Consider the following 57,671-nt stretch of genomic DNA (forward strand, 5'->3'; position numbering starts at 1 on the left):
ACTTTATCGGTTAAACCCAGCCCCAAAAACCAGCGATAAGCCAAGTTCGTCTGAATTTCTCGCTCGAGTTGCCGTTCTGAGCGAATGCCATAGAAATAACCGAGAAAGATCATTTTAAATAACACGGTAGGATCAATGGCAGGACGCCCGTTGTCCGCACAATACAGCGGGCTTACCTTCTCATGAATAAAGGAAAAGTCTATATATTTATCCACTTTGCGAAGCAAATGATCTTGCGGTACCAGTTCTTCCAGGGAAACGAATTCAAAGGATTGTTGTTTGTCTCGATGAGATCGCAGCATACGAACACCGTCCGTTCTATACAATAGTTACCTATATTATACAACATTAACGCGGTGTCGTCTTAAACAAAATCAACATAAAAAAGCTGTCGAGACTTTCTCGACAGCCTGAGGGTAGCCATAAGGCTGCCCTTTTACATTTACAAGTTATGTTTGAATAAGCTAACTCATTTTTTATTATTCCGGGTTTTTATATATCAGGTTTCAATTAGGATATCAAGAATTTTATACGACTTAATAGACATGAACAGCACTACTTTTTACTGAAAAATGCACCTGCCCCAAAAGTGCATAAAATGATCGTTTTTTGCTAGTCGACAAAATATATTGATTTCAGGCGAGACAAACTTGGCGATTAACAGCTCTCTTATAACGGAAGAGGATTTGGTAATATTCACTTCGTTCAGCGGCGAAACCAAAATGATAAAAGGTGTCGTTCGAGCGTTAAAAATAAAAAACGTAATGATCGCAGCCATTACGAAATTCGGAAGTAATTTTTTGGTTGAGCATAACCGACTATGCATTCTTTTTTGAAGCAACACCGTTGCCAAGTTATCAAAAGCAAGTCGTTCATTCGTTGATTGGGCTAGAAGTGATACTGGATGTCATTGCGCGAAAATATCGTGAGTTTGTTCTCTTTGATGAATAACAGAATAGGACCCTTAATACATCAGAATGAGTGATGAATCAAGGGTCTTTAGATTCTAGGCCAATCGGCTGCCCACAGGGGCCCGGGGACAACGGGGATCTGGAGCGTAGTGCTGATCATATCCATAAGCTTTAAGAGCTTCCCTGACACATCTTCCGAGACCTTCATGACACCGCTGGAAATCGGAGCAATCATGGCAAGGTCCGTTGGAAACGGCAGCCTGCTGCGGGTAGGCCAGTTCCAGGGCTTTTGGCGAATTCCACACTTCCAGCAAAGTCTGTTTCGTTAAATCGCCGATAATGAAATGTTCGTGATTGTATAGCTCCTCGCAGATGGTTACCTTACCGTCTGGCAGCACAACAACACCGCGCCGGTTAGCCGTACAATAAGCTCTTTCCCAAAAGTTTTTCTTCCTTAACGATTCATCTCCAGCATAGGGATTATCATTGGCGCCGCTGAAATTGACTTTGTCCGGAAATTCCTTTTGGATCTTACTGAATTCTTCCTCGAAAATCTCTATATCCTTCGGGGAACAAAATAGGCTATCGTCGTGGCGATATAAGGAACGTCCGTAGCAAGTAAAGTTGCTCCTCAGTACATAAGGCTTCTTCGTCAAATACCACGCCAAGGATACGGCATCCTTGATGTTAATCGGAGTTAGCACCGTGTTGGTCCGAACCTTTATTCCCGCCTCACCTAAGTAATCGAGGGTTTGCAGTATTTTCTCCCCATAACCGGTAAGGCCCATAAGACGGTCAATGATGTCCGGGTTAATAGCGTCAATACTAACCTGGATGGTGGATAGTCCGGTTGCCGCCAGCCGCTGGGCCATACCTCTGGATAAGGGATACTTTGTGGGTATATTGAGATACAGACCTGCAGACAGAGTGCTCTCAATGAAATCAAATGCATCCTCCCGGCAAAAAAAATCGCCTCCCGAGAACTCGACGGTTTCTATACCGCAATCACGGGCCTCTTTCAACAGGCGACGGTACAGATTTAAATCCAATTCCTGTTTTCCTCTAAAACCCTCACGATTAGCATAGCAATACCTGCAATTGGTCACACAACGCATGGTCGGGAGTACCAGCAAGGTGTAGGGCATTTTGCACCGGGTATCATCCATATTAATCATTTCTTCCGGAACAATAAAAGTCTTGGGATCGTAAATCCGTACCTGTTCCGGGTTGTTGTCGGAAACTTCTATAATCAATGTTTCAATGGTCTGTTCATCATTTACCCGAATACCCAGCAGGGTATCCACTTGCCGTGACGCAGCTTCAATATCTAGATCGAAGATATAGGCCACTGCTTCACGTACGGCAGTCAGGTCCCGTTTCCCGTCAAATAAGGAGAGGATTACAGCCTGCTGCGGGTAGAGAAATTTAAACACTTCCTTCGGGCTATCCCCCGGATTGGCGGTAAACAAGATTGACCTCCCCCCGTCAGGCCGCAGCTTCACCTCAGGGCTTAGAAGAAGTCCCATAATTTTAACCCCCCTATCATTTAATTGCTCCTCCGGTGGAGCATCCTGGATAACATGATGTGCAGCGCGTTGAACATCCCAACGTACATCTTGCGATATCCTCCTCATCCTCCGTTACAGCATAATTGATAAGTTCTCTTAACAGCTCACGCTTCGAGAGACCTGTTTCGGAAAGAAGGGTCCTGATTTCCTTTAACATACTCATTAGTGTCACCTCATCCTCTATGATTTGAAGTCTATAACCTGTGAATCACCTTGCCGTAGGCCCATTATTGCAGCTTGAATTACAATTGATACACCCTGCTTCACACTGCCCGCATATGGCCATATTGTCCATAGCAGCATCAATCAGCTCTTTTAGAAGCTGACGCTTGGAGAGACCGCATTGGCACAGAAGTTCCTTGAGTTCCTGTAATTCTCTCATCACTATCACCTCATCATTAGCTATATTGTACATTTTTTCACATGAGTTGGTTTTTCATACCTTTTTCTGAAAAATGGTTCTCTCTTAATTTAACGAGTGGTTGGATTACTTGGTAAATGAGGTAGCCCTTGAATGAACTCATCCTATTGTTGAAGTGACTTGCAGTAGGGCAGTTCATGAGGATCTGCTTTTTTTCATTGAAGTAACGGGCAGAATAGTTTAATCATTAAGGTTTTCTTGGTACCGAAAGAACGACTGGACAAGGATCTCCAAATTGACAAGTGGCTGGTCATCTTATTGCTTCCTTAGACGGATTACGTGCTGCGTTCATTTTTCAGCCCAGCTTTCAGATCGTGCACGAGGGGGAAGATCCTTAATTGTTTGATGGTGTCCTGCTTGCTTGTCTTCAGCTCTTCCCGGATGTTGGGAACAGTGAGGTACAAAAAAAGACCCAAATGTGATTTTGGTTGACGAGTGAAGGATGATTTAAATTATGTAATCATACTGAAAGAGTGTTGTGGTTTGTGGTATAACATCACCCTACTAAACACCCAATATTCTAAAAATGGTTTTTAGTCTAGCGAATAACCGGCTATTCGTCCATGCCTAAAATAAACAACTCACGTACACTGAACCATATTTATAGGGAGGTGTTGTTGTTGAGTTGTCCGGACAAAAAAAATCGTACAAAAAGAAAACTACAATTGTTTGCCATCCAAAAGGAAAGAAAAAGAAACGACGTCTTCTAGTTATTAAAAAAATAGTGCGGGTACCGTGTCCCCCACCTAAAGGTCAGCAATTACTTCAAGGACTTGCAGGAGCACTTGGACCCCAAGGATTGGCAGGGCTTGCAGGAGCACTTGGTGCACTTGGTCCCCAAGGACTTGCAGGGATTGCAGGAGCAATTGGCGCACTTGGACCCCAAGGACTTGCAGGAGCACTTGGACCCCAGGGACTGGCAGGGATTGCAGGAGCAATTGGCGCAGCTGGATTGGCAGGACCAGCAGGACCAGCAGGACCAGCAGGACCAGCAGGACCAGCAGGACCAGCAGGACCAGCGGGACCAGCAGGACCAGCAGGACTAACAGGACTAACAGGACCAGCAGGGCCGGCAGGTGGAGTATTAGGCTTTGCAGATTTTTTTGCCTTGATGCCTCCTGATAATGCAGCAACTGTTGCTCCCAACACGGACGTAAGTTTTCCGCAAGATGGTCCAATCAGTGGGACTGCAATTACCCGTATAAATGCGAGCTCTTTTAACTTGGCTACAATTGGCACTTACCAGGTTTTGTTTCAGGTAGGTGTAAACGAACCGGGTCAACTCATTTTAACACTCAACGGCGCTGACCTGGCTTATACGGTGGTCGGGCGTGCAACAGGTACTTCTCAAATAGTAGGAATGGCTCTTGTGCAAACAACGGTCATTAATTCAGTACTCACAGTGCGAAATCCTGCTGGCAATGCCGCGGCACTCACGATCACTCCATTAGCTGGAGGAACAAGACCATTTTCCGCGCACCTTGTTGTTACGCAGATTGCATAGAGGGAAAGAAATGCAGTATTTTTCGATAATAATGCCAATATCAAATAGAGGCCGCCCTCGATATTTCTGCGGTGCAATTATTTGGTACGGGGACATTATGCTCCTACGACATAAATGTATGGCGTTGTAGCGATCACTGCCCAAGGCGAACAGGACCGGAAATTGTGGAATGAGCAAGGAATCAGGCACATCCGTCCGGCCGCCATATGCACCACAAGAGATAGGGGGTGTTTCTCCAGACATCTGTGATGGGGGACATCCCTTCTTTGATAAATGTATTAAAACTAACGGGAAACGTTAGCTCAATAAAACAGCGGTAGTCTAGTATTTATAAGGAGAGTTGAGGTTATGAATAAGAAATTGACCAACTATTTGAACGGCGTTTTCGCACCGTACGATGGGGTAAAAAGCGTCACCGAATTAAAGACCGACCTGCTTTCCGATTTGCAGGAGCGGTTCCATGAACTCAAAGCCGAGGGCAAGAACGATGAAACCGCTTTTGAGATGCCCTCTTTGACGGCGTGGAGTTCAAATATTCCGATCTGCGAGGGCTGTGTTTTGACGGGCAAACCTTTATCGGCGTCAAGTTTGACAAGGCGGCACTGAACGAAGTTTCGTTTAAGGATGGAGATCGCAGCATACCAACACCGTCCGTTCTATACAATAGTTACTTATATTATACAACATTAACGCGGTGTCGTCTTAAACAAACTCAACGTAAAATAGGCTGTCGAAACTTTCTCGACAGCCTGAAGGCGCTGATCCCCCATGGGTTCAGCGCCTTTTTTATCTGTCACGTCAAGGCTTACAGCCCAAACACACTTTTAGCAACGACCTGTGTCAATTCTGCCTTATGAGCTTGGTATTGCTCAAGCGTAATGCTGTTATTAGCCAGTCGTTGATCCAATTGCTCAGTTAACTGAGCTACCTGTAAGTCGATGACAGCCTGCGCGTCCCGTTTGTTCGTTAGAGCAATATCTGCTAAGGTTTGACCGTTATATAGTGCATCATACAATTGCTCATCCGAGGATATACCCAGTGTATCCAGCAGCTTATCATCCTGGGATGCCTCCTTATCTTGTACCTGTAGGGCTCTGTCTGGAGCCAATGCAGCAGCATTAGCCCGACTTCCCCATATAGAGGACTGCCCAATTGACAACGCTAGTAACAGTGTACAGATGACCATCATTCGTTTTCGATTCATAAGTATAAACTCCTTTATTGTTTCATTAAAATTCTGACAGGGTTCGAACAATATATGGATATCCCACGGGAGTCATGTTTATGCCTTTAGCCCATCCGGCTTATGTATTCACCAGACATAAATACATCATACACGTCCAATCTTAGCGCCAGCTTAATACTCGTTTAAAATAAACTAAAAGAGCACTTTGTAAACAGGTTTCGCCCAAAAAAGCACTGCAGACGAATCATAGATGTGATTTACCCTTTGGATTCTGTTCTTTTCTTGACCATAGTTTTCGTATCACATGAATACAGAGCAGTAGTAAAGGCAAAAAAAGCCCTACAGATAATATATAAGACACCCATACTGTCCCATCCCACTTTTGTTGGTAAGGGGCATTCGGATATATGATGACCGACATCACGACCAAGATCATCCCAAGAGGTAAAATTAGAGGCCGATAATCTTTCAGATTAAAAATTTGAGCTATCACCAACACAATTACGTACATATATATAGTGGTCCTAAAATAGAGTGAAATAAACCACATGACAGCCATGATGGCTTCGATGCGCTGCAGAAAATTGCCAATGCTGATTCTTTGGGCTAACGAATAGCTTGGAAATATACTTCTTGCCGTTAAATCAGGTCCTAAAACCAAAATTGTCAATGCAATAATCAGGACCATCATCAGCCCGCCAAACATGCTTCCGCTGAAAAAAGCTTTACGGGCTTTATCGGTGCGATTCACAGCCGGAATAATCATTAACAAAACGATATGGGGTAGAAACACAATACTAATAAAGGATAACGCAGCAGGCCAGATCGGTCCTATTCCGGCCTCCAATACGGGCTCAACATTTTCCAGTTTGACCTCAGGCGCAACTAAAATAACCAAAGAAATATAAAGAAGGATAAACAAGGGGAACAATAATTCAGCCGAACGGGCGAACGTTTCAATCCCAAGCCATGCTCCCATGACTACAATGATCGCAAAAAGAATATTTACGGATTGAGCCGGCGTTTCCGGCATGATTTGGGTGGTTAGAAAATTTCCTACATCATACAATACTGCTGAAGGACCACCCAAGAAAAGAGTCACGACAAACAGAAGAGAAATGGTTTTGCCCAACCATTTTCCGAGAAGGGTTTCAATGATCTCAGCCAATGTCATCCGTGGATAAAGGATCACTATTGTGTTGTACATCCATACGAGGAATATACCGGCTCCCACGCCAACGAGCGCGGCAATCCACGCATCCTGTTTAGCCACGAAGGCCATGCCTGAGGGAATGACCAGGATTGCACTGCCGATCGTAAATAAAATCGTTAAGATCATAAATTGACGTCCGGAGATTTTAACTTGTTGAGACACCACTTTCACCTCGCCTTTATTTTATTAGACCGATATGGGTTAGAAAATCGGTGAAGGGTTTATACACGGCTGTAATCCAATTCAAAGGGGTGGGAGTAGTCCATTGCAATGACTTGGCGCTGCTGATCCCCACCCCAAGGAGGAGCAGGATGGAAAACACCCATAGTTCCTTTCTTAACCTCTTTCTCAACATGTAGGGGACTTCGAGAATCATGATCACAGCAGCGGACAGCATTATTCCCAGTATGAACGCCATATAGGTTTGCATCGTTAATCCCCTTCTTTCGCATGGTAAAATCATACCGATTGGCAGCCTACCTCTGAATTTCATTCAGGAATGAGCTTCCAGTTGTGCCCAAGCGTCGAATCCTGTAATCGACTTTGATGTTCACCGGCAGTTTTGCAAAGTGCTCATGATCCCAATTTTGTTTCAGTGACTTCCAGACCTTCGGGTTACCGCGGTGAATGGCTTCACCAAATCCGAAAATGTCAACTTTGTACGATTTTTGAGCCTTCCTGATTGCAGACTCCATAATTCCTGCTATCTTTTCTTCGCATTTCTTCTGAAGGTCATAAATCGTACTCGCCTTGGTCAGATCCAGATCGCTACACTCGACTTCCCCCACGTTGGCCTCAATCTGAAGGTTAATATTGATCCGGGGCTCACCCCTATAAACGTTCCCTTTCATGGAGGCATGGGTCCGGATGATCTCCATGGCAACTTTGCCACCTTTGGGGCAGGTTACAAAGCCAACAGTGCTTTGCACTTTGCCGAGGATGTAATTGTAACCTTTACTTTCAATTTCATTTAACCAGCCGATCAATCTGTCTTTTTTGAATACAGCAAGTCCAGAATACTGTAAACGAGTAGGAGGGGAGATCCTTTCAACATTCTTTTTTGTTTCTCCAGCTCCTTGTTCTCCAACGATCTGAAGTCCAGTCAAGATGGGCTGCTTTCCTTCACTTATGAGATCGGCCATTAATTGATCTAAGGTTACCGTTGTACTGGGGGCCCAGTTTTTTTCCGACGATTCCAGAGACGAGAATAGCTTGTCGGCCGGAATAGTTTCCAAGGGCGTCATGATTTTGAGCGTATCCTCCGCACTTGCGTGTTTCGTTACTACAAGGTAAAAATCGGAGCGAAATTCATGGTCCCTGGACAGGAAGTCCAGGGGCTTTGCTATTCCTTCCATGGCCATCGACTCGCCGATCACGCATATGCGAAGGTGGGAAAAATGAATTTTTCTAGGGCTTAGTGTTGTTAATCTTCGTACCGCTTCAAATACGGTATCGGCTTCTGATGTAAACAAGGTGGCGGAGGCCTGCCCTCCTGACCCTTTCTGTGTAGACGCTTCTTCAGGATCTACAACTTGGACAGAAACCCGGAATTGATCTCCCTTTTTATCGATTCCCAAACCAACGGCAATTGCAATCTCATTCAACTCTTTGCGGTTCCAACAACCAGTCAGAAGTATGACCAGTGTAAGAATTAGAAACAGAAAGGCAGCCTTTCGTTTCACGCTTGTCCACTCCTTTTCATCCGCACCTGTATCCTCCGGTTTATTCCCGTGATTTTCGGGGTGAAGCGTTGTTTCGGCGATTCACGTTCTTCTGATTAAGTAACCGGGGTCGAGAGATCATCATCCAGTGCGGAAGACGTATTAACGTATCCTTGGTGTCTGCCGGGATTAGGGGAGCAAACGGGCTCATATATGGAACGCCAAACGAACGAAGGCTGCACAGATGCAGGGCGAGGGCAATGCCTCCGATGATAATCCCGTACAGTCCGAATGAAGCAGCAAGCCCCATTAAGGGGAATCGCAGCATTCGAAATGCGATGGACATATTATAGGCAGGAAGGACGAAGCTGGAGATCGCGGTAATCGATACGACAATCACCATCACCGCCGATATGATGCCCGCCTCGACAGCAGCTTGCCCAATGACAAGCGTACCTACGATAGAGACGGCTGCCCCGATATACTTCGGCATGCGGACGCCGGCTTCCCGCAATATTTCAAAAGTCACTTCCATCATGAGCGCTTCGACAAAGGCGGGGAAGGGAACGGCTTCCCGCTGTGCCGCCAGACTGATCAGCAGTGAGGTTGGCAGCATTTCCTGATGAAACGTAGTGATGGCAATATACAAGGAAGGACTAAAAAGAGAAATAAAGACCCCAATGTAACGAAGAAGTCGAATAAAGCTGCTGATGTCCGCACGCTGATAATAATCCTCCGCCGCATGCAGGAAGGAAACAAACAGCGCAGGTACGATAAGCACATTGGGGGTCCCATCCACCAATATGGCAATCTTCCCTTCCAACAGTTCGGCGGCGATGACGTCTGGGCGTTCGGAGTTGTACACGGTCGGAAAAGGGGTAAATGTTTCGTCCTCGATTAACTCCTCGATATACCCGGTTTCGAGAATACTGTCTACATCAATGCGATTCAGCCGCTCATGCACTTCTTCGACCAATTTGTTGTTTACGATCCCCTTAACGTACATAACAGCGACATCGGTCTTGGTCACGCGACCGATTTGTTTCGTTTCCACCCACAGATTCGGATCTTTAATCTTGCGCCGGATCAAGGCCGTATTCGTGCCCAGTGTTTCCGAAAATCCTTCCCGCGGTCCACGGACGACATTTTCTGAGGCAGGTTCGGTGACCCCTCGCTCCTTCCATCCACGTGCACTGGCCACTATTCCCTGCGTCTCACCGTCAATCAAAATGATTGCATCCCCGGACAACAGCGCGTTATATAAGGTTTCAAAGTCGGTCATATCCCGGATGTCACCGATGGTCAGAGCGTAATCTTTCAGAATCTGCAAAACATTGGAGGAGATTTGAATTCTGCGGTTCACGTTCTCGGACAGGCTGCTATCGAGCATCATCGACTTCATGATGAAGTCAGAGATTATATTTTTATCCACCAAACCGTCAGTATAGAGGATCGCGATGATTTGGTCACCGTCCTTGCCAATGCGAATTTCTCTGATGATGATGTCAGTGCTGTTACCCACGGTTTGTCTGATCCGCTGAAGGTTCTGTCCAAGACTTGCACTGATCGGTTCCCCTGAATGTGCAGGTTTACTCTCGTCGTGCTGGACCCGGGGCTCGTTAACTTTGTTAATGGGGCTTCTTTTACGAAAACGCATGAACGTTCTCCCTCTCCTTGAGGATACTTTTTAATCCTTCCTAAATAGCGTTTAGCCTCTTGATTTTGGGTTGCCAATGCAAATTGTTCAAGGCTCGCTTGCGCGCTTTTCAAAGAAGCGACGTATGTTTTAACTCGGGACGCAACTGTCACAGATATCAACTCCTTTTATAGGAGTAAGTGGTAGTTTGATGCGTAAAATGATTGAATGAGGTTCCTTTTTTTGTAGCGAAAAAAAAGATTTCATTGTACAGAAAGCACTTTGTAAACCTCTTCAATACTTGGCACTCATACTGTGTAGATTGAAACAAATCCAAATAACCGTTTTCGTTTCGTATATATTCGCCATCATCATACCAATTCATGAATCGGTTATTCCAATTCTTTCGATTACATAGATATGGCTCCATAACAATGATTTTCCCGCCTGGTTTCAAGATCCTTTCGAATTCAAGCAGATATCCCTTGATTTGCTCGTCATCAATATGATGAAGAACGGCGATAATGAAAATATAGTCGATTGAATCATTTTCGGCTGGAATCCGATTTTCTGTAAAAATCATAAAATTATGATTTGGGTAAAGCCGCTTTGCAAGTTCAACCCTCTCACCATCCGGTTCAAGGCCCAGATAGAGCCCCGGTTTGAAGATACTGCAATTTGCACCAGTACCGGATCCGAAATCAAGAACGGTTTTGTTCTCCCAATGGAAATGGTTTTTTATATGTTCATGGATATATTTTTGTGTGAACCACTTTGGACGAACAAACCAATGATACATGCGTGGAGTTAAAGGCATCGGATACTGTTCACTACCTTTCATCTATGTAATGAAAAGTAATATAACTCAGTGAGCTGGTAAACATTCAAGGAAAAAATTAACTTGAACCTCATTTCGTTTCCACCCTCTTACTATCTACTATTTAATTTATAAATGATCCATCAAATGCTTGGTATCCTCGACAATTAAAGGATAGGTTAGCGAGCGGTAGTGGATGTTCCGCGGTCGTCACGTATGGCCACCTGCTGCCATTGCGTATCCGGGCAAATATGTTTCCATGTATACAAGTTGACTCCAGCCCACACGAATGACATTGCTTATCGTGCTTGGAGCAAAAGGGGACAGATGGGGACTTTATGATAACGAAACTAAAAGGGGTAAGTCTGGCCAATGTGCTTGTGACCAGGCATAATGTTTACGTTGCGGCAGCCCTGGATAACACCGGAATAGCCAGGAGGATCGGGTAGAAATCGCCGATCAGGCATCCATGCCTTTTGAATTTGGGCGCATTCAGGAATCGAGATAAACCCCTGTCGGTACGCGGCGATAACCTTCTGTTATCCATTTTTCTTCCCCATTGAGCTCAACGCGGATCAGCAAAGAAGACACAACTATTTTTCGCCTCTAGAATAATGGAGAGAGCAATCGGGCAAAAACTTCTTTCATCTTTTGAATCCTGGAGCGCTTTTCAAATTCGGACAGTGAAAGTTCATGACTTACGCTAAGATCCTGGTAAAAATCTTGTACTAGTTGATCAACGACCTTCCGGTCAAAAAAGACTGCATTGAGTTCAAATTGCCCGCAAAAGCTGCGCATATCCATGTTTGCGCTTCCGGAACACGCCAATTGATCGGAAATAACCACTTTGGCATGGATGAACCCTTTTTGATAACAATAAAATCGGACTCCTGCTTGCAGCAAATCCTGAACATAAGATAAAGAAGCGTTGTAAACAATCTTTTTATCGGGAATCGACGGTAAAATGACCCGAACATCGATTCCTCTAATGACAGCTGTTTTTAGAGCTAATAAGATAGCGGGGTCAGGAACGAAATAAGGTGTCTCGATATATATCCGCTTCTTTGCAGAAACGATGAAGGAGAAAAGAAGCTCCAGGATCGTCTCATCTGGACCACTTTTTACAATTTGCACAAATTCTTGCCCTTGACTTTCCTGAACGGGATAATAAACGAAATCAGTTATGCTTTGTTCTTTGACCAGATACCAATCTGTTAAAAATGTATATTGAATCCACAGCACTGCATCCCCTTTAATGCTAAAGTGCGTATCCCGCCAGTAACCGAATTTCGGATCCTTGCCCTCGTATTCGTCCCCTATATTCAAACCTCCGAAAAAGCCGATTTTCCCGTCAACAACAACAATTTTGCGGTGATTGCGGTAATTGAGCCGCTTATCGAAGAAGGTGGTGAACAGAGGAAAAAAACATCCTGTTTCCACACCGGCATCCCGAAGTCGTTTCAAATAGGCCTTTCCCAATCGGCGGCTGCCGATCCCGTCATATAACATCCGTACTTTAATCCCTTCCTGTGCTTTCCGGATCAACAACCGCTCGAATCGGGTACCGAGTTGGTCGTCGCGAATAATGTAGAACTCAATGTGGATATGGTGCTTGGCTGCGGCTATTGCTTCCAACATCGCTTCAAAAGCTTGTTTCCCTTCGGTATAGATCGTCGTTTCATTGCAAGCCGTAATAGGAATAGCTGATATCTTTTGGAATGATGCGCGATCTTCCTTTTCCTTCCAGTTGTTTACCTCATCCATAGCTTTCGGTATCCACCGTTTGCTCCGGTTAATGAGGTCGGCTTTGATTTGTTCCCACTGTCTGTTTTTTTTCCGTTGCAACGTACGGTAGCAAGAATATTCCTTCGCTACAAAATAATATACGAGGAAGCCGAGCAGGGGAAAGAGGAACAAGATGATAAGCCATGCTATTGCTTTGTTCGATCGGTGATACTCCACAATGATGATGACTGCAATTTGAACGATAAACAATAAGAGCGCTAAAATGATCCAAAGCAACGTTACGTCTACCTCCTAGCGAAGGGATTCAGGTACTTAAATGTTCTTTGTATAGAGTGCCAAATCTATACACAGGATACTACTAAGATTTTATGGATAAAGGAGCAAGGAGGATGGAAAGGAATACGCAACGATCAGACGCTATAATCATCGGGATTGACGTCGGTTCGACGACTGTCAAAGCAACTGTCGTAGATCCGGCAACCAAAGAAATATTGTGGTCGGATTATCAGCGTCACCACACCAAGCAGGCGGAAAATGTGCTGGAATTTCTGGTTATGATCGGTAACGAATTCCCCAGTGTCAAGCAGGAAAACATTCGCGTGTTCATGACCGGTTCCGGCAGCGGACCGATTGTAGAACATATCGGAGCAAAGTTCGTTCAGGAAGTGAATGCCGTTACGATGGCTGTTGAGTATCTTCATCCCGACGTGGGGAGCGTCATTGAAATCGGTGGACAAGATGCCAAAATCATTATTTTCAAGGTCAATGAGGAAACTGGCAACAAACAAGCGCTGACATCTATGAACGATAAGTGTGCATCCGGTACAGGCGCCACGATCGACAAGTGCATAATTAAAGTGGGAATGTCCATGGAAGATGTAGGCAAGCTGCACTTCGATGATTCAAAATTGCACCATGTAGCCGCCAAATGCGGCGTTTTTGCCGAAACGGATATTGTCAACCTGGTGAAGAGCGGTATCCCTTCCGCCGAAATCATGTGTTCCTTGGCGGACGCGATCGTCATGCAGAACCTTTCTGTACTGACTCGCGGAAACACGTTGCGGCATCGCGTATTGCTGCTTGGAGGACCTAATACATATTTGCCCTTTCTCCAGGAATGTTGGCGATTACGCATTCCTCAAACCTGGCGGGACAGGGGATACGAGTATCCCGAAGACATGCCTATCGACGAGTTGATTTTTGTTCCCGATAATTCCCAATACTACGCGGCCTTCGGAGCCGTCATGTACGGGATGTATGAACCGGCCAGCGTGGGGAATTACAAGGGCTTGCAAGCTTTGAGGCAATTTATAGCGCACGGCCGAAAAGAGAAACTGGGAGAAAACGCCGGCCCGCCGCTGGTGCGAAGCGAAACGGAGCTGGAACAATTCCGCCGGACATACAGCATTCCCCGCTTTACGCCTACGACCTTCGCACCCGGGCAGAAGGTCAGGGCGGTGATTGGTCTGGACGGTGGCTCGACTTCGTCCAAAGCCGTTCTTGTCGACGAAAGCGGCGAGATTCTGCTTAAGGAATATCAGCTATCCAAGGGTAATCCGCTCGAAGATACGAGGGAGCTGCTGAAACGGATTCGCGATAAGGTGAGAGATCAGGGGGCTGATTTGGAGATTATCGGTTTCGGCGCCACCGCATATGCGGCGGACGTGCTTGAAAAAACATTAAAGGCCGACATCAATATTGTCGAGACCGTTGCACATATGATGAGTGCCGTTAACCAATTCGGCGATATCGACGTCATTTGCGATATTGGTGGTCAAGACATAAAAGTGCTCTTTTTGAAAAACGGTGCTTTCCGGGATTTCAGGCTGTCCAATCAATGCTCGGCCGGCAACGGTATGCTACTTCAGGCGATGGCAGATCAGTTTGGCATCCCGATTCAGGAGTATGCGGATACCGCCTTCGCGGCAGACCTTAGTCCCAAATATTCATATGGATGCGCCGTATTTCTCGATGCAGATCGGGTTAATTTTCAGAAGGAAGGGTATTCCAAAGAAGAATTGTTGGCCGGACTCGCGCTCGTACTGCCGAAAAACGTATGGCAGTATGTCGTACAAATACCGCGGATGGCAGAACTAGGCCGTAAATTCGTTCTGCAGGGAGGGACGCAATATAACTTGGCCGCTGTCAAAGCGCAGGTGGATTACATTAAACAGCGGGTCCCCGATGCGGAAGTTTACGTTCATCCTCACCCAGGGGAAGCAGGCGCGATCGGGGCCGCAAGGGAAACGCTACGTGTGGTGAAACGGCGCGGATATTCCACGTTTTTGGGATTGGAATCGGCTATCATGCTGAGCTATGTGTCACGCAACGACGAATCCACTCGTTGTAACTTCTGTCCCAACAATTGCAGCCGGACCTTTATAGATTCCGAAACCCCGGACGGACAAACGGCCCGTTACATCTCCGGTTTCAGCTGCGAGAAGGGCACAGTTGAAGACCAGCAAGCCGTCATCAAACTGACCAAGGAACGGCAGATGCTGAAAAAGCATTACCCGAATCTGGTGGAATACGAAGCCCGCCGAATGTTCCAGCATTTTTACGAGCCTGAGTCGCTCCCCGAATCCGATTATCAGGTTCAAGAAGTACGGTTGCAGCGAAACTGGCTCGGACGCAGAAAAACAGCGTACCGGCGTGATTTTATGCGTTCTTCCGTTGAAGCGGCAGAACTGCGAAGCCGCATCCGTATCGGAATTCCGAAGGTTCTTAATATCTGGTCGACGGCGCCATTTTGGCGGACCTATTTCGAGACGCTGGGCATTGACCAGAAAAACATCGTGTTCAGCGATAATACGAGCGAGGAAATGTGGCAGCAAGGCGGCAAATATGGATTGATTGATCCTTGCTATCCGTCGAAGGTCGCCCAGGCGCATGTTCACAATTTGTTATTTAAACATCACGAGAAAAAAACGCTCGACTATATTTTCTTTCCGTGTATCACTCACATTCCGACCCATCTCCATAACGTGATGGATTCGGCCAGTTGTCCTATCGTTGCAGGCGCACCGAATGTCATCAAAGCCGCCTTTACGAAAGAAGTCAATTTCTTTGAGACGAAAGGGATTGTCTATCTTGATCCGGCGGTAACCTTCACGGAACCGAACCTGCTCAAGAAACAGCTGTTCGAAGCGTTAGCGGACTGTCTGTCCATTACAGAGGACGAGAGCGATTTTGCCGCCGATCAGGGCTGGAAGGCAATGGAGCTGTTTGATGCCGAGATGCAAGAGAAGGGCCGCTCGATTCTGGAGCAGGTGGAACAAGACAATCGTCTGGCCATTTTGTTGATCGGCCGCCCCTATCACTCCGATCCGGGCCTGAATCACAGCGTATTGGAGGAGTTTCAAGTACTGGGTTATCCCGTATTATCCATGCGCTCTATCCCCAAAGATGAAGCATGGCTTCAGCGGTTTTTCAAGGAAGACCTGCAGAGCGGGCGGGTGGAATATGCGCTTAAAGTGACCGATGTCTGGCCTGAAAATTTCAGTTCCAACAGTGTGCAGAAGGTGTGGGCAGCCAAATTCGCGGCACGGCATCCGAATGTAGCCATTCTGGACCTGTCCAGCTTCAAGTGCGGTCATGACGCTCCTACTTACGGGTTGATCGACTCGATCATCTCCACTGCCGGAACGCCCTATTCGGCCTTGCACGATATCGATGCGAACAAACCTAGCGGTTCGATTAAAATACGCATCAAGACGTATGCCCACAGCCTGGGGCTGCATGAAGAACGCTTGCAGGATTTAGCGAAGAAAAAGACGGAATTACAGTATCTTATCGAGCAGAAACGTTCCGAGCTGTTGAAAAAAATGATCTAAGAATAACCCCACAAAGTGATAAGGAGGAGTGAAATGAATTATGGCAACAGAGAAAAAGAAGCTTGAGGACGAGCTCCGCCTGTTTCAGGAAGAACAGGAACAGGCACTTGGACTGGCAGGGAAGCATCAGTGGTTTGAACCGGTTCCCCGCCGGTTTTTGGCCAAAGACAAAGCGACCACAACGATTCTGTTCGGCGGGCTGACGATGGTACATGATTATTTGGTGGAGGGCGCTTTGGCAGGGCTGGGCTACCGTGTGAAGCATATGGACTGCCCCGATAGCGAGTCGCTGCGTTTCGGCAAAGAATTCGGCAACCGTGGACAATGCAATCCGACTTATTTCACCGTTGGAAATTTGATTAAATACTTGAATCATCTTCGTGACGTAGAAGGTAAATCGAAGGAAGAGATCATTGGCAATTACCTGTTCGTAACGAGTGGATCCTGTGGTCCCTGCCGTTTTGGCACCTATGTCACGGAGTACCGCAAAGCGCTGCGCGATGCGGGATTTGACAGTTTTCGCGTTCTCTTGTTTCAACAGACGGACGGTTTAAAACAGGCGACCGGCGGCCAATCGGCGCTTAAATTGGATACTTCGTTTTTTGTGAGCTTCCTGAAGGCCGTCCTGCTGGGGGACATTCTTAATGCGCTTGGATACCGCATTCGTCCCTATGAAGTGGTTGAAGGATCAACCGATGCCGCTTTGACTCGCTGCAAACAGTTTTTATATGACGCTTTAACTCAGAGAAAACGATTGATTCTGGCGCTCATCCGATGCCGCAAGGAACTGCAGGCCGTCCGGGTAGATCGGACGAAAGTAAGGCCGAAGGTAAGCATTATCGGGGAGTTTTGGGCGATGTCGACGGAGGGAGACGGCAACTATCAACTGCAGCGATTTTTGGAAAATGAAGGAGCCGAGGTTGAAATTCAATCGGTTACGGCCTGGATTCTCTTTCTCATTTGGGCTGGGCGTTATGATACCCGCAAGCGAATCAGCTTGCGGGAGGCGGATTCCGGACGCCAAGGATTAAAAGGAAAGAATCCCGCGTTAAGATTGCGCATGTTGGCCCTTGCCGACCGGGGGATTCGGGTCATTTTTCAAACCTATGCCAGATTGATCGGTCTTCGCGGCTATCATTTGCCTGACATGGAGGAAATCGCCCGCGTTGCCAATGACCATTACAATAACCAGCTGCGCGGCGGAGAAGGCCACATGGAAGTGGGCAAGTTGATTCTGAACGTGGTCAAACGAAAAGTCAACATGACGATCTCCGTCAAGCCTTTCGGATGCATGCCGTCTTCTGGCGTATCGGACGGCGTCCAATCGTTGATCACGGAAAGATACCCTGATGCTATCTTTCTCCCGATTGAAACGACCGGCGACGGGGCGATCAACGTATACAGCAGGGTACAAATGATGCTGTTTAAAGCCAAACAGGCGGCAAAGAAAGAGCTAGACAAAGCACTGACGAAAAAGGGTTTTACAGAGGAGACACTGCCGCGAAGATCCAAATATACCGATCCATTGCGCCCAAGCCGTCACGTTGTAGCTTGTACGGCCGCAAATACGGTTTACGACATGCCTTCGAGATTTTGGGGCCGATTTTCCTTTCGAAAAAGAGAGATAGAAAATGTAAATTAAAGTTGATCGATCTTCGTGAAATAGGGAAGGGGCATGTTCAGGCTATGTGTCTCTTCCCGTCAAATTGGCATTTCAATAAAGAAGGGTCCGATAGGCTCGAAAAATAAAAATGCCATTCGGTCAAGCCATTCTGGCTTGAAAGCCCCAACAGATGAAACAAAGAATAACGCAGGAGAGCAGATTATTTTCTTGTCTAAATATGGTATGACACCATATAAACCGAATAAGGTTAGCAAACAGCATGAGGGCTGCCGAAAGATGTAAAAGCGGTTTTGATGTCTTTTTTGGGATTTATTTTTAAAATTTATACATATTAGGTACAAATGTGGTTATTCTAATTGTTGAAAATTTGAAGAGGAGAAGTTAACATGAAACTTTTGATTCCGCCATACGAACCTCAAAGAGCGAAGCAACCGATAAAATGTCAGCATTGTATATGGGGGCGTTGGGATGGGATAAAACAATTTTGCTCTAAAATCAACTGCCTTAAAGAATAAAATAGGAATCAAGGGGGTGTCCTGGGTCATCTGTGATGACCTTTGAGATAGCCCCGATTCATAATTGAAGTTGGTGGAATGAATGGATTCAAAAGGAAAGTAAAAAACTAAAACAGTATTAGAGATTTCATTAATTGTTAAAGCGAGGAGAGTTTTAATGAGGAATAGAAAATGGACTAAAATGGCCTTATGAGTGTTTATGCTAATAAGTGTACCCATGAATGCGCAAGAACCACTAGAACTTTTAACAATAATACAGGAAAGAGTTGCTAAAAATATATTCCCTTAATAAATGGAGGAAGTTATCGCTGTAGTTTGAGGATAGAAAAATTACAAGAAAACTCTATGACGGATTGTCAAGCCAAGCACTCCTCATACAGCCAGCGGTAGATCGTTTTCGAAACAGACCGGCGTTTCGCCTTCAGCCCGTCTCTCTTCGGCGAACTGTTTCCGGTTGTACCTACTGGAATTCCGGTGATTCTCATAGGCTTTATGGGCGATACTGGAGTCCGGTTACTTCGTTTGGTTATGCTAAGATGTGTAACCTATTTCTCTTCATATTTCAACGATTGTTTCACCCACTTCATGTTTTTTTAGGACAGAAGAACAGCCATGCTTCTATGAACATGGCTGTTTTTGTTTCCTCGTTCTTAGAAACCTTTGTATTGTGGTTCTTCATTCTCTAACTGCTGTACTCGGCCTTCGACTTGCTGCACAATTTGTTGTGTTTGCTCAGCCGCGTTTGTAAAAAGAGTTTTTGCCTCTTGATTTTGGGTGCTCAAAGCGAATTGCTCTAAACTAGCCTGAGCGCTTTTTAATGAAGCAACACACGTTTTAACATCGGAAGCTACGGTCATTTCCATTCACCTCCTTTAACGGATTAAGGCGTAAGGAACGAAAACACTGCTATTCCTACCCAGGTAACATATATAATGTATCCCCTTTTTTCCAAACCATACAAAGTGAGCTGGAACAAAAAAAGTAAACATTTACATTTCAATGAATAAAAAAATGAAAAACTGACGATCTTGCTTATATACGATTTTCCATCAAGTGGAAAATTGTACTTGGTGCAAAGAATAAAGGAGGCTACATGATGCCAGATTGGTTACATATTTCACTACGGACATTGTTAGCGATTGCTGTACTTTTTATAATGACTAAGCTTTTGGGAAAGAGACAGGTTTCCCAGCTATCCTTTTTTGAGTACATAACTGGGATCACGATCGGAAGCTTGGCAGCCTATATTTCATTAGAGATGGATCAAAATTGGTATTTAGGTGTCATTTCATTGTTGGTATGGGTAGGCGTCTCTTTAGGGATTGAGTTTTTACAAATTAAGAGTAAAATAGCAAGGGATTTTATCGATGGTAAACCAAGGGTATTAATTAAAGACGGAAAAATTCTGGAGGATAACCTTAAGAAGGAACGACTTACCACCGACGAACTGATGGAACAGCTGCGAAAAAAAGATATTTTCCAAGCGGCGAATGTAGAATTTGCGGTTATGGAACCGAGTGGAGATATCAACGTCCTGCTAACGAAAGAAAATCAAACCCTAACACCCAAAGACCTAGGCATCAAAGTGGGGCCTGAACAGGAGCCGCAGGTAGTCATTTTGGACGGAAATGTCTTGGATGAACCATTAGCTAGGTTGGGACTCAACCGGGGCTGGCTGGATACGGAACTCGAAACGATAGGCGTTGCAATTGAAAACGTGGATCTTGGTCAGGTAGATGCCTACGGCCAGCTTTATGTTGACTTATTTGACGATCAGATCAATGTCCCTAAGCCTCAACAGAAAGCTTCTTTGCTGTCGACTTTAAAAAAATGTGAAGCGGATCTTGAAACGTTCAGCCTATCCACCAAAGCGCCAAATGCAAAAAAAATGTATGAAGAATGCGCAAAAGAGCTGGAACGGGTCATTGAGGCAGTCGAACCGCTACTCAATCGTTAGATCAGATGATCAGGAGGATTAAAAATGGCAAATAACAAGATGAAAAAAGTAACGCCGATCCAACAGGAGTATCAAAAACTCGCCGATCAGCTTGAACCAAAACGGCCCTTATTCCAAAACTGCTGGCGTGCGTTTCTTGCCGGGGGAACGATTTGTGTGATTGGACAAGCAATTCAGGAAATGTTTGTTCATTGGGCCGGCTTTGATGAGAAAAAAGCAGCCAATCCCACTGTGGCCGTGTTAATTCTCATTTCCGTTATTTTAACGAGCCTCGGCGTATATGACAAATTCGCGCAATGGGCGGGTGCCGGTTCGGCTGTTCCCGTTACTGGTTTTGCAAATTCAATGGCATCCGCCGCTATAGAACATCGCAGTGAAGGATTGGTTTTAGGCGTCGGCGGAAAAATGTTTAAACTTGCAGGTCCGGTTATTGTTTTTGGAACTGTAGCGGCATTTTTTGTGGGTATCATTACGTTTGTGTTTAAGGGTACTGGAGGAGGACACTGATATGCTAAAAGGGCATCAAAGTTGGATCTTTGAAAATAAACCGGTTATTCGTGCTTCGGCTACCGTAGTTGGCCCTTTTGAAGGCAGGGGACCCCTTGCCCACGATTTTGACATCATTCATGGTGACTCCATGCTGGAAGAAGAAAGTTGGGAAAAAGCTGAGAAAGTTTTGATCGAACAAGCTGCAAAACTGGCGATTGAAAAAGCAGGGTTAACCAAAGAACAAGTTCATTTTCATATCGGCGGCGATTTGATGAATCAAATAATCAGCACCAGCTTTGCCGCTCGTACTCTGTCGATCCCCTATCTTGGCGTGTTCGGTGCCTGTTCAACCTCGATGGAAAGCTTGGCTCTTGCGTCAGCACTCGTCAATAGTGGAGCAGCGAAATTCATACTGGCAGGGACCTGCAGTCATGATTCAAGCGTAGAGAAGCAGTTCCGGTATCCGACAGAATACGGTTCACAAAAGCCGCCAACTGCCCAATATACCGTAACTGGTGCCGGTGCAGCGATCGTTTCGCAGGAAGGGGAAGGACCTGTCATCACGTCAGCGACAATTGGCCGGGTTATCGATATGGGGATTACGGATCCGTTTAATATGGGGGCGGCCATGGCACCTGCTGCGGTTGACACCATTCAAGCTCATTTTCGAGATTTACAAATCGAGCCCGGTTATTATGATCTGATCGTCACAGGCGATCTGGCCAAAGTAGGCTATGAGATTGCCTGCAAATTGTTTGAAAAACATAACATTCCGATTCATCAAACGGAGTATGCCGACTGTGGCATGATGATTTACGACTATGATACTCAGATGGTGCAGGCGGGAGCAAGCGGTTGCGCCTGTTCGGCCGTTGTCACCTACGGTCATTTAATGAAACGCATGCAAATGGGAGAAATCAAACGCATGCTTGTTGTTGCTACCGGGGCGCTCTTATCGCCGCTTTCGTACCAACAAGGAGAAAGTATTCCTGGTATCGCACATGCTGTAGCGATCGAATCAGGAGGGGGAATCTGACATGATCTTTTTATGGGCCTTTCTTGTAGGGGGCGCAATTTGCGTCTTCGGACAGCTTTGTTTCGATGTGTTTAAACTGACTCCAGCCCATACCATGACATTACTCGTTGTGCTGGGAGCAGTCGCGGACGGACTTGGCTTGTATGATCCGCTTGTTAGAATTGCCGGAGCCGGAGCTTCCGTTCCAATCACTAGTTTTGGAAACTCTCTGGTTCACGGCGCTTTGGAGGAATTACAGAAAGACGGATGGATCGGAGTCATTACCGGTATATTCAAGGTCACCAGCGCAGGTATTTCGGCAGCCATTATTTTCTCATTTTTGGCAGCCTTGATGGTTAAGCCAAAAGGTTAAGGATACCATAGGGGTTAAGCATCATTTGAAAACGAGCTTAATACAGTTTCATTTGCTCTCACTTGCTTCGCGATCTGATCTTCAAATATCGCGCGTTAGCTTTTTTGGGATTCATCAAGGGCTGCTGCTAAAAAAGGCAGCAAATCCTTTTATAGTCGCGATAAATCATTTCCTTGCCGCTCATCGCGCTTCATTTGATCGTTCGTTTATGAATCATAATGGGCTTTCCTTAATGGACTGAAGAGTTGAACGAACTGTTTGATCAGTTCGTTCAACTCTTCAGTCCAACTACTCGCGCTATACCATTGGAAGCGGATTAATCTATCCAAAGACCGAGATCCAAAAGTGTATCATCCACCAAATCCGTAATTCCACTCGCTACGTGTCGTACAAGGATCTCAAGAAAGTCACCGCTGACCTGAAGCCGATTTACAAGGCTGCAACGGAGGAAGGGGTGCTGCTTGAACTGGACCGCTTCGAGGAAGTCTGGGGCGTCAAGTATCCGCTCATTGTCCGCTCTTGCGCAGCAACTGGGAGGAGCTCTCAACCTTCTTCAAGTACCCACCTGAGTTCCGCAAACTCATCTACACAGCAAATTTATCCGCAAATCCCGCCGAAAGTGGAATACTCCATCACGGAATACGGCAAGAGCCTGTCTCCGATTTTGGAATCCTTACATCAATGGGGAGCGGCCCATGTCGAGCGAAAGCAGCTCAAAATGGCGAATAATAAACAAACAGAAACGGACTAGCATTCGACCTTACGCTAGTCCGTTTCTTTCTGCATCGAGTCGCAAAATATAACAAAAGTGATTACGAAGCATGCCTGGACTATAGCGAGCAGGGGCAGAACAAGTTCGATAAATCAGGATTTGTGTTTTCCGAACATTGTCGAGAGACAAGAACATAGACCCATTGAGAGTCGCTAATTTAGCGGCTTTTTGTTTTATCGGTACAAGTTCTTGTCCCGAGTCGAGGACAAGAACTTGTACCGACTGCCGTAAAGGGCAAGAACATGATCCTATTGCCAATTTGATGAGTGTCTAATAATGGAGAAACAGCGAAGGTCTTTAGGCGCAGTTTGGCAACAGTGAGTTATACCCAAGAGCAAACCACCCGTTGGACGGGTGGTCAGGATTTAAGGAATCAGGCTCTTGTTCCAATCTGAAGACAACAACTTGATTCCTTTGCTATAAAAGACAGAACATACATATGGAACAGACAGCTTTGTGACAACTTCAGAAAAACACAAACGACTTTTTCCCATGTTAGGGAAAGGTGCTTAAGAGGTGATGTAATCTTCACCTAGTTTCGATATTCTTTAAAAGAAACTTAATCATTATTTAAAACTTGATCTAACCAGGTGAATATGCGGTGGTTAGCCAATTTTAATGCTCCAAAATGGCAATGTTCTTCAGCAGAATCTTCGGCAGTAAACTTCATATACGTTTTGGGACCCCTTAAAGATTTGTACAATTGTTCAGGTTGTCCTGCAAAGGCGTGATCATATTCAGCTTCGCAAACGAGTACCGGACACTTGATTTGCTCAGCAACACTCTCTAAGGTAAAGGGTTCTGTTTTGTGCACGAGTTCTTCCAGATTCATTGCTAAGAACGTAAACTTTCCATTTTCAATTCCCCATCGAATGCTTGTATCTTTGGCCATAATCGACGCGATAAAGTTCTCCATCTCTGGTGAACTTAAATCGGATTTACCACTCGCATTTACAGCTATCGCTCCAGCCATTGCCCCCACTTGAAAGGAGAATAAACCGTCATTTGCTATGCATGCACCAAGCCTGCGTTCATAAGCTGCCGCGCGCGGAGCCAAATACCCACCTAAACTAATACCCATTAACGCAATTTTGTCGGATAAGATTTCTGGACGCCTGGTCAGGTAATCGACCACTGGAGTTACAACAGCCTCCCAGTCATGTCTGAATGGAATTCGCTGCTCGCGAATAACTGATCCTTGTCCTGGACCCTCGAATACCAAGCAATGATATCCTCTTTCTAAAGCAGAAATAACGACTTGGAAATAAAGCTCTTCCGCAGTGGAATCATATCCACCGTGAACAACCAGGACAGGGCCAGGCTGATTCCCGGCTAAGTACAAGTAACCCGGCAATTTCGTATCTTCATAAGGAATAGACACAATCTCCCAATGTTGATCAAGTAAAGAAAGTGCCTGCCTGAATGTGCTCCGGCTCAGGCTCCATGTTTCAAGAATACGTTTGTCCTCCGGATTACCATGGAGAAAAAATTCAGCAGTACGGTAATAATTAGATGCACGCAAGTAGAATTCTCTCGCGCTGGTCTTATTGCCTTGCTTGCTGCTCTCTTCAGCTTCCCGATGAACCCGGATTGCTGTCTTAAGCCATTCTTCATACCAGCTTTCAAAATTTTCTTCCTCGATTCGATAAGCGGTAGATAGGCATTCGCCTACGTCCGATCCTCCAAAAGCTGCGTAACCCATTGTACGAAGTAATTCGAACGAAAAAGTCTGATCATCGAAAATAAGTTTCATGATTAACACACTCCTTACATATGTTAAGTTTAACCTATTAAAGACACTAGCTCATCTCATTCATTGTGTCAATATTGTTTTATGTTATAATTAACCTATAAAATGAAAGACTGGACTCGAACTCAGAGATAGAGAGGAGAACTTCATGAATAATATCCAGTACACCATATTAGGATTGTTGGCACGAGAACCGTTAAGCGGTTATGAAATGAAGCAGCAGATCAACAACAGAATTACCCATTTCTACAAAATTAACAATAATCAGCTTTATCCATCTCTTTCGAAACTGGAGGAAGCCGGATTTATTGAACTGCAAGCCATTGAACAAGAGTCCTATCGTCCGCCCCGAAAAATTTACAGAATTACGCCTAGTGGCATTGACGCCTTAAAGTCTTGGGTGTTAGAGCTTCCTGAAGTTGGTGATACAGACACCTTTCTGTTGAAACAGTACAGTTCTTGGTTAGTAAGTCCGGATGCATTGATTGAGCTGATACAGAAGAGAAAAGAACAACATGAACGCATGCTGAAGGATTATAAGGAGAGAATTTCGTCTTTTCAAGAACAGAACCCTGACGTCAATCATCCCATATTCTCTACAATTTCTGTTATAGAAATGGGGATTAATTTCGAGGAGGCAGGTATACTCTGGTGTAATAGGATACATGAGGTGTTAATGCAGCATACACTTGCCAATAGGGGAGACACCTAGAAAACAGGTAAGCACTCATTGTTCCATGTCGGACAACAAGAACATAGTCCCATTGAGAGTCGCTATTTTAGCGACTTTTTTATTTTATCAGTACAAGTTCTTGTCCCGAGTCAACGACAAGAACTTATACCGATTGCCGAAAAGGATAAGAACATGGCCCGATTACCGATTAGATGAATATCTAATATTTATTCCGATACACCCAACACAAGGTTTCATTCTTCTATATAGAATAGATCTACGGGAGGGAGAAGCTGTTGAGCGCGGAAACCCTACAGGATTTCATCTTTCGTGTATCCTCTGGAACGCTTGTTCCAATGAATGGGAAAGTGGCCAAAAGGAGTGGTTCGAAAGGGGGCTTATGGTTAGCTACACGGAATAATATGGCGGTAGCCTTCAGCCAGGTGGGCGTATCACGCCAATTGTCACCCTCAGGATTATGGGTAGCCGCGTTGCTAGAAGAAGAACGATTCGCATTTTTTAGTAACGAATTCAAGAAAACCTCTGACTGGGATGATGTATGGAGACCGAGTGAACTGTCTAATGTCACTACATATCAGTTCTATCTATATCGTGGCTTTGAAATGGCTGGAAGGGAAGACGTTACTTTGAATATTAGAAACAGGGAAGTTGAACTGGAGTGTTTTTTATTTAGCAAAACATTTTGAACGTAATAACTTTTGTTTTTGATAAATAGATGAACCTGTCCTGCAATTCAAAAGCGGTCTAATCTATATTATTGAAGTAACAAAAAAGGAGGATAAGAATGGCTGCTTTTGCTGGGATAAGTGAATGTTTTGGTGCTGAGAAATTAAACACAGGGAGACAATTGGAATCAGACTTGGCCAAAGGTTTTGCAATCTTGTTTATGGTATGGACGCATGTGTTTGACGAATTGTCGCCTGATTCCAAAGGAATTCTGGTCACGCTTGTCAGAAACATACTGGGAGGCCCTTTTACCGCGCCGGTTTTCATGATGTGCTTGGGTATTGGCGTCAGTTATTCCAGCAAAAATACACCAAAGGATTTACTTAGACGAGGATTTAATCTGTTGGGAATAGGACCTATTATTTTTTAGGACTACTAGATGCAGTGTTTTTTATTATGTTGGCTTTGGGTGTTTTTGGCCTTAATTACGCCATCACACAAATGCTCCCTGCAGTATCGTTCAAGCCGCTTATGAGATGGAGCAAGAACATAAATACTATACTGCATTCACTGGTCACTAATAGGGGTTATCGGAATTTTCATGCAATTGCTGATTAAATCAAGCGCCTTAGCATTTTGGCAGGCAACGTTAATTGCGGCACTTCTATTACTGATTTCTGATCAGGTGGCCATATGGTATCTTGATAAGTTTAAGCCGATTTTTATAAGAAAACTATAGGAGGTTCATCGCAATGATAAATTGGTTTTATCGTTGGACAGCAAGCATTGTTGAGCTAATTCTGCTCATCAGCGTGACCGCTTGCGCAAGCGGCATAAAGTCGGCTTAAAAGGTAAGTCAACCGTTTAATCGGGCAGATTTATTCTAACTAAACAGATCGAAGGATTAAACTTATTTTAATACAACGTTAACCACGGATATAATGCTGCCGTTTGAAGGCAGATAGGAGAGACATAACGGCAGAAAGGTTACGGTAATTAAACAAACCCCAAACTGGAGGTAAATTGTTATTTAGATTGTCTATTACGTATAATTTTAAAAACTGGTGTTCAAATTGGATACATTGTATCATTTAACATCTGTTTTAAGTATTAAAAGTCTGAAGGGAATGATCATTTTGAAAAGTACAATGATGCTAAAAATAGGGATGTGTGTTGGGATCCTAAGTTTAAGTCTTGCAAGTGTAAAATTCTTTACAGGTGAATCATTGCAAATGGAGGCAAAAGAAAAAACAAAGCAAACCAAACATACAAATCATGCGCCTCACCGAGAGTTCGCTCAACTTGAGAAAAAGTTTGATGCTCGACTAGGTGTCTATGCTATCGACACTGGTACAAACCAGACAGTAACTTATCGACCTAATGAGCGGTTTGCTTACGCATCTACCTACAAAGCTCTGACGGCAGGAGTCGTACTACAGCAAAACTCAATTGAAAAATTAAATGAAGTCATCACTTATACTAAAGATGACTTAGTTGAATTTTCACCAATTACAGAAAAACATGTAGATACCGGTATGACACTTGGAGAAATTGCAGAGGCGGCTGTTCGTTACAGTGATAATACCGCAGGGAACCTTTTATTTAAAAAGTTAGACGGACCTAAAGGGTTTGAAAAGGCACTGAGACAAATTGGTGATAGGGTTACTCAGTCAGATCGCTTTGAAACAGAGTTAAACGAAGGTATTCCTGGTGACATCCGTGATACAAGTACACCTAAAGCACTTGCTACTGACCTTAAAGTTTTCACGGTCGGAAATGCGCTCCCAGCTGACAAACGGAAAATTCTTACGGATTGGATGCGTGGAAACGCTACAGGAGATAAACTTATCCGCGCTGGCGTACCAAAAGACTGGGAAGTCGGTGATAAATCAGGAGCCGGAAGCTACGGAACACGAAATGACATTGCCATCGTTTGGCCACCAAATAGAGCACCCATTATCATTACAATTCTGTCCAGTCGTGATACAAAGGATGCTACCTATGATAATGAACTGATCGCGCAGGCTGCCAAGCTTACAATTAATGCTCTCAAGTGACTATTGAATTATTAAGGTAAGCAAAATCATCTAAAGAAATGAAAGATTCCTGAAACAGTTCCTACGAATTTTATTAAACAGAATATGGACCAAATGCAACATATATCTCCTTTGGGTTGGGATCATACTGGTTTTGCTTCAACGTACATCCGACAGGTTTTCTTTTTCGCCGCCTGTTTGACTCTCACCTTAACTGGAAATTATACTTTGGAAGAATTATTACATCTTATTAAGATGAGTGGAAAATTCACTCTTTTTATCATGGTTAGCTTCGCACATAACGATTATAATGGGGATTGACCTTTTTCTTTTAGATCAAGGTATTCAATATCAGAATTTTTTAAATACTTTCTGTGATTCTGCCTTTTTAGATCAGAAGAAGTACTTGACAGCGTAAAAATTATCATCAGGTCATTCATTTGAGATGATCGAATATTGTGTAATCAAGCCCTGTGCGCCTGATGGAACAACAAAACAAATAAGGAAGGATCAGTAATGAGGAAAGATATGAACATACAGGAAGTCGCACGTTTAGCAGGCGTATCTGTAGCTACAGTTTCCAGGGTTTTAAACGATAGCCCCAAAGTTAAAGAAGTTACTCGTATGAAGGTACTGGATGTGATTCAAAAGTTCGATTACCAGCCGAACCTATTAGGCCGGGATTTGAGAAGATCGGAAACAAAGAAGGTATTAGTAATAACATCTGCTTTAGAAAAACCAATACTTGCTGATGTTGTCAAAGGAATAGAGATTTGCGCAAAAGAACATGGATATTACGTATTGGTTTGTCCTACTTCATATAATTGGAATAAAGAGCAAGAACTCATCCAAATGTTAAAGAATCGACTCGCTGATGGCGCAATTACATTCAGTACCGCTCTTAGCGAAGTAGAACTAAGTGAGATAAGCAAAAAATACAACATAGTTCAATGCTGCGAGTATAAGAAGGCTCCTTATACATGTTCAGTATCCATTGACGATGAAAAAGCAGCTTTTGATGCAGTAAACCACTTGATAGAACTAGGACATCAACATATAGCATTAATTGGTGACAATGATACCTTATCCGAATCTTCAACTTTACGCAGAGAAGAAGGATACAAGCGAGCTTTAAAAAGTAGTGGGATCCCTTTCAGATCTGATTTTATGAAGTACGGTAGTGGTGAGTACATGGATGGGATGAGATTAACGGATGAGCTCCTTCTGATCAAAGATCCTCCGACAGCCATATTTTGTTTGAATGATATTCTCGGAGTAGGATGTATCAATGCGATTAAGCAACACGGCTATTCTATACCGGATGAGATCGCGGTTATAGGATTCGATAATACAAGAGAAGCTCAAATGTCGGTACCTCCGCTTACGACGATTCATCAACCCAAATATGAAATAGGTTATAGTGCAATGGAGTTGCTGATCCATAATATGACAAATAGTCATAAGAAATATGATAATCTCATGCACCAACATGAAGTTATAGCTAGAGGATCTACAACAGGCATGAAATAATCAAGAGGAAAACCTACTTAACCATTAGCAATGTTATATGTTTAAGTAGGTTTTTCATTATTCTGTTGTAGTTTTCTGTGTGATGTCAAATAAACATGAAATAAAAAATCAGATCTTCCCAAGCAACAATCATAGTATTGACTTCTTGTAGAAGCTAACTTATATTATAAATGTAATCCGTTACATTTTATTTTGTAGAAGAGTAATACCTTTTATAATTCAATAAATAATTTTTTTTATCACAAAATGTAACGGATTACATTTTGTGAATCATAGTAACATTCTTAAAAAATAGGTTGTAAAATTGGCTCCTCGTACGATGGGGGAGAAGGAATGCTTTCGATATTATATATGGCCATTCTGACATTTGGTGATGATGGTCAAGGAGGAAGTTATGAAACAGAAAAGTAGCATTATATGTCACAGTACCGGTGGTGCTTCTCCATGGTAAATTCCTCAAATGGCGATCTCAAAATGAAGTTTTCCGGATATGGCTTGGTACAAAACCGCGATCCTCGAGTTCATGAGAATCGGATCACTAACGAACGTGATCTGTTTAAAGTTTGGCACTTAGGTATCCCTGACATTGCCAATTCTAGTCAATGGGTGCTAAACATAACCGGACTTGTGGAACATCCAATGCGATTTAGTCTTGCCGACTTACAAGCCTTGCCGCAAACAACTGTGACGGCGTTTCATGAGTGCGCGGGAAGTCCGTTAAATCCAAAAGTACCCCAAAGAAGAATCGGAAATGTAGTGTGGACCGGCGTTAAACTTGCGGATGTACTGCAAAAGGTCAATATCACGAGCGAAGCAGTCTATGTCATTTCGAGAGGAATTGACGAAGGGGTGTATAACAACGTTCATTATTCCGGTTATGAAAAAGATCTTCCATTGGATAAAGCTTTAGATCCTAATGTGTTGATAGCTCTGGCCATAAATAATGAGCCCATTACGGTGGAACGCGGTGGACCCGTTCGACTTGTCGTTCCAGGTTATTACGGGACTAACTCAACGAAATGGCTGACGGATTTGATCGTTTCCAAGGTCCGAAGTTCCAGTGCATTTACCACCAAATATTACATGGATCGCGAAATGGTTGATGGCGAATTGAAAGAGTCGCCGGTATGGGGGATCCATCCCAATTCGATTGTTGTGCATCCTCAAAATGGTCAAACGATCAAGTCTGAAGAGTGCATGATTTGGGGATGGGCATGGGCCGAAGCTGCGGTTGCCGAGGTAGAAGTATCTATTGATGGCGGTGAAACCTGGCAAAAAGCAAATGTAGAGACCAGATCTAACATGGAATGGCAGCGCTTCAATTTTCGATGGAAGCCAAAATCCGTAGGTGAGTATTGCATCATGACGCGAGCCACTGATACCAAAGGCATGAACCAGCCTTTAACGCCAAGACGCAATCAGGTATCCAGAGTAATGATTTTTGTTGAGCAATGTAGTGACTTGTAATTGGGTTGGTAATGCCATTGGCGAAAGCCGATGATTATCATACAAAGAGGGAATGAGACAATGACTCGAAACATTACTGTAGCAGCAGCCCATTTGGCTCCGGTGTTTTTAGACAAACAGGCAACCCTGGAGAAAGCCATAGCGGCTATTCAGAAAGCAGCCAAAGGCGGTGCCCAGCTTATTGCTTTTCCTGAATCCTTTTTGCCTGGATTCCCGGTGTGGGCTGCTGTGCGAGCACCTATCTACAATCACAAGCTGTTCACGGAAATGGTCAAAAACTCCATCTATGCGGATGGTCCAGAAGTAGAGCAACTCATGCAGGCTGCGAAAAAGAACGGTATTCATGTATCGTTTGGGTTCAGCGAATTGAGTCGTGCCAGCGTGGGCTGTATCTGGAACTCCAATGTTTTAATCGGAAGTGATGGAGTTATTCTTAATCATCATTGAAAAATCATGCCAACGTTTTACGAGAAACTAGTGTGGGCTCCTGGTGATGGTGATGGACTGCGTGTAACTGACACAGAAATCGGCCGGATCGGTACGTTGATCTGTGGTGAAAACACGAATCCGCTAGCCCGTTTCTCCCTTATTGCTGAACGCGAAGAACTGCATATTTCAACGTATCCACCTTTATGGCCAACACAGGATCCGTCTATGGGTCTGGATTATGATTTGGAAAGCGCAATTCGTATTCGGGCTGGAGCGCATTCGTTTGAAGGAAAGGTGTTTAACCTCGTAGTTTCGTCAATATATGATTCAACAGCCAAGACCAAACTTTCTTGCTTGGGCAGTGATGCCGAGGATATCCTCGAAGGCACGGCACGCGGCGTTTCGTTTGTTATGGGTCCCCATGGAAATGTAGTAAGCGAAGTCATGCGCGAGGAAGAGGGGCTTTTATTTTGCACGATCGATCTAGATGAATGTATTGAGCAAAAGCAATTCCAGGATATATCAGGTTATTATAACCGTTTTGATATTTTTGATTTACGTGTGCATCGAGAACGGATGGTCCCTGCCAAGTTCTTTGATGGTAGCTCCAGTAAGGATCAGCCACCAAGTCATTCTGGGGGTTCTACAGACCTCAAGCCGAAAGCCAATAAAATTAGTTCTGCGGAAGAGGAGAACTAACTGGAGTAGATTTTAATAGGAGGAACGGTACATGAGTAAAATAAAGGAAGACTTTTTATGGGGGGGTGCCATAGCTGCCAACCAAGCGGAGGGTGCATACAACAAAGATGGAAGAGGTCTAAGCACGGCGGACATTCAGCCCTTTATACCTGATGCCACGCCCACGGATTTGCATTTTAACGATATGGATTCCATGACTTATGAAAAATATCATCAAGGAAATTACTATTACCCTAAACGCCAAGGGGTGCATTTCTACGAAAGATACCGTGAGTATATTGATGCATTAGCGGACATGCATGTAAAAACATTGCGGTTGTCCATCTCATGGAGCAGGATTTTTCCGAATGGGGATGATACCGCTCCAAACGAGCAGGGTTTGGCCTTCTATGATCGAGTATTTGAGTACATGAAAGAAAAAAATATTGAACCGATCGTCACGATTTTCCATTATGAAATGCCTTTGAATTTGGTTGAGCAATATGGCGGTTGGACGAACCGAAAATTGATCGATTTTTTCGTAAAGTATGGACAAACCGTACTGCAAAGATTTCATCAAACCGTTAAATATTGGATCATTATTAATCAGATTAACCTTGTGCACAAAGAGGCATTTGCTTCCCTTGGCATACTGAAAGATAAAGTGGATCATTACGAGCAGTCTCAGTTTCAAGCGGTTCATCACCAATTCGTTGCTTCTGCAAAGATTACTGAGTTCGGCCACAAGCTAAACCCATCCCTTCAAATGGGAATGATGTTGGCCGATACGTTAACCGCCCCTTATTCATGCGAACCTGCAGATGTCGAACTGAATTTCAGACGAAATCGAATGCAATATTTCTACAGTGATGTTCTGATCAGAGGAGAGTATCCAGAATATGCATTGACGTATTTCGAAGACCATGGCATCCGGTTGGAAATTACTGAATCGGAGAAAGAACTGCTTCGGAACAATACAGCCGATTTCCTTGCAGTTTCTTATTACTGGTCCAATACCGTTAAAGCTAGCGAGAATACGATGGACCCTAATTCTACCGTCAAAAATCCTCATTTGAAAGCGAATCGCTGGGGCTGGTCCATTAATGCTTCAGGATTATACCTCTGCATGTCTAAGTATTGGGACAGGTATCATGTTCCCATGATGGTGGCTGAGAACGGTCTTGGTTTCAAAGATGTTTTAACAGCAGATAACAAAGTTCATGACGATTATCGCATCGAATACCACCAGGAGCATATTGCAGCACTAAAAGAGGCAATACGTGAAGGGGCAGATGTTTTTGCCTATTGCACCTGGGCCCCTTTCGACATCATCAGCGCAGGTACTGCCGAAATGAGCAAAAGATATGGCTTTATTTATGTGGACTATGATGATGAAGGTAACGGAAGTGGACAACTCCATTTTAAAGATAGTTTTTACTGGTATAAGCAAGTTATTGATTCAAACGGCGAGGATCTTCATAGAACCACCAACGATTAGGATGAGAATCACTAAATGATTAAGGCACCCCCGGACCATTTTGTATCGTTTCAGTAGTACGGTATGTGGAAAATGGTTCGGGCATTTATAATAGGGGGGACAACTATGAGTTATCAAAAATTGGCAAAGGATATTCTGGATGGCGTAGGAGGAAAAGAGAACGTCAATGCGGTTTGGCATTGTGCCACTAGATTGAGATTTAAACTAAATGATGCGAGTACTGCAGATACCAAAAAGATCGAAAACACAGATGGGGTCATTACCGTCGTCAATAGTGCCGGACAGTATCAGGTGGTTGTTGGTAATTCCGTTGCTCAAGTCTATGATGCATTAACATCATTACCTGGGATGACATTACATTCTTCTACCAACAATGAAAGCGCTTCAGAAAAAAGAACTGAAAAATTTAATCCTGTCAGTCAGTTGATGGATTTTGTTTCGGCCGTGTTCACGCCATTTCTGGGAGCCTTGGCTGGAGCCGGAATTTTAAAAGGTATTCTGGCTTTATTCACAACAATGAACTGGATATCGGCCAACAGTGGTGCGTATAAAATATGGAACGCAGCAAGTGATGCTATTTTCTACTATTTGCCGATTTTCTTGGCATTTACTGCGGCCAAGAAGCTGAAAGTCAATCAATTCGTAGCCGTTTCGTTAGCTGGTGCACTCATTCATCCATCTTTAGTAGAGATCGTATCCAATTCACAAACGATCGATTTCTTTGGCATACCGATCATACCAATTACGTATACGGCATCTGTATTTCCCATTCTGTTGTCGATTTGGGGCCTCTCTTACTTGGAACCTTTGCTGAACAAATTCTTTCCGGAATCAATTCGTAATATGTTAACCCCTCTGGTTTCTCTAGTGATCATGTTGCCTCTAACTTTGGCTGTTATCGGCCCTGTAGGCACAAAGATTAGTGACCTGTTCGCCATGGTATTGTTAGCAATCTTTGGTTTCTCCCCATTACTTGCTGGGTTGATTTTAGGAGCGTTCCATCAGTCGATTGTCATTTTTGGAGTCCATTGGGCGCTGATTACGCTGATGATAAACAATGTCGCTAATCAAGGATACGACCAATGGTTGCCAATTGTATGTGCAGCCGTACTTTCTCAAGCAGGTGCTGCTCTAGGCGTATTTTTGAAAACCAAGGATGCCAAAATCAAAGGCCTATCGGGTTCTGCAGCAATCACAGCCATTTTTGGTATCACTGAACCGGCAATTTACGGCGTAACCCTTAAATTAAAGCGTCCATTCTACTGTGCAATGATCGCTGCCGGTATTGGAGGCGCTGTCATTGGGTCGTTTGAAGTACATGCATCCACTTTCACGTTTCCTAGCTTGTTGGCAATTCCAACGTATTTAGGACAAGGCTTTATTGGAGAAGTCATCGGATTGATTATTGCATTCTTTGGAGCAGTCATTTTAACGTATTTCTTCGGTGCATCTAATAAGTCTGGGACGAATTCCATAAGCGTTCAAGCAAATCCAAACGACGTTGTGGTACCTGTGGATGGCCAAATTGTTCCTTTAAGCAGTGTAAGCGATGAGGTGTTTGCTTCTGAAGCGATGGGTAAAGGAGCAGGAATTGTTCCGGTAAACGGAATTGTTACAGCTCCCGTAAACGGTACAGTAAGCAGCGTGTACAAGACCGGACATGCTATCGGCATTGTTTCTGATTCCGGTGTGGAACTTTTGATCCATATTGGCATTAATACCGTTAAATTAAAGGGACAACATTTCAACCCCTTGGTTAAAGAAAATGACAGAATTACAATTGGTGACAAATTAGTTGAGTTTGATCTGGAGCAAATTAAGGCTGCGGGTTATGACCCTACGGTAATGGTTATTGTTACGAATTCATTTAATTATGATCAAGTGCATGTGAATCTGGAGGATCCAAATTCAAAACAGTTATTACATGTGATGTGAGTTCTGCAGTCACTCCAAGCAAACCGTATAGTCAGAGCAGCTTGTCATTCGAAATGGCAAAGGAGAACGGCAGGTACTTGTAAAACGAAGCTGAATCAATTTTATTTGGATGGGAGATAAAAATGTATTTAATTTAATGATTCGGTGTAGCAAATGACGTACTTTATAACTCTGGGATTAAAACAAATAAACAACAAAAGCCTATAATCCGAAGACGTTTCCCGTATTCGCACAGGCTTCTCATTCGCCATACTCCCTTGGCGGGGCCAAGGGAGTATGGCTTGGTGAGCGCACATTAATGAAGAAATAATGACTTCTAACCTTAGTCAGAGAAAGGTTTCATGTTATTGTTTAATATTCAGCTGAAGGGTATGCCTTTTTTGCTAATCGGGAAGGAGGTTCATACCGGGTAAAGCATGAGGTCAAACCTTTGAGTTTTCGTACTACTGATTTAAACTAAATGTTTATTAGATCGATAACACATCGATCTGATAAGCTACAGCAAGCTGTAATCAGATCAGGCATATTAAGATCCGAGCAGAAAGGAGAAAAAAATGAAAATATCCTTCCATAAACAATTCATAAATCCAGATCTTCCGTGACATATGGGCGGCTACGCGGATCGAATAAGTTATGACCAGCACGATGATCTCGAAATCAACTCGTTATTAATTGAAAGTGATGAGATTAATTTATTTCACGTGCTTGATATTATTTTAATCGAAAAACAATTTGGCGAAAAAGTTAAAAGCATTTTATCTGAGAAATTTTCAATTTCAAAAGAAAACATCATTATCGAGGCTACACATACACATTCAGGGCCAAAAGTTTCAACGACGTTTTATCCGGAGATTACGCCATCTAGGGATTATCTCCAATTATTGCTGGATATGATCGTTAAAAATACGGAATTTTGTTTAAATAATAAAATGGAAGCACAGGCCTATTACGGAACATGTGAAATTAATGGATATTACTGTAATAGAAACGACAAATCGCTCCCTTTTAATAATAAAGGGTATATACTGCAATTTAGAAATAATTCAAATTGTCCTTTGGTAAGCTTAATCAATATAGCGTGCCATCCAACGGTTTTGGCAAAAGATAATCTTTTCATTTCAAGTGATTATATAGGTGAATTGAGAGAAGAATATTTTAATTTAAATCAAGCTCCAGCCATAATCATGAATGGAGAATGCGGCGACGTTAGCACACGGTTTACCCGAAAAGGTGATGATTTCGAAGAAACTCGCAGAATTGGAAAGGGTATAGCGAGAGTTCTTTCTGAGGTAAAAGACTTTAGAGAGATTTCTATGGACAATTTATCCATTTCGAGTTTTACATTGAATATTGATAAAACCATCGATCCAACAGTACATTTATATGAATTCAATGATATAAGATTTGTAACGATACCGGGTGAAATCGTTTATAATCTTGGTCAACTAATCCGCTCTCAAGATAGAAAGCCAACATTTATCCTTGCATACGTTGATGAATATAATGGTTATGCTGTAGATAAAGAACAATATGGTAAATACTTCGAGTCATCTATTACCAATTATCCTTATGGAAAAGCTGATGAGCTTATTGAAGGAGTATTGAATTTGATAAAATCAAAAAGTTAAACTGAAAAGTAATCACTTTGAATTTTTTGGTGCTGCTGAGACATTGAATTAACAACCAAAAGTAAAGCAGTCAGCTTTCTGCTGGCTGCTTTACTTTTGGTTATTATTTTGAGGAAGATGTTGTTGACACTGCTCCAAAATGTAGGATATTGCCGATTACTTTCGATGGCAGGTTACGTAAGATTGAACCTCTGTCTTGAAATCCGGATAAATTCGGACGTAGCTGCAGTTTCATAAGTATCTTTACGACGTATGAATAGAGTCGGTGTTATATAGGATTTATCCGAAATCTTATGAGAGCGTAAGTTATATTGAACCATGGCTCTCTCAATTACCGAGCGAGGTAAAAGGGAGACACCAAGGCCAGCGTGAATACATCCGAGGATCCCCTCCAATGTTCCGAATTCCATGATCTTCGCGGGTATAATTCCTTTCAGATGTAACCAGGCCTCGAGTTTTTGACGATAAGAACAACCAGTACGAAAAACCAGTAAAGTCAGATTTCGTAATTGTTCGGGCTGACCGATTGAGGGAAACTGTTCTCCTGATATGAGTGCAAGTTCCTCAACCCCTACCTCAGTAATATCGAGCTCAGCATGATCAACTGGTGCAGCTACGAAAGCTCCGTCCAACTCGTATTTCAACACTAAATGGATAAGTTCTTCCGTCGTTCCAGTTTTTAATGCCAAATCCACCTCTGGATAAGATTTATGGTAATCGGTGAGAATAGACGGTAGCCGAATCGCTGCTGTGGTTTCGGGCGATCCGATCCGAAGCGGCCCTCTTGGGATTGTGTTATCTGCCACGACTCGTTCCGCCTCTTGAGTAAGAAAGACAATTTTCTCAGCATAGGACTTGAGCGTCTCTCCGGATGTTGTGAGCCGAACCCCTTGTCGCCCACGACGAAATAGCGCTGTTTTCAGTTCCTTTTCAAGCTGCTGGATACGGATGCTTATACTCGACTGAACATATTCCATTTTTTCAGCTGCTTTGGTAATACTTCCTTCGTTCGCAACTGCCAGAAAAATCTGCAAGTCCCGGATATCCACCGTCATTCCTCCATTTTATTATTGATAATTTTGATATTACAAATCGTATAAATTCATTTTACACGATATTTGTGAGGAGTTACAATTAGTTTAGTAAGCGGCAGGTCTTATGAAGAAAACAGGAGGTTGTAGTATGACGACTTATCATTCATTAGAGATAGAAGGATTAAACGTATTTTATCGTGAGGCTGGTAATCCGAATAATCCAGTCATTTTATTGCTTCATGGCTTTCCATCCGCAAGTCATATGTTTAGAGAGCTAATACCTATTTTAGAAAAAGACTACTATTTAATTGCTCCTGATTATCCGGGGTTCGGGAATACCTCGTCACCTGACAGAGAAGATTTCCAGTATACATTTGACCATATTACTGAAATTATCGAAGCCTTCATCGATAAACTAGGGCTTGCTAAATATGCGTTATATGTTTTTGACTACGGAGCCCCTATTGGCTTTCGCATAGCCATGCACCATCCAGAACGTGTAACAGCAATAATAAGCCAAAATGGCAACATTTATCGTGAAGGACTAGGGGGAAAATGGGCGGTACGAGAAGATTATTGGCGTTATCCTACACAAGAAAAAAGAGAAAGTTATAGGACAGCATTTGCGCCTAACACGATCAAGGGCCAATATGTTGATGGAACAAAGGAACGCCAAGTTTCCCCAGATGGTTATACTCTTGATATTGCTTATATGTCCCGGCCAGGAAATGATGAGAAACAATTGGATTTAATTTTTGATTACCAAAATAATGTAAAAATGTATCCAGAGTTTCAGCAGTATCTTCGCGAATATCAGCCGCCCTTATTAGCAACGTGGGGTAAAAATGATGTTTCATTTATTCCGGCTGGTGCTGAAGCTTTTAAAAAGGATTTACCTAAAGCCGAGATTTATTTATTAGATACTGGGCACTTTGCGTTGGAAACACATGCATATAAAATCGGAAAGCTAATGTTGGATTTTTTGAAAATAATGGAATTCAAAGGATGTAATAGGGATAATTTGAATTTAGAAGGGTGACAAGTCAGTCTCATGGAGAATTCAGGAGCTAAAAATGCGAAATTGTTTAATTCCACAAAGACCATGATCGGTGGATTAGTTATGCTCATCATTTCAATGGGAATCGGACGTTTTTCATATACTTCCATACTTCCATTAATGCAATCACAAGCTCATCTATCTGCTACGGAATCCGGATATTTGGCAGGGAGTAATAACTTGGGTTACCTTATCGCTGCCTTTGGTGCAGGTTTCATAACATGGGGGTCCCGAAGAGCCTATCATCTCCGGATGCAATTGGTACTCTGCATTATTTTAACAGGACTTATGGGAATCACTTCATCATTTTTATGGTGGATGATTTTGCGCTTTCTTGCTGGAATTAGCAGCGGCCTTATTTTCGTTCTATCATCAAGTTTAGTGTTGGATGCGCTGTTTTCAGATAAACGTGAAAAATGGGTAGGTATATTTTACGGCGGGGTTGGCGTAGGCATTGTTTTGGCTGGGTTACTTACGCCTGTTCTTAGCATTTTCACTTGGAGGGGAACTTGGATCGGTCTTTTGATCATTAGTATCATCCTTATCGTACCCGTTTGGTCATTTATCCATGATAAAGAGCCAAAACCTATAACTCAAAATGCTGAATCCCTGAGTTCATCAGCGGAAAATCCATCTATCTTCGGCTGGCTACTTGTTGCTTATGGACTCGAGGGGTTAGGTTATATAGTAAGCGCGACGTTTCTTGTGGCGATGGTTAAGCAAATGCCTCATATGTCAATTTTTGCTGACTTTAGCTGGATTATCGTTGGGATAGCGGCGGTACCATCAACAGTGATCTGGTTCTGGTGGGCGAGTAAAGTCGGTTACATCAAACCCATTAATTATTGCGCTTATCCTGCAAGCTGTTGGGGTCATACTGCCAGTATGGCTTCCCAATATATTCGGCGTGATGTTAGGGTCTGTCCTTTTTGGAGGTACGTTTATGGGTATTTCTATGCTTGCTCTCGCCGCGGCTCGTATGTCTAGACCATCCAGTGGTAATAGAGCAATTGCTTTGATGACAGGATTTTATGGTATAGGTCAAATACTCGGTCCAATCGGAGCCGGAATCGTGTTGGAAGTGGCGCATAGCTACAATCTATCATTACTTCTTGCCGCTTTGGTGCTTGTTGCTGCTGCTATTATATTGCTATCCGGTGCAGTCATTTCAAGTCAAAAAGCAGCGATAGGAAATTTGAACCATGCTCGTGTTCATCCTGATCAAGAGCTTAGTTAGATCCTGGGCAATTTGATTGGACAAATGGAATGGTTGAATTGATTTCTTTACTTGGAGGAATAGAAATGCAAATAGGTTTTTTTGATTCTGGTATCGGAGGTATTACTGTATTGCATGATACATTAAAAGTTTTACCTAATGAAGATTATATGTATTACGCAGATACATTAAATGTTCCATATGGGAACAAAACGAAAGATGATATTAAAAAGTATGTTTTAAATGCTATAGAATTTATTAGCCAGCAAAAAGTAAAAGCGATAGTAATTGCTTGTAATACTGCCACAAGCGCAGCAATCGAAGAAATAAGGGCAAAATCCAGTATTCCAATCATTGGTATGGAGCCTGCTGTAAAACCAGCTGTTAAAACAAAAAAAAATATAGATAAACGAATTTTGGTAACTGCAACTGCTTTGACTCTAAGGGAAGAAAGACTTCAAAATCTTATTACTAAATTAGATAACGAACATGTTGTTGATTTATTACCTCTTCCGAAATTAGTTCAGTTTGCAGAAAGTTTTGAGTTTAACGAGCAAATAGTGCTGCCTTATCTTCAAGAACAATTATCTATATATGATTTAAGTAAGTATGAAACTATTGTTTTAGGATGTACTCACTTTTCTTACTATAAAAATATATTTAGAAAACTATTTTCATCGGATGTTAATATAATTGATGGAAATAATGGAACTGCAAAAAATTTAAAAAAAGTATTGGAAGAAATGAATTCTTTAAATGAAGGCAACGGCAATATTTCTTTCTTTTGTTCAGGAGTCAAAGTCGAGGATAAGGCTAAATTAAAAGATTTTAATAACCTGTTCAAAAGATTGGACGCTATTAACGAATGTAATTGAAAAGTCTGAGATTTTACAATAAAAGGAGGTTTTTAAAGGTGTTTGAGACTGATTTGACGCGTGCTCTTAAAATTCGATACTCGATTTTTCAAGCGCCGATGGCTGGTGGCGTTTCGACACCCGAATTAGTAGCGGCAGTTTCAAATGCCGGTGGGCTAGGTAACCTGGGGGGCGGATACTTAACACCGGAGCAACTCCGTAGCGAGATCCAAAAGATCAAGCAACGAACGGACCAGCCTTTCGGAGTAAACTTGTTTGTGCCTGAGCAATCAGAAGAGTCGGAAGAAGCCATTTACCGGATGACAGATTATCTGAATAAATACCGCATCAAACTTGGCACTGCTCAAAATCCAGCGATTATGAAGTTTTCAGAATCATTTGAGGAGCAGGTACAGGTACTGTTGGAGGAGCGTGTCCCCGTATTTAGTTTCACTTTTGGCATACCATCTCAAGACGTGATCCAAACCATGAAACAGCATGGGATATTCGTTATTGGAACTGCAACAACTGTGGATGAAGCCAAGCAATTGGAAGCAGCTGGTGCAGATGCAATTGTGGCTCAGGGGAGCGAAGCAGGCGGGCATAGGGGGACCTTCATGAAAGACCCTTCCCATGCTTTGATAGGCACCATGGCTATTGTTCCGCAGATCGTTGACCATGTGTCGATCCCGGTCATCGCAGCAGGGGGAATCATGGATGGGCGGGGACTTGCAGCAAGCCTTGCATTAGGAGCCGCTGCAGTACAGATGGGCACTGCGTTTCTAGCCTGCCCCGAGAGCGGCGCCCACGAAACGTACAAACAGAAAATCCTCTCGACAAATGAGGACTCCACTGAAATTACACGTGCATACTCCGGAAAAGCTTCAAGAGGCATTCAAACAAAATTTATGATTGACATGCATCAGTACCCCGGAACAATTCCGGCTTACCCCATTCAAAACGCGATGACCCGGGACATTCGTCAGGCGGCTGCAAAAGCGAACAACCCCGAGTATATGTCACTTTGGGCGGGCCAGGGTCTTCGGTTAGCAGGCGACCAACCTGCCGCTTCAATTGTAAAACAAACCATTGATCAAGCCAGTGTTCTTGTCCGAAATTTTTCTTTTATTAGAATGGTTGATAATAAATAGGGAAAAAATAATTTTTATTAAAAGGGGGAAGTTAAAATGCCATTACTTCGTTTTGATCTTATTAAAGGACGAGATAAAGCAAGCCTGAAAAAACTTTTGGATGTTGCCCATCAAGTTGTTGTGGAAGCTTTTGACGTTCCTGAGCGAGATCGTTATCAAATCGTTCACGAACACCCGGCGGATCATATGATTATTGAGGATACTGGGCTAGGATTTAACCGTACCGATAGTCTAGTTATTCTCTCTATAATAAGCAAGGCCCGGCCAAAAGAGAAGAAACAAAAGCTCTATTCCTTACTGGCTGAAAGGTTAGAAGCTGAATGTGGCATCGCACCAACCGATTTAATGGTATCTATTGTTGAAAATAATGATGATGATTGGAGTTTTGGACTAGGGGAGGCACAATTTTTGACCGGTAAGTTAAGCTGATTCAACGCTAGTCGTTTCGATCTCAATCGGTAAATATAACCAATATTAATCGCCCTTAAATTGGCCTGATAGGCTAGTTGAAGGGCGATTTCCATGAGTCTTGGTATTGAGATGATAAAATAGGCTTATGGATGTTCAAAAATTACAATTACATACAAAGAGTAGCAAATTTGGGTTTCGATTCTTACTGATGCCGGATATCATCAGAATCTCTTCAGAACCTTCTACGGCTAGATGGAGAACGCGAAAAAGACGTTCATTCTGAGTAAGATAAGCATAGTTACCAAACAGCATCTCTTCCTCATTGACCGAGTATAGGCAAAACTATCTTGAATTTTGGAGACAAAAGGCTATAATCATAATTCTTCCGATAGTAGAGATGTGAATTATCTGGTCTCTAACCATCGGAGGTGTTTTTTGGCATATGGCAAATCCCTTTGTGCTCAATTTTCATTTATAACTGCAAAAAATCTATCGTGTTATTCAGTAGAGCTAACGGTGCACCGCCAATGGTTTAACGGGCAGGGCAAGCAAACAATATGTTTATCCAATCATTCTGATGTGTAACAACCCAATTCATAGTAAGTATTATTGTTGAAATCAAAGCTTTTAATCACGTCAAGACCAAGCTTTTTGGTATGGGCAGCGTATGATCTGTGATTGATGTGGTTTATAAAAGTTATCAATATCGGATATTTTTTACTCATTTGCATTCTGGAAAAATCAAAAACCTTTCGGAGTACTTCCGTACCCCTGTAATCCATATCAATGCAAATTGGCCCATACTGATAAGTGTTTTCTGTAGAAAGCGTAATTCCCTTATATTCTGTATCTTTCAAATCGTCAATCATATATTGAAAAAGAGGCCACTTAGCCCAATACTTCCACGAGGCAGCCATTGCATAAGCAACAATCTTCTTGCCATGACATGCAATTGTAATTCCATTTTCCTTTTCAATTAATTCCTTAAACTGTTCTTCTGTAAATAAGGTTGTAACGAAGCCATCGGGTTTGTCTTTTTCACTAATGGTTGTAATGTGATATTTTTTTTGTAATTTCACTATAGCAGATATATCATCAACAGTAGCATTTCTATAAATCATTGTTATCCTCCTATATGAAATGAGCTAAAAAACTTATACCTCAGCATACATCATAATTGAAACCATTTTAAATGACAATTATTGAATTGTTTATGGGAACAGCGCCTACACATTTGGTTTGCAGTTATTTCATTCATTCCAGTCGATTGCTATCCGCTTCCCGGAACCTTGAAATCAAGGCAGACGTAATTTTCACTAAAGTTATATGAGTGTTTTGGACATTATAAAATATATTTTATAGCCCCCGGATTTCTTCCTGTAACGGATCGATATCTTCTGTAATTGCAATATTCGTAATGTCCGCTTGTGTCAATTGAAACAGGAAAGGGAGGCATTTTTTCAGAACCGCTTTTTGTATCATGTTCAGTGCAGGCAGGTAGAGATTAAAGAAAATTTCAAAATTTTTTAGATGCAACGCCATATCCGACATCCCATGACCTTCATCCTTGTAAAGCGGGTGTTCTTCGCCATCTTCATCGCGTAGAGTGGGGCGAATCTCCATGGGGTTCATTCTGCCATTGAAGTCGCCCCCCGCATTGATCCAGTCCCTCAGTGGTAGACAAACAACCATTTACGATATAGTAGCAGAGCTTTAATGAGTTCCAAGTATCGGGATGATATGAAAGGTTATATGTGGGGAATGAGATAATATTCTTGTCATCGAGAAGTGGGGATGACAAGAGACAAATGATTTAGCCATCCATATAGGTTATACATATATGGATAGACAAATGAAAATGCATTATATGAATCGAATCGATGAAAAACTGTCTGATCTTCCGTGGTTTGTTACGGAGTTTATTGATAGCAGGAAACGAAAACTTTCTCCCACGACACTTCTTAACTATTCCTTAAAGTGCATAATTCAGTGTACAAAACACATAATTACAAATAAATATTTTATTTGTAATAGGAGGACGAGCAAGTGGAAGCAGATGCAGTCTTTGAAGGCGGGGGCGTCAAGGGAATTGCTTTTGTGGGAGCTATTGAGGTGATGGAGGCCAAAGGATATACCTGAAAAAAACTTGCGGGGACATCCGCTGGAGCGATTGTTGCAGCTTTATTGGCCTGCGGTTACAACAGTGCTGAAATTAGGAAGCTGATGAGCTCGCTGGACTATATGAAGCTGCTCGGGCGGACAGGAATGAACAGCCTGCCTTTTTTAAATAAGGTCCTTCCGATAATGTTGAACTCTGGCATTTACAGCAACCACATCTTAGAGCAAGTGATGACGGATTGGCTGAAGCGAAGGAACATTGTAACGTTTGGAGATCTTCCTGAAGGAAAGCTCTCGATTATCGCCTCGAACATAAGCAATGGGAAGATCGTAGTTTTCCCTAATGATTTGCCTCATTATGGGCTGAAGGCATCTGAATTTCCAATTGCTGCGGCTGTACGGACGAGCACAACACTGCCTTTCTTTTTTAAGCCTTATATATGGCATACGCCATTGCAGAAGAAACCGTATTACATGCTGGACGGAGGAATGCTCAGTAATTATCCGATCTGGCTATTTGATGTGGATGGGATTCCACGGTGGCCAACCTTTGGCTTCCGGCTGTCAGAAAAGCGTACGTATGCCCAATCCGTGGATATCAACGGCCCAGCTTCTTTACTCAAAGGAATTTTCAAAACTATGCTGCAGGCCCACGATCAAAGACATGTGGATGAGCATGCGGAAGAACGAACCGTCTTTATTCCCACCGGAAAAGTAACGACGACGAAGTTCGATTTGACGGAGGAGGATAAGCATACCTTACTGTCATCGGGCCATGCTGCAGCAGAGAAATTTCTGGAGACTTGGGATTTTGAAGCGTACAAGCATAAGTTCAGAGAAAATCATGTAGCCAAACCGATTCAGCCATATTTTAATGAACAGCAGGAGGAACCCGGGATTTACCACTGACTAAGATCTTGAAGGCGAGATATTTGATAATACTGACAGGTGACGTTAGAAGCTTTATTCTAGATATTTTCTAACAATAACTTGTATGGATGACCAATAGCATTCCAAAGCTGAAAGGAGCTTTTTTTCTCATGTCAAAAGGCCACGATAATGTTGCTGCGATCGATCACTAAGCCTTAATGAAAAATGGAATACAAATTTCCAAAATTCCCTTCGCAAGGGAGACAATCATGCGGAAGTCTCAGTGTTGAAGGAAAATCTGCGATTTTACCGCACCCGATCTGATGCGGATTGGATGGATGTACCTAAACTTTCAGGTAACACCTCGAATCTAGATGCACAGACAGAATTAAACCTGATAAAATTTCAGGAATTGGAGGGGTTGAGAGCGGATGGTATCTACGGACAAGCTTAAAGGAACCGGATGGTTGTAAAGATAGGACAATCCTCTAAAGGCTTTGTTTGTTTAGAACCATCCAAAGAAGCTTTATGCAACTACTTTTGCTTCAAAAAAAAACGTTATGCAACATTTTTTGTGGTTTTTGTCGGGTGACAAGAACATTATCTCATTAATTGCTGCGAAAATCGCGTTTTTTATTTTATGGGATATAGTTCTTGTAAAAAGCAAATGACAAGAACTTTATCTCATTCCCGATGGGTCTTTATGAGTCTAATCATTGGCTCTGTTCTAGGGGAAGTATTATTTTATATAGGAATTTAGCATACCAATCGTGATATAGTGTAGTTATTCAACCGATAAGGGAGATTAAGAATACATGGCAGCAGACATAATTCAATTCCCGCTTGGGGTGGAGAAGCCTCAACATAATGATCCCTTTGAAGAAGCAATTGCTTCTATGGAAAAAAGGCTTGGTGTTACAATCTCAGACTATTTGGGCTTTACTGGAGATCCGGATGAAACACAAAGAATTGTACAACGGAATATGAATTGTGAAACGTTGGTGATTCGTACCAAATTAATTTACCTGGACGAATAGTAACCGTCTATTCTATGCTAAACTACGAAAGTCATGTTTCAACAGAATTTTGTGGAAAAAGGGAATTGAATAGAGCTTGTTGAATTAACTCGGCGTTATTGGACAATCTTCTGGAGAGGGTTAAAAAGGCACAAATAAGGCCTACAGGTGTCCCCACAGACCACTTTTATTGGATTAGGTTGTACTTCCCATTACTAATTCAAGTGACACCCTATCATATATGTATGACGGTGAGTGCTATAACTGCGCTTTGCAGCAACTCAATGTCCTCATGATGTTGTGTATTTGTGTGGCCCTTTCCCGGGTGGCCATTAGCAGTATAATCAATCATTACAATTACTATACGCCAATAAAAGTTTTACATATAAGTATAAAACATCTTAGAGTTACACAAGTGTTAAGAGGTAATTAAAACTTGTAATGGGTAACTCTAAAAAAGTAGCCCAGTAGCACTAAATTACTTAGGAGGTAGCCCGATGGATAGTTGTGAGTCTAGTTCAGATTATAGTTATGTGGAGTATGATACAGAGTATAAGTCACTTCAAAAATATCATTCCGAAAATCCTTTTGTCCGTAATCTAATTACAGAACGTTTATACGAATTGCGAATATTGCTCAAACAGCATATAACACGGGAAAAACAGGATCATACGGTATATGCATTGAAACTAGAACATGATTGTTTTTATGTTGGAACCTCCACCCAAATAGATAAGAGGATTAAAAATCACTGTAAAGGGAAGGGGGCTGTTTGGACTCAACTTCATCGTCCGAAGGAATTAGTTCGTAAGCTGCCTCTCAGAGTTTGTGATCTCCCAACGGCCGAGCATGCGGAAAATTTGATGACCATAGAATTTATGCGCCTTTATGGATGGAATCGAGTTCGTGGCGGTTTTTTTGTCAAACTGATGAGAATAGCACTTTACACGCCCTTGAGGCACACGCTGAGCGGTTTAATATTGATTTTTTACCTTCAATTGAGCAGCAGCTACCGGTGTCCAAAAAGGCGAAATGGCGCCAAGTTAATGTTGAGTGCTCCATTGCTTCATATTGTGGAAATGTACTGGGTCGAATGACGTTGGAACAAATACAATCAGTTACAGTAAATGAGTTGTATACTGATTGGCTACAGCGATTGGAGAGACGGTATGGCGAACAGCACGTTAATTATGATGATGCTTGTCAGAAGTTCGAGACTCTCTTACAAAAACGTTTGAAAAATAAATGATTCTTCTTAAACAGAGGATTCTCGATTATTCCCTATATATAGGATGAGAAGGGCATCCCTTGACTACATGGAAAATACAATTTACTTAGTAGTTTTCCATCTTCAATTCATCCATTTTAATGAGCCATTCTTCTAGGTGGTAGAGAGATTTGTTTTTGAAGCTTCTTATGTGGAGGTATCGAATTGATGAAAAAGAGCTTATTTGTATGTAGCTTATTATTAAGCTTGGCAATGCTAACCGCAACTGGTGCAATTGCAGCTTCAAGTCAGAAAGAACTTTCTTTAAATATTAATGGTAGCATGGCTAATGGACAGAATCCCATTGTCATAGACAATGTAACATTAGTTCCAATACGAACAGTTTCCCTTATTCCAAATCTAAAAGTGGACTTGGACAATAAAACCAAGACGGTTACGGTAACCGAATCAGATACGAAAAACAAACTGAAACTAACTGTGGGTAGGAATAGTGTGTATGTCAACGATAAGAAGGTTTATGTCGGGGTAAACCCTATTGTTAAAGAAGGTGCTGTATATGTGCCTTTTCGTTTAATAGGGGAAGCATTAAATGCAAAAGTACTGTGGAATCCTGATACCATTTAGTTCCAAAATGAGTTTTACGCATGGTCTAATTGTTCATAAAAATCGTGAGCTTAGTTTTACTGCAAAAAGTTTTCAATCTGAGCTCCTGAGTTTTTTAATAGGTATATGAATTAGTACACTTTTTGTCTAAAACTTCGGTAGCTTCTTAAGCTATACTGGGATATAAAGTGAGTAATTATTATGTTATTATGTCCAATTGTTAAGCTAGTGGGAAACGATAACTCAATAAAACCAAGAAGGCAGGCGATCATTGTGATCGCCTGCCTTTGTTTAACTAACGGGTAGGATAGTTTAAAAACCTTCTTATATACTCTTTTTAAGGGTGGATCTTTTTCTGATGGGTTCGTTTCTCAGAAATACAAGTTTCTTTGTACGTTCTTGTTTACAAGGTTTTCTCGATTACAATGGATAATTTGTAGTTAGCGTAATTGTTTAACTCTAATAAAAATTGGTTTAACGCTTCATTACTTGGAAACCTACATTCAAGCAGATAGCATCCATCACCGCTTATTTTGTAATTATTTAGGATGTGATCCTCTTTAGAATGAATGAATGAAAGAAATGGTTGATGGTGTGTATCTTTAATATAGATATTTAGAAATGCATACGTAAAACATCCTAATTTTGCGTGATTAACTTTAATGCTGTATCCCTCTATAACTCCAGTATCCTCAAGTTTTTCTACCCGGGCTGCTGCTGCAGGTCCAGTTAGGTGCACTCTTTCCCCTAATTCTTTCATGGTAATTCGACTATTTTGACTCAGCTCTTCAATAATTCGTTTATCTGTTTGATCCAAATCAAACGCATCTCCTTTAAAAATAAAGTAAAAAGACCAATACACTTTATTTAATCTGTGTATTTGAAGGTTGCATCTAGTATAAACTTATCATTGTCAACAAACAATTAAAAAAACAGAAGGAGAATTATATATAAATATGCACATTCAACAAGTTCGAAATGCAACAATCATTGTTCACTATGCAGGTAAAAAGTTCCTAGTCGATCCAGTACTTGCGGACAAAGGTCTGTATGATCCATTCCCGGCGGGGATCAGAGAGGATTTGAGAAATCCTATAATTGATTTGCCAATGTCCGTTTACGACATCATTAAGGATGTCGATGCTGTTATTCTGACTCATTTGCATCTAGATCACTACGATGATATAGCAAAAGCAGTGCTTCCAAAAGGCACTAAAGTTTTTGTACAAAACGAAGAAGATGCTAAACAAGTTGAAAGTGACGGTTTTCAACAAGTAGAAGTACTTGCTGAAGATACGCTTTTTGAAGGTATTCAGTTAATTAAAACAAAAGGCGAGCACGGCAGAGGGAAAGATTTATTAAAAATGATGGGTCAGGTATGTGGTGTTGTCTTCAAACATGCCAACGAGAAGACGTTATACCTAGCCGGAGATACAGTATGGTATGAAGGTGTCGAAAAAGAAATCATTTCCCACACTCCTGAGATTATCGTGTTGAACGCTGGAAATAATAGTTGGCATGATTTGGGCTCACTTATAATGGGCAAAGAAGATGTTTACGAGGTGCATAAGGCGGCTCCTAACGCCAAAATTATCTCAGTCCATATGGAAGCAGTTAATCATTGGACATTATCTAGAAAAGAACTAAAAAGCTTTGGAGAAGAAAAGGGATTCACCTCTAATTTATTAGTTCCCGAAGACGGCGAATCGTACACTTTTTAATGTGCACTGCGAAAGGTTGGAATATGAGTCGCATTGGAGATTGTGTTGTTCAAATAATATGAGACCTTCATATGGGTCTCATTTTATTATGAATTTTTATAACAAATTATTTATTCCTTTAATGCAGAATATTAGCTCACTTGCATATCAAGTATTTACCAAAATCTACAGACAGGAGAATATGCTGTGAACCAAACGAATCCTAAACTGTGGACGAAAAACTTTATTATTCTTTCGTCTGTCAATTTCATTATGACATTAATTTTCTTTTTATTAAACGCGACAATCACTCTTTATGCAATTAATGAATTTGATGCATCAACCGGCCAAGCTGGTATCGTCGCAGGTATTTTTATTATCGGTTCATTATTAGGGCGTTTGTTTACAGGACGTCTTATACATTCTAAAAAAATCTTGATGACCAGCTTGTTTTTATTAATTTTAACAACATTACTTTATTTCGTTCATCTTAATGTTAACTTTCTCATATTAAATCGGCTTTTAAACGGTATCACAGTGGGTATTATATCTACAATTGTGAGTACGGTTGTTGTATTTAGCCTTCCTGCATCACGAAAAGGTGAAGGGATAAGTTATTTTGCAATTAGTACGGCCTTGGCCACAGGAATCGGTCCATTTATTGGTTTAGTTTTGAGCCAAAACTCAAACTTTGAAATGATTTTTTCTTTAAGTCTATTGCTTGGAATTTTTAGCTTAGTAATCGCATTTTTTCTGAAGTTTCCCGCAACGTACAAGACTGAGAAGAACAATAAAAAGGGAATAAAAATCTCTGACTTTGTTGAGCCAAAAGTAATGCCGATAGCAATTATTATTTTTTTCATGACTTTTTGTTTTTCCGGCATAGTTTCATATTTAAATATTTATGCTTTGGAGTTAGGGTTAATAGACACAGCAAGTTTCTTCTTTATGGTATATACTGTTTTTGTCTTAATATCACGACCTTTTACAGGACGAATAATAGACAAAAAAGGAGCTAACATTATCATATATCCGGCTCTTATTATATATGGAGTAGGGATGCTTCTTTTAAGCTCAGTTAACAGTAGCTTTACATTGTTATTGGTAGGAGCATTGGTTGCTCTGGGATTTGGTAATATTTCTTCCATAACTCAAGCCATAGCCATCAATTTAGCTGAACCTCACCGAGTTGGCTTAGCAACTGCGACGTTCTTTATATTCTATGATCTAGGGAACGGATTTGGCCCATCTATTATCGGTTTGATAATTCCAGCTACAGGATATAGTGGTTTGTATGTAATACTCGGATTAATTGTATTAGCTACACTTTTTCTATATTACATGTTGTATGGAAAGAAAGAAGGTAAAATTCAAAATCAAGTGGTAAACTAAAGAGCACTTAAAGAGAGGATCCTGAGAATTTGAACTGTGACCTGTAAGAGATAGATATCTATATAATTATTTTTTCATATCAAAGCGATTGGCATAAGTACGAAATCTTCTTAAAAAATAGAGCGAGGAGAAATTTATGACTGTAGTATTAAAAAGAGTTAATAACGAGAATATTGATGAGATAAAAAAAATCTATGATGATTCGTTTCCTAAAGAAGAGATGGTCCCATATAATAAATTGGTAGAGATAAGCAATGATACCGACCATTTGTTTTATGGAATATATGATGATTACACGCTGGTAGGAATGAATTACCTAATCGTAAAAAACGATATGCTTTACATATTGTATTTGGCAATTAGTAAAGCATATCAAAATAAAGGGTACGGGAAAGCAGTTGTTAATGAGATAATAAATAAATACTCTAACTATCGGATTTGCCTGAATATTGAAGAAGTTAACCCTAAATTTCTTAATAATAATCAAAGAATTAAAAGGAAAAGTTTTTATCAACTCTTAGGTTTTGAGTCTCAGGATTACTTGTTTTCAAATTATGAAGGCGTAACTTTCGAAACAATGTCAATAAATGGGGATGTATCCTATAAAGAAATTCATGCGTTATTCGATTATTTTAAAAAGCTAAGATAGACTGAGAATAACACGGACGGGTAGCAAGAAAAATTATCAAAAGAACGGTATCTAACTGTAAATATGTTGATGGCGTGTGCATATTGGGGTAAAAGCTAATATGCACACTTTACTATATTTTCTTGATGTCATGATGAAGAAAAAAGTCAGATCATTAAACTAACGGGAGCTAGTTGAAATCTGTTCATTGAGAGGAACGTTACATAAATGAAAAACAAAGTTATGAAGATTATTGCTACCACTGCATCTATTTTACTTATTATTGGCGTTTCAAGTGCCTTGAAAAATAATGTTGATTTAAAATCAAAAAAAGAAAATGGAATCTTTGAAAGCAGTCCTGATGCACTCGAAGATACACTAACTTGGGATTTAGCGGGTGATAAAGTGGACCCTGAAAAAGATTATTCTGTGACAGTTGGATATCCACATATTAAACTTAATGCAAAAAATACTGGAGCACACTCTTTTAGGGTCGAAGTAAAGCACAACAGCAAGAATACGGTTATTTTTAATGCAAGTGTTGCAGCAGACGCAACAGTAGAACTTGTAAATAATGATAGTATGCCACTTGTTCCTTCAGGCGCTTATACAGTGACTATTTACGGTGGGACAGGTCTACCAAAAGGACAAGTTCTTCTTACACAGTCAAAAGCGCCATATTGAAGAGGCAGAATTTGTTCCTATCAAAAGTCGAGTTGTCGAGGGACAAGAACATGTCCCATTGAATCGCTATTTTAGCGGCTTTTTTTATTTTATCGGTACAAGTTTTTGTCCCGAGCGAAGGACAAGAACTTGTACCGATTGCCGAAATGGACAAGAGCCTGTTCCGATTACTGATTAGATATACATTTAATAAGTTACTTTAGCTCATTAAGCTAACGGGCAGGTTAGCTTACTAAAAATTCATAATCATATCCTTATAGTTGTCAAGATAAAATAATTATATTATCATCAAATTAGTTATATATCTAATTATAACCGTAAAAATGAAAGTTGAGTTTGGAAATTAAAGATTTAATTCGTTTAATAGTGGTTTTAAAAAATTGCAGTATCCTGTGGAAAGGATTTGTTAGAAATGATGGAGTATTCAACTTCTGCAATTCTAAGAGAAAACAAAGGTAACATTCTTCCTACATTCGCTTACTCTGTATTAGATAATTATATTACTGGAGAAATCGTTGTTGATGAGTCCTCTGCATTAATAGGAACCTCTTCGGGTATATATGTAGTTGTTGGAGACGTGAAAAATGATAACTTCTTAGATCTGCTTATGAACAAATTTAAGAGTAGAAAGGTTACTAACCAAAGATTTACTTTGTTTTCTTTATCTGAAAATTGGGATAACAAAATCAAGGAACTGATTGGTGCTGAGTTGAAACAATTGCAAAGGTATTCTTTTAAATTTAATGAGAGCAATTTTTTGAAATTAAGCAAAACTAATTTACCGGATAAGTTTCAACTAAATAAGACAAATGAGGAAGCGCTTCATGAGAATAGAAGTTTTAACATAACATATATCATTAAGTATTGGGGAACGGTAGAAAATTTTATTCAGAAAGGATTCGGTTTCTCTGTAACTCAAAACAATGTGCATGCAGGAGAATGTGTTTCAATATTCACGTCATTAGGATTTGCAGAGATAGATATAATTACTAATGATCATTTTAGAGGTAGAGGTGTGGCTCAATGCACATCAGAAGCATTTATATTGGAGTGTTTAAATCGAACGTTAACCCCAAAATGGGATTGTGACATTCATAATCGTGCCTCTATCAATTTGGCTAGGAAAATGAGTTTTGGAAATCCAGAGAGATACTCGGTTTTCGTTAGGAAATAAGACTATATTAAACTATACCAGCTAATAGCTTGTCAACATTTCCAGCAAAACAATTTAGAAACCTTATGGTATAGTGAAAAATAAGCATGCCCAACAACCCTCCAATTCGAGTTGTATTGGAAGGTTATACCATTAACTTTTTGTTATGTCGGACGGAATGATTTCTTACTTTTTAAAATGGCATACAGCCAATGAACCAGCTTATTTGCACATGCCACTAGAGCAACTTTGTGAGGCTTTCCTTCGGCTCTTTTGCGGTCGTAAAAATCTTTAATCCGAGTGTTGCGAGAACGGATCAACCCACACTGCACGGCCATAACTAGGACATATCGAAGCTGCCGGGAACCGCGTTTGGTGATTCGATTTCGAGTTGCTGTGAACTTACCTGAAGCAAAAACACTGGGGTCAATGCCAGCAAACGCGACCAGTTTCTTTGGATGATCAAATCGGTCGACTTCTCCAATTTTCGATAAAATTGTTGCAGCAATTTTATGGCCAATACCGGGAATAGTCTGGATTAAATCATACTCTTCAATCTCTTTAGCCAGGGCATCTATGTTCTGTTCTAACTCAGCAAGATGCTCCTGGTACTGAAGAATACGGGCGATCAGGATCTTTAGATTAATCAAGTGGCTTGAGTACATCGTTTGCTGAAAGGGATTTTGTTTTGCTGCATCGAGCAATCGTTGGACTCGTTTGTTAATCCAATTTTCTGAACGACCTCGTTTTGAAGAAAGTAGAAGGCTGATCTTGGACACCTTTATATGCAGGGAAAACCTGATCCAAGACAGCTTGGAACTGCAGCTTTGTTTGCACACACATCTTTGAAAATGCCTCATATTACCGAGTCAGATAGCGCAGATTAAGCAGCTGCACACCCCTTTTTTTGTAAGGTTCGAATTCTTCCCTATAGTAAAGATCGCCCAAAAGATAAGCATCCGCGGCATCCGTTTTAACTTTCCGAAGATTGGATTTTCTAAGCCGATTTGAAATGAGCAGATGGATAACAATGAATAAATAGTGATGCTCCTCCAAGAACTGAACGACGGGGCTTTGGGAGTGCCCGGTTGCTTCGAGAATCAACGTAGGACGATATCCAGATACATGCTCGACGTCTCGAATAGCTTGAAGCAATTTCTCAAGTCCTTCACACGTATGTTCGAAATGAAAGGTCCCTCTGTATGGTTTTCCACGATCTAAAAAGGCCTGTCCGTGGCTTTCTTCTTTAGAAATGTCTAGCCCAATAACGGGGTTCATCTGATCTCTCCTTCATGTAAATTTACCGGGGATCTAAAGTCCCAACCAGCCTCAATCATGGTCATGACAAATAGGGGTGAACATTATAGCGCTCGGGATCAAGTCCCACGGGCAGGATAATTAAAGGAAATACCCAGAGTTTAACGAATAATAAAAATAAGTTTACAGAGGGGGAAATGGTCATGCCAGACCTAATAAAGCATGTACTCGAAGACATGAACAAGCAGCTCGATCGAATTATAAAGAGCATAAACCCGCTTGATGATGATTTGATTTGGAAGAAAATGAAGGATTCCATGAACAGCATCGGTAATCTTTGCTTGCATTTAGCAGGTAACGAATATCAGAACCTCATAAGTGCAATCGGAAACAAACCATTCATTCGGGAACGTACTCGAGAATTTAATTCTGAAGGTGGCATATCAAAAGATGAGTTGATTAGCGTTCTTATGAGGACACGATCCGAATCGGTAAGTATATTATCAGTTTTGTCTGATGAGGATTTAAAAAGAGAAGTTACAATCCGCTATGACCACGAGGATTGGAACAGAATGCTTCGGGTTAGCGCTTCAGAGGATGAAACCTATGAAGCGAGAGAAATTAGCCAGCTTCTTGTTCAGGTTGCGGCACACTACGGATATCATGCAGGGCAAATTGTGATACTCTCCAAAATACTGAAAGATGCGAATGAACACATTACAGGCCAGTATCATTGATGATTCATTCTACAGGAATTCTAACGGGAAACGATAGTTGAGGAGCTTCCTTTGCGGTAGTTCCTTATTCTTTTGTTAACTTAACGGGCAGGATAGTTTGGTGGCTGCCTTAAATAGATGGAGTAACAAACTTCTTTGAAATTCGCATTAATCGAAATCATGAAGATTCCATTATAGGTTCAACAATAGGAGGTTTTCAAAAATGCTTGAGACAGAATTAACACGTACCCTCAAAATTCAATACCCGATCTTCCTAGCGCCGATGGCAGGTGGACCTACGACTCCTGAATTGGTAGCAGCAATTTCAAACGCCGGGGGTCTAGGCAACTTAGGTGCCGGATACTTAACACCAGAACAACTCCGAAGCATGATACGAGAGATCAAACAACTAACGGATCAGCCGTTTGGAGTCAACTTGTTTGTACCTGAGCAACGAATAGAATCGGAAGAAACGATCGGACAAATGGCAGATCACCTCAATATTTATCGCGTCGAACTTGGCATTGTACAAAATCCAGCGATCCAGAAATATTCGGAGTCGTTTGAAGAGCAGGTGCAAGTATTACTGGATGAAGAAATCCCGGTGTTTAGTTTTACCTTTGGCATACCACCGCAAGATGTGATCCAAACGATGAAGCAGCGTGGAACAATTGTAATTGGTACAGCAACAACAATTGAAGAAGCCAAACAATTGGAAGCGGCTGGTGTAGACGCAATTGTAGCCCAGGGAAGTGAAGCTGGGGGACATCGCGGCACATTCTTGAAGAGCGTTTCCGACACTCAGATAGGCACCATGGCTCTTGTTCCGCAGATCGTGGATCATGTAACAATTCCAGTCATCGCATCGGGAGGCATCATGGATGGAAGGGGGCTTATAGCAAGCCTCGCATTAGGAGCCGCCGCCGTACAAATGGGAACTGCCTTTCTGGCGTGTCCCGAAAGCGGTGCTCATACAACGTACAAACAGAAGATTCTTTCAGAAAATGAGGATTGCACCGAAATTACTCGCG

Annotated in this window: 51 protein-coding genes and 6 pseudogenes (1 of these 57 running past the window's edge); 40 read left to right on the plus strand and 17 right to left on the minus strand. The window is 42.0% G+C overall.

The window, feature by feature from the left end; genetic code table 11:
- Window positions 1-302: transposase (locus tag AC6EJC_RS15890; RefSeq protein WP_444954815.1), on the minus strand; the 302-nt coding region annotated here is incomplete at its 3' end.
- A gap of 420 nt (window positions 303-722) precedes the next feature.
- Between AC6EJC_RS15890 and AC6EJC_RS15895 the strand changes: the two genes are divergently transcribed.
- Window positions 723-836, plus strand: a complete 114-nt coding sequence (locus AC6EJC_RS15895; protein WP_444954932.1) for a hypothetical protein — start codon at window positions 723-725, stop codon at window positions 834-836.
- Window positions 805-951 carry a hypothetical protein gene (locus tag AC6EJC_RS15900; protein ID WP_444954945.1) on the plus strand — a complete coding sequence of 49 codons (147 nt, stop codon included), beginning with the start codon at window positions 805-807 and terminating at the stop codon, window positions 949-951. The genes AC6EJC_RS15895 and AC6EJC_RS15900 overlap by 32 nt, the downstream gene beginning before the upstream one ends.
- Window positions 952-1,006: 55 nt before the next feature.
- Here AC6EJC_RS15900 and AC6EJC_RS15905 read toward each other — a convergent pair whose 3' ends face one another.
- Entirely contained in the window at window positions 1,007-2,437 is a 1,431-nt protein-coding gene (locus tag AC6EJC_RS15905) for a radical SAM protein (protein WP_444954816.1), read from the minus strand.
- A 1,088-nt stretch (window positions 2,438-3,525) separates the two neighbouring features.
- Between AC6EJC_RS15905 and AC6EJC_RS15910 the strand changes: the two genes are divergently transcribed.
- Window positions 3,526-4,404: a collagen-like protein gene (locus AC6EJC_RS15910; protein ID WP_444954817.1), complete on the plus strand. Its 879-nt coding sequence runs from the start codon at window positions 3,526-3,528 to the stop codon at window positions 4,402-4,404.
- A gap of 348 nt (window positions 4,405-4,752) precedes the next feature.
- Window positions 4,753-4,911 (plus strand): annotated as a pseudogene (locus tag AC6EJC_RS15915) (pentapeptide repeat-containing protein); the annotation flags it as partial.
- A gap of 298 nt (window positions 4,912-5,209) precedes the next feature.
- Here AC6EJC_RS15915 and AC6EJC_RS15920 read toward each other — a convergent pair.
- The 8 genes and pseudogenes from AC6EJC_RS15920 to cls all read right to left on the minus strand — a co-directional run bounded on the left by AC6EJC_RS15920 (window position 5,210) and on the right by cls (window position 12,939).
- Window positions 5,210-5,608 (minus strand): hypothetical protein, encoded by a 399-nt coding sequence (locus AC6EJC_RS15920; protein ID WP_226000266.1) that lies wholly within the window; start codon window positions 5,606-5,608, stop codon window positions 5,210-5,212.
- A 226-nt stretch (window positions 5,609-5,834) separates the two neighbouring features.
- A complete protein-coding gene (locus AC6EJC_RS15925) occupies window positions 5,835-6,965 on the minus strand; it encodes a GerAB/ArcD/ProY family transporter (protein ID WP_444954818.1) in 1,131 nt (376 codons plus the stop codon).
- A 16-nt stretch (window positions 6,966-6,981) separates the two neighbouring features.
- Entirely contained in the window at window positions 6,982-7,233 is a 252-nt protein-coding gene (locus AC6EJC_RS15930) for a hypothetical protein (RefSeq protein ID WP_226000268.1), read from the minus strand.
- 46 nt (window positions 7,234-7,279) lie between these two features.
- Window positions 7,280-8,485 (minus strand): Ger(x)C family spore germination protein, encoded by a 1,206-nt coding sequence (locus AC6EJC_RS15935; protein WP_226000269.1) that lies wholly within the window; start codon window positions 8,483-8,485, stop codon window positions 7,280-7,282.
- A gap of 40 nt (window positions 8,486-8,525) precedes the next feature.
- Window positions 8,526-10,121 carry a spore germination protein gene (locus AC6EJC_RS15940; RefSeq protein ID WP_444954819.1) on the minus strand — a complete coding sequence of 532 codons (1,596 nt, stop codon included), beginning with the start codon at window positions 10,119-10,121 and terminating at the stop codon, window positions 8,526-8,528.
- Window positions 10,122-10,171: 50 nt separating this feature from the next.
- Window positions 10,172-10,273: pseudogene (locus AC6EJC_RS15945) on the minus strand (DUF1657 domain-containing protein); the annotation flags it as partial.
- Window positions 10,274-10,278: 5 nt separating this feature from the next.
- Window positions 10,279-10,941, minus strand: coding sequence for a class I SAM-dependent methyltransferase (locus tag AC6EJC_RS15950; RefSeq protein ID WP_444954820.1), 663 nt, complete (start codon window positions 10,939-10,941; stop codon window positions 10,279-10,281).
- Window positions 10,942-11,523: 582 nt separating this feature from the next.
- Entirely contained in the window at window positions 11,524-12,939 is a 1,416-nt protein-coding gene (cls, locus tag AC6EJC_RS15955) for a cardiolipin synthase (protein WP_444954821.1), read from the minus strand.
- Window positions 12,940-13,052: 113 nt separating this feature from the next.
- Here cls and AC6EJC_RS15960 point away from each other — a divergent pair, with 113 nt between their 5' ends.
- Together AC6EJC_RS15960 and AC6EJC_RS15965 are read left to right on the plus strand one after the other, a co-directional pair.
- Window positions 13,053-16,496, plus strand: coding sequence for a BadF/BadG/BcrA/BcrD ATPase family protein (locus AC6EJC_RS15960; protein WP_444954822.1), 3,444 nt, complete (start codon window positions 13,053-13,055; stop codon window positions 16,494-16,496).
- Window positions 16,497-16,536: 40 nt separating this feature from the next.
- Entirely contained in the window at window positions 16,537-18,138 is a 1,602-nt protein-coding gene (locus tag AC6EJC_RS15965; RefSeq protein WP_444954823.1) for a 2-hydroxyglutaryl-CoA dehydratase, read from the plus strand.
- Window positions 18,139-19,285: 1,147 nt separating this feature from the next.
- Here the strand turns inward: AC6EJC_RS15965 and AC6EJC_RS15970 are convergent.
- Window positions 19,286-19,492: a DUF1657 domain-containing protein gene (locus tag AC6EJC_RS15970; protein ID WP_226000274.1), complete on the minus strand. Its 207-nt coding sequence runs from the start codon at window positions 19,490-19,492 to the stop codon at window positions 19,286-19,288.
- Window positions 19,493-19,731: 239 nt separating this feature from the next.
- On the opposite strand from AC6EJC_RS15970, the gene AC6EJC_RS15975 reads away from it, so the two are divergent.
- The 6 genes and pseudogenes from AC6EJC_RS15975 to AC6EJC_RS16000 all read left to right on the plus strand — a co-directional run bounded on the left by AC6EJC_RS15975 (window position 19,732) and on the right by AC6EJC_RS16000 (window position 23,220).
- The gene (locus tag AC6EJC_RS15975; protein WP_444954933.1) at window positions 19,732-20,592 is read left to right on the plus strand and encodes a DUF421 domain-containing protein; all 861 of its coding nucleotides are present in this window, start codon (window positions 19,732-19,734) and stop codon (window positions 20,590-20,592) included.
- Window positions 20,593-20,616: 24 nt separating this feature from the next.
- Entirely contained in the window at window positions 20,617-21,099 is a 483-nt protein-coding gene (gene spoVAC / locus AC6EJC_RS15980) for a stage V sporulation protein AC (protein WP_444954824.1), read from the plus strand.
- Window position 21,100: 1 nt separating this feature from the next.
- The gene (gene spoVAD, locus AC6EJC_RS15985; RefSeq protein ID WP_444954825.1) at window positions 21,101-22,117 is read left to right on the plus strand and encodes a stage V sporulation protein AD; all 1,017 of its coding nucleotides are present in this window, start codon (window positions 21,101-21,103) and stop codon (window positions 22,115-22,117) included.
- A 1-nt stretch (window position 22,118) separates the two neighbouring features.
- The gene (spoVAE, locus tag AC6EJC_RS15990) at window positions 22,119-22,469 is read left to right on the plus strand and encodes a stage V sporulation protein AE (protein ID WP_444954826.1); all 351 of its coding nucleotides are present in this window, start codon (window positions 22,119-22,121) and stop codon (window positions 22,467-22,469) included.
- A gap of 319 nt (window positions 22,470-22,788) precedes the next feature.
- Window positions 22,789-23,078, plus strand: a pseudogene (locus tag AC6EJC_RS15995) (transposase); the annotation flags it as partial.
- 10 nt (window positions 23,079-23,088) lie between these two features.
- Window positions 23,089-23,220, plus strand: coding sequence for a winged helix-turn-helix transcriptional regulator (locus tag AC6EJC_RS16000; RefSeq protein ID WP_444954934.1), 132 nt, complete (start codon window positions 23,089-23,091; stop codon window positions 23,218-23,220).
- 580 nt (window positions 23,221-23,800) lie between these two features.
- Here AC6EJC_RS16000 and AC6EJC_RS16005 read toward each other — a convergent pair.
- Window positions 23,801-24,994, minus strand: coding sequence for an alpha/beta hydrolase family protein (locus AC6EJC_RS16005; protein WP_444954827.1), 1,194 nt, complete (start codon window positions 24,992-24,994; stop codon window positions 23,801-23,803).
- Window positions 24,995-25,139: 145 nt separating this feature from the next.
- Here AC6EJC_RS16005 and AC6EJC_RS16010 point away from each other — a divergent pair, with 145 nt between their 5' ends.
- The 10 genes and pseudogenes from AC6EJC_RS16010 (at window position 25,140) to AC6EJC_RS16055 (ending at window position 37,552) form a co-directional block, all read left to right on the plus strand.
- Window positions 25,140-25,703 (plus strand): PadR family transcriptional regulator, encoded by a 564-nt coding sequence (locus AC6EJC_RS16010; protein WP_444954828.1) that lies wholly within the window; start codon window positions 25,140-25,142, stop codon window positions 25,701-25,703.
- Between the two features lie 257 nt (window positions 25,704-25,960).
- Window positions 25,961-26,371: a hypothetical protein gene (locus tag AC6EJC_RS16015; protein ID WP_444954829.1), complete on the plus strand. Its 411-nt coding sequence runs from the start codon at window positions 25,961-25,963 to the stop codon at window positions 26,369-26,371.
- Window positions 26,372-26,469: 98 nt separating this feature from the next.
- A complete protein-coding gene (locus tag AC6EJC_RS16020) occupies window positions 26,470-26,781 on the plus strand; it encodes an acyltransferase family protein (RefSeq protein WP_444954830.1) in 312 nt (103 codons plus the stop codon).
- A 697-nt stretch (window positions 26,782-27,478) separates the two neighbouring features.
- Window positions 27,479-28,408 (plus strand): class A beta-lactamase, encoded by a 930-nt coding sequence (gene bla / locus AC6EJC_RS16025; RefSeq protein WP_444954935.1) that lies wholly within the window; start codon window positions 27,479-27,481, stop codon window positions 28,406-28,408.
- A 495-nt stretch (window positions 28,409-28,903) separates the two neighbouring features.
- Window positions 28,904-29,917 (plus strand): LacI family DNA-binding transcriptional regulator, encoded by a 1,014-nt coding sequence (locus AC6EJC_RS16030; protein WP_444954831.1) that lies wholly within the window; start codon window positions 28,904-28,906, stop codon window positions 29,915-29,917.
- Window positions 29,918-30,391: 474 nt separating this feature from the next.
- Entirely contained in the window at window positions 30,392-31,384 is a 993-nt protein-coding gene (locus AC6EJC_RS16035; protein ID WP_444954936.1) for a molybdopterin-dependent oxidoreductase, read from the plus strand.
- Between the two features lie 60 nt (window positions 31,385-31,444).
- Window positions 31,445-32,512 (plus strand): annotated as a pseudogene (locus AC6EJC_RS16040) (carbon-nitrogen hydrolase family protein).
- Window positions 32,513-32,543: 31 nt separating this feature from the next.
- Window positions 32,544-33,989: a glycoside hydrolase family 1 protein gene (locus AC6EJC_RS16045; protein ID WP_444954832.1), complete on the plus strand. Its 1,446-nt coding sequence runs from the start codon at window positions 32,544-32,546 to the stop codon at window positions 33,987-33,989.
- Between the two features lie 105 nt (window positions 33,990-34,094).
- Window positions 34,095-35,924 (plus strand): beta-glucoside-specific PTS transporter subunit IIABC, encoded by a 1,830-nt coding sequence (locus AC6EJC_RS16050; protein WP_444954833.1) that lies wholly within the window; start codon window positions 34,095-34,097, stop codon window positions 35,922-35,924.
- A 605-nt stretch (window positions 35,925-36,529) separates the two neighbouring features.
- Window positions 36,530-37,552 (plus strand): hypothetical protein, encoded by a 1,023-nt coding sequence (locus AC6EJC_RS16055; RefSeq protein WP_498475011.1) that lies wholly within the window; start codon window positions 36,530-36,532, stop codon window positions 37,550-37,552.
- Between the two features lie 173 nt (window positions 37,553-37,725).
- Here AC6EJC_RS16055 and AC6EJC_RS16060 read toward each other — a convergent pair whose 3' ends face one another.
- Window positions 37,726-38,601 (minus strand): LysR family transcriptional regulator, encoded by an 876-nt coding sequence (locus tag AC6EJC_RS16060; RefSeq protein ID WP_444954835.1) that lies wholly within the window; start codon window positions 38,599-38,601, stop codon window positions 37,726-37,728.
- Window positions 38,602-38,734: 133 nt separating this feature from the next.
- Here AC6EJC_RS16060 and AC6EJC_RS16065 point away from each other — a divergent pair, with 133 nt between their 5' ends.
- The 6 genes from AC6EJC_RS16065 (at window position 38,735) to AC6EJC_RS16090 (ending at window position 43,293) form a co-directional block, all read left to right on the plus strand.
- The gene (locus tag AC6EJC_RS16065) at window positions 38,735-39,625 is read left to right on the plus strand and encodes an alpha/beta fold hydrolase (protein ID WP_444954836.1); all 891 of its coding nucleotides are present in this window, start codon (window positions 38,735-38,737) and stop codon (window positions 39,623-39,625) included.
- 12 nt (window positions 39,626-39,637) lie between these two features.
- Window positions 39,638-40,630: a YbfB/YjiJ family MFS transporter gene (locus AC6EJC_RS16070; RefSeq protein ID WP_444954837.1), complete on the plus strand. Its 993-nt coding sequence runs from the start codon at window positions 39,638-39,640 to the stop codon at window positions 40,628-40,630.
- Window positions 40,521-40,880 carry a YbfB/YjiJ family MFS transporter gene (locus tag AC6EJC_RS16075; protein WP_444954937.1) on the plus strand — a complete coding sequence of 120 codons (360 nt, stop codon included), beginning with the start codon at window positions 40,521-40,523 and terminating at the stop codon, window positions 40,878-40,880. The genes AC6EJC_RS16070 and AC6EJC_RS16075 overlap by 110 nt, the downstream gene beginning before the upstream one ends.
- A gap of 65 nt (window positions 40,881-40,945) precedes the next feature.
- Entirely contained in the window at window positions 40,946-41,734 is a 789-nt protein-coding gene (gene murI, locus AC6EJC_RS16080; RefSeq protein ID WP_444954938.1) for a glutamate racemase, read from the plus strand.
- 38 nt (window positions 41,735-41,772) lie between these two features.
- Complete coding sequence (locus AC6EJC_RS16085) at window positions 41,773-42,864, plus strand: NAD(P)H-dependent flavin oxidoreductase (protein ID WP_444954838.1); 1,092 nt, start codon at window positions 41,773-41,775, stop codon at window positions 42,862-42,864.
- Window positions 42,865-42,900: 36 nt separating this feature from the next.
- A complete protein-coding gene (locus AC6EJC_RS16090; protein ID WP_013371236.1) occupies window positions 42,901-43,293 on the plus strand; it encodes a tautomerase family protein in 393 nt (130 codons plus the stop codon).
- A gap of 551 nt (window positions 43,294-43,844) precedes the next feature.
- Here the strand turns inward: AC6EJC_RS16090 and AC6EJC_RS16095 are convergent.
- Window positions 43,845-44,396, minus strand: coding sequence for a GNAT family acetyltransferase (locus AC6EJC_RS16095; protein WP_103048554.1), 552 nt, complete (start codon window positions 44,394-44,396; stop codon window positions 43,845-43,847).
- A gap of 235 nt (window positions 44,397-44,631) precedes the next feature.
- Entirely contained in the window at window positions 44,632-44,898 is a 267-nt protein-coding gene (locus AC6EJC_RS16100; protein WP_444954839.1) for a hypothetical protein, read from the minus strand.
- 534 nt (window positions 44,899-45,432) lie between these two features.
- Here AC6EJC_RS16100 and AC6EJC_RS16105 point away from each other — a divergent pair.
- From AC6EJC_RS16105 to AC6EJC_RS16125, 5 genes and pseudogenes are all read left to right on the plus strand, one after another.
- Window positions 45,433-46,302, plus strand: a pseudogene (locus AC6EJC_RS16105) (patatin-like phospholipase family protein); the annotation flags it as partial.
- A gap of 247 nt (window positions 46,303-46,549) precedes the next feature.
- Window positions 46,550-46,717 carry a hypothetical protein gene (locus AC6EJC_RS16110; RefSeq protein ID WP_444954840.1) on the plus strand — a complete coding sequence of 56 codons (168 nt, stop codon included), beginning with the start codon at window positions 46,550-46,552 and terminating at the stop codon, window positions 46,715-46,717.
- A 361-nt stretch (window positions 46,718-47,078) separates the two neighbouring features.
- Window positions 47,079-47,300 (plus strand): hypothetical protein, encoded by a 222-nt coding sequence (locus AC6EJC_RS16115; RefSeq protein ID WP_444954841.1) that lies wholly within the window; start codon window positions 47,079-47,081, stop codon window positions 47,298-47,300.
- A gap of 476 nt (window positions 47,301-47,776) precedes the next feature.
- A complete protein-coding gene (locus AC6EJC_RS16120; RefSeq protein ID WP_444954842.1) occupies window positions 47,777-48,376 on the plus strand; it encodes a GIY-YIG nuclease family protein in 600 nt (199 codons plus the stop codon).
- A gap of 338 nt (window positions 48,377-48,714) precedes the next feature.
- A complete protein-coding gene (locus AC6EJC_RS16125) occupies window positions 48,715-49,131 on the plus strand; it encodes a copper amine oxidase N-terminal domain-containing protein (RefSeq protein ID WP_444954843.1) in 417 nt (138 codons plus the stop codon).
- Window positions 49,132-49,513: 382 nt separating this feature from the next.
- Here AC6EJC_RS16125 and AC6EJC_RS16130 read toward each other — a convergent pair whose 3' ends face one another.
- Complete coding sequence (locus AC6EJC_RS16130; protein WP_081112447.1) at window positions 49,514-49,927, minus strand: Lrp/AsnC family transcriptional regulator; 414 nt, start codon at window positions 49,925-49,927, stop codon at window positions 49,514-49,516.
- Between the two features lie 139 nt (window positions 49,928-50,066).
- Between AC6EJC_RS16130 and AC6EJC_RS16135 the strand changes: the two genes are divergently transcribed.
- The 5 genes from AC6EJC_RS16135 (at window position 50,067) to AC6EJC_RS16155 (ending at window position 54,688) form a co-directional block, all read left to right on the plus strand.
- Window positions 50,067-50,831 carry an MBL fold metallo-hydrolase gene (locus AC6EJC_RS16135; RefSeq protein ID WP_444954844.1) on the plus strand — a complete coding sequence of 255 codons (765 nt, stop codon included), beginning with the start codon at window positions 50,067-50,069 and terminating at the stop codon, window positions 50,829-50,831.
- Between the two features lie 186 nt (window positions 50,832-51,017).
- Complete coding sequence (locus AC6EJC_RS16140) at window positions 51,018-52,202, plus strand: MFS transporter (protein WP_444954845.1); 1,185 nt, start codon at window positions 51,018-51,020, stop codon at window positions 52,200-52,202.
- 136 nt (window positions 52,203-52,338) lie between these two features.
- Window positions 52,339-52,851 carry a GNAT family N-acetyltransferase gene (locus tag AC6EJC_RS16145; protein WP_103048882.1) on the plus strand — a complete coding sequence of 171 codons (513 nt, stop codon included), beginning with the start codon at window positions 52,339-52,341 and terminating at the stop codon, window positions 52,849-52,851.
- Window positions 52,852-53,058: 207 nt separating this feature from the next.
- Window positions 53,059-53,514, plus strand: a complete 456-nt coding sequence (locus tag AC6EJC_RS16150) for a hypothetical protein (RefSeq protein ID WP_444954846.1) — start codon at window positions 53,059-53,061, stop codon at window positions 53,512-53,514.
- Between the two features lie 412 nt (window positions 53,515-53,926).
- Window positions 53,927-54,688: a GNAT family N-acetyltransferase gene (locus AC6EJC_RS16155; RefSeq protein ID WP_444954847.1), complete on the plus strand. Its 762-nt coding sequence runs from the start codon at window positions 53,927-53,929 to the stop codon at window positions 54,686-54,688.
- Window positions 54,689-54,831: 143 nt separating this feature from the next.
- Here AC6EJC_RS16155 and AC6EJC_RS16160 read toward each other — a convergent pair.
- Window positions 54,832-55,945 (minus strand): annotated as a pseudogene (locus AC6EJC_RS16160) (IS110 family RNA-guided transposase).
- 182 nt (window positions 55,946-56,127) lie between these two features.
- On the opposite strand from AC6EJC_RS16160, the gene AC6EJC_RS16165 reads away from it, so the two are divergent.
- Both AC6EJC_RS16165 and AC6EJC_RS16170 read left to right on the plus strand, forming a co-directional pair.
- Window positions 56,128-56,661 carry a DUF1572 family protein gene (locus AC6EJC_RS16165; RefSeq protein ID WP_254325589.1) on the plus strand — a complete coding sequence of 178 codons (534 nt, stop codon included), beginning with the start codon at window positions 56,128-56,130 and terminating at the stop codon, window positions 56,659-56,661.
- 202 nt (window positions 56,662-56,863) lie between these two features.
- A protein-coding gene (locus AC6EJC_RS16170; protein WP_444954848.1) for an NAD(P)H-dependent flavin oxidoreductase crosses the window boundary here: on the plus strand, window positions 56,864-57,671 show its 5' portion. The gene runs 281 nt beyond the window's last position; the window shows 808 of its 1,089 coding nt (coding positions 1-808); the start codon lies at window positions 56,864-56,866; its stop codon lies beyond the right edge, outside the window.

It is taken from the genome of Paenibacillus sp. TY11, assembly GCF_059772165.1.

What these genes read in the sequence shown, in the direction of transcription:
- AC6EJC_RS15895 (WP_444954932.1), top strand. Translation starts at nt 723, where the DNA reads ATGATAAAAGGTGTCGTTCGAGCGTTAAAAATAAAAAACGTAATGATC.
- AC6EJC_RS15905 (WP_444954816.1), bottom strand. Translation starts at nt 2,437, where the DNA reads ATGGGACTTCTTCTAAGCCCTGAGGTGAAGCTGCGGCCTGACGGGGGG.
- AC6EJC_RS15920 (WP_226000266.1), bottom strand. Translation starts at nt 5,608, where the DNA reads ATGAATCGAAAACGAATGATGGTCATCTGTACACTGTTACTAGCGTTG.
- AC6EJC_RS15930 (WP_226000268.1), bottom strand. Translation starts at nt 7,233, where the DNA reads ATGCAAACCTATATGGCGTTCATACTGGGAATAATGCTGTCCGCTGCT.
- AC6EJC_RS15940 (WP_444954819.1), bottom strand. Translation starts at nt 10,121, where the DNA reads ATGCGTTTTCGTAAAAGAAGCCCCATTAACAAAGTTAACGAGCCCCGG.
- AC6EJC_RS15950 (WP_444954820.1), bottom strand. Translation starts at nt 10,941, where the DNA reads ATGAAAGGTAGTGAACAGTATCCGATGCCTTTAACTCCACGCATGTAT.
- AC6EJC_RS15960 (WP_444954822.1), top strand. Translation starts at nt 13,053, where the DNA reads ATGGAAAGGAATACGCAACGATCAGACGCTATAATCATCGGGATTGAC.
- AC6EJC_RS15965 (WP_444954823.1), top strand. Translation starts at nt 16,537, where the DNA reads ATGGCAACAGAGAAAAAGAAGCTTGAGGACGAGCTCCGCCTGTTTCAG.
- AC6EJC_RS15970 (WP_226000274.1), bottom strand. Translation starts at nt 19,492, where the DNA reads ATGACCGTAGCTTCCGATGTTAAAACGTGTGTTGCTTCATTAAAAAGC.
- AC6EJC_RS15975 (WP_444954933.1), top strand. Translation starts at nt 19,732, where the DNA reads ATGCCAGATTGGTTACATATTTCACTACGGACATTGTTAGCGATTGCT.
- spoVAC (WP_444954824.1), top strand. Translation starts at nt 20,617, where the DNA reads ATGGCAAATAACAAGATGAAAAAAGTAACGCCGATCCAACAGGAGTAT.
- spoVAD (WP_444954825.1), top strand. Translation starts at nt 21,101, where the DNA reads ATGCTAAAAGGGCATCAAAGTTGGATCTTTGAAAATAAACCGGTTATT.
- spoVAE (WP_444954826.1), top strand. Translation starts at nt 22,119, where the DNA reads ATGATCTTTTTATGGGCCTTTCTTGTAGGGGGCGCAATTTGCGTCTTC.
- AC6EJC_RS16005 (WP_444954827.1), bottom strand. Translation starts at nt 24,994, where the DNA reads ATGAAACTTATTTTCGATGATCAGACTTTTTCGTTCGAATTACTTCGT.
- AC6EJC_RS16010 (WP_444954828.1), top strand. Translation starts at nt 25,140, where the DNA reads ATGAATAATATCCAGTACACCATATTAGGATTGTTGGCACGAGAACCG.
- AC6EJC_RS16020 (WP_444954830.1), top strand. Translation starts at nt 26,470, where the DNA reads ATGGCTGCTTTTGCTGGGATAAGTGAATGTTTTGGTGCTGAGAAATTA.
- bla (WP_444954935.1), top strand. Translation starts at nt 27,479, where the DNA reads ATGATCATTTTGAAAAGTACAATGATGCTAAAAATAGGGATGTGTGTT.
- AC6EJC_RS16030 (WP_444954831.1), top strand. Translation starts at nt 28,904, where the DNA reads ATGAGGAAAGATATGAACATACAGGAAGTCGCACGTTTAGCAGGCGTA.
- AC6EJC_RS16035 (WP_444954936.1), top strand. Translation starts at nt 30,392, where the DNA reads ATGAAGTTTTCCGGATATGGCTTGGTACAAAACCGCGATCCTCGAGTT.
- AC6EJC_RS16045 (WP_444954832.1), top strand. Translation starts at nt 32,544, where the DNA reads ATGAGTAAAATAAAGGAAGACTTTTTATGGGGGGGTGCCATAGCTGCC.
- AC6EJC_RS16050 (WP_444954833.1), top strand. Translation starts at nt 34,095, where the DNA reads ATGAGTTATCAAAAATTGGCAAAGGATATTCTGGATGGCGTAGGAGGA.
- AC6EJC_RS16055 (WP_498475011.1), top strand. Translation starts at nt 36,530, where the DNA reads ATGGGCGGCTACGCGGATCGAATAAGTTATGACCAGCACGATGATCTC.
- AC6EJC_RS16065 (WP_444954836.1), top strand. Translation starts at nt 38,735, where the DNA reads ATGACGACTTATCATTCATTAGAGATAGAAGGATTAAACGTATTTTAT.
- AC6EJC_RS16070 (WP_444954837.1), top strand. Translation starts at nt 39,638, where the DNA reads ATGGAGAATTCAGGAGCTAAAAATGCGAAATTGTTTAATTCCACAAAG.
- murI (WP_444954938.1), top strand. Translation starts at nt 40,946, where the DNA reads ATGCAAATAGGTTTTTTTGATTCTGGTATCGGAGGTATTACTGTATTG.
- AC6EJC_RS16090 (WP_013371236.1), top strand. Translation starts at nt 42,901, where the DNA reads ATGCCATTACTTCGTTTTGATCTTATTAAAGGACGAGATAAAGCAAGC.
- AC6EJC_RS16095 (WP_103048554.1), bottom strand. Translation starts at nt 44,396, where the DNA reads ATGATTTATAGAAATGCTACTGTTGATGATATATCTGCTATAGTGAAA.
- AC6EJC_RS16100 (WP_444954839.1), bottom strand. Translation starts at nt 44,898, where the DNA reads ATGGAGATTCGCCCCACTCTACGCGATGAAGATGGCGAAGAACACCCG.
- AC6EJC_RS16115 (WP_444954841.1), top strand. Translation starts at nt 47,079, where the DNA reads ATGGCAGCAGACATAATTCAATTCCCGCTTGGGGTGGAGAAGCCTCAA.
- AC6EJC_RS16120 (WP_444954842.1), top strand. Translation starts at nt 47,777, where the DNA reads ATGGATAGTTGTGAGTCTAGTTCAGATTATAGTTATGTGGAGTATGAT.
- AC6EJC_RS16125 (WP_444954843.1), top strand. Translation starts at nt 48,715, where the DNA reads ATGAAAAAGAGCTTATTTGTATGTAGCTTATTATTAAGCTTGGCAATG.
- AC6EJC_RS16135 (WP_444954844.1), top strand. Translation starts at nt 50,067, where the DNA reads ATGCACATTCAACAAGTTCGAAATGCAACAATCATTGTTCACTATGCA.
- AC6EJC_RS16145 (WP_103048882.1), top strand. Translation starts at nt 52,339, where the DNA reads ATGACTGTAGTATTAAAAAGAGTTAATAACGAGAATATTGATGAGATA.
- AC6EJC_RS16150 (WP_444954846.1), top strand. Translation starts at nt 53,059, where the DNA reads ATGAAAAACAAAGTTATGAAGATTATTGCTACCACTGCATCTATTTTA.
- AC6EJC_RS16155 (WP_444954847.1), top strand. Translation starts at nt 53,927, where the DNA reads ATGATGGAGTATTCAACTTCTGCAATTCTAAGAGAAAACAAAGGTAAC.
- AC6EJC_RS16165 (WP_254325589.1), top strand. Translation starts at nt 56,128, where the DNA reads ATGCCAGACCTAATAAAGCATGTACTCGAAGACATGAACAAGCAGCTC.